Here is a 56,960-nt window from a genome sequence, read left to right as displayed (position 1 = left end):
AGGGAACGGGTGGTCGCCATGAGACGTCAGCTCTTTCGCGCGAAGGGGTTCGTCGAGGACGTACGCGGTTCGCGCCGGCCGAAGGCCGGGAGGTCCGGGCGTTGCCGGGAGGTCCGGGCTTTAGAGGGCCGGCGCGTTCATCGCGCGACAACACACCCGGTCGAAGTCGTGGTGCTGACGGGAGGGCCAGAACGGCTCGAGGTCACGGCGACCCGTGGCGTCGTACTTCCGGAAGCTGGCCATGCTCCCATTGAATCAGACGTCCCGGCCGGCAGGAGCCCCTTCTCACCGCCCGGACCGCCCGGACCGCCCGGACCGCGCGGACAAGCGCGGACAAGCGCGGACGACGCGAAGGGCGCCCACCTCGGCGGTGGACGCCCCTCGCGACGACTGCGTGACGGATCAGACCTGGCCGGCCTTCTCCAGCGCGGTGCAGCACGTGTCGACCAGCAGGCGGGTCACCACGTACGGGTCGACGTTGGCGTTCGGACGGCGGTCCTCGATGTAGCCCTTGCCGTCCTTCTCGACCTGCCACGGGATACGGACCGAGGCGCCGCGGTCGGAGACCCCGTAGGAGTACTCGTTCCACGGGGCGGTCTCGTGCAGACCGGTGAGACGGTCGTCGATGCCGGCGCCGTAGTTCTTGACGTGGTCCAGCGGCTTGGAGCCCTCACCGAGCGACTCGCACGCGGTGATGATCGCGTCGTAGCCCTCGCGCATCGCCTTCGTGGAGAAGTTGGTGTGCGCGCCCGCGCCGTTCCAGTCGCCCTTGACCGGCTTCGGGTCGAGGGTGGCGGCGACGCCGAAGTCCTCGGCGGTGCGGTAGAGCAGCCAGCGGGCCACCCACAGCTGGTCGGCGACCACCAGCGGGGCCAGCGGACCGACCTGGAACTCCCACTGGCCGGGCATGACCTCGGCGTTGATGCCGGACAGGCCCAGGCCCGCCTTCAGGCAGTTGTCCAGGTGCGCCTCGACGACGTCACGCCCGAAGATCTCGTCGGAGCCGACACCGCAGTAGTAGCCGCCCTGCGGGGCCGGGAAACCGCCCTTGGGGAAGCCGAGCGGGTAGCCGTCCTGGAAGAAGGTGTACTCCTGCTCGATACCGAAGATCGGCTCCTGGGCGGCGAACTTCTCGGCGACCTCGGCCAGCGCGGCACGGGTGTTGGTCTCGTGCGGCGTCATGTCCGTGTTCAGGACCTCGCACAGCACCAGGACGTCGTCACCGCCGCGGATCGGGTCCGGGCAGACGAAGACCGGCTTCAGCACACAGTCGGAGGCGTGCCCCTTGGCCTGGTTGGTGGAGGAACCGTCGAAGCCCCAGATCGGCAGGTCCGCGCCCTTGGCGTCGTCGCCCAGGATCTTCGTCTTGGACCGCAGCTTGGCGGTCGGCTCGGTGCCGTCGATCCAGATGTACTCGGCCTTGAAGCTCACGGTCCACATCCTTCGGGGGTGGGTCTGGGCGCTGGTGCGGGTGCTGCGGCGCTGCGGCACTGGGGCGCCGCCGTCGATGCCACGCAGCCTGTCAACAGGCGATTTCCCGGCCATTGCCCGAATGTGAACCCCGTGTTACCTGACACTGCCGTGAGCCGCTTCCCCCGGTGAGCGCGCGGGAGGAGAGGGACGGCTTGTATGCGAGGGGACGCGGAGGCCCGCCGCTCCCGGCCGGGAAGGGCGGGCCCCCTGCCGACGCACCCGGGCGTCACCCCACCTTCTCGATCACCGCCCGGCGGATCAGGAACTTCCCGGCCTCCCGCACCTGCTCGAACGCCGCGTTGTTGAGCAGCACACAACTGCCGGAGACCGAGGTGACCTCCACCGTCGTGGACTTGTCGTTGTCCAGGTTGGTGACCCTCAGCCTGGTACCGGCCGGGAACTGGTTGCTGGACGCGGCCGGTGCGCCGTCCTCACCGGAGAGGGTGACGGTGGACCCGTCGCACACCTGCTCACCGGAGGCCGCCGCGCCCTCACCGCCGCCCTGTTCGGCCTGTTCGCCCTGTTCGCCCTGTTGGCCCTGAGCGGGCTGCGAGGGGGCGGCGGGCTGCTCCGGCTGCGCGCTGTGGGAGTCCTGAGCCGACTCCCCGACCGCGCACCCGGACGCCTTCTGCTGGCGCTGGATCTGGGCGATGACCGCCTCACGGTTGGCGATCCGCGCCTCGGACTGCGCGTCGGGGGCGGCCCGCTGGCCCTCGATGAACCTCTGGTTGTTGCCGAGCGCGGTGGCCAGCCCCTGACAGACGGTGGAGTCCGCCGCCGACTTGGTGGTGGGCGGCGGCGCGGCGTTCGACGTGTTCGCCATGACGAAGGCACCGCCTCCCGCCACCGTCGCGGCACTGACCAGCAGCGCGAGCTTCTTCTTCGGGCCGAGCGTGCTCCTGCGCGACATGCGCGCCTCCTGAAGAGGTAGGGGGGCGTACGCCGCTATGTACGAGATACCGAACGGAGTTGCTCAGCGGTCAGGTCAACTCGCCGAAGTGGCCTGCGTCACGCGGCGGTCAGCGGGAGAGGGCGTCCCGTACGGCGTCCTCCGTCCGGGCCACGACCGCCGTGCCGTCGTCCGCCGTGATGATCGGCCGCTGGATCAGTTCGGGGTGCGCGGCGAGCGCCGCGATCCAGCGGTCCCGCGCACCGGCGTCCCGCGCCCAGTCCTTGACCCCGAGCTCCTTCGCGGCGGCCTCCCCGGTGCGGGTGATGTCCCACGGCTCCAGCCCGAGCCGCTCCAGCACCGCCCGGATCTCGTCCTCGCTCGGTACGTCCTCCAGGTAGCGGCGGACGGTGTACTCGGCACCCTCGGCGTCGAGCAGACTGACGGCGCTCCGGCACTTGGAACAGGCCGGGTTGATCCAGATCTCCATGCCCCACACGGTACGCCCGACGTCCCGACGTACATCCCTGTTCGATTTCCCGCAGTCCCACGCGCCTGCCCCGAACCAGCCGTGACGCACCGCCAACTTCCCTACTGGCCTGCGGCTTTACCCGCTTTCCGGACTCCCCGGATGTCAGTGCCGGACGGTAGACTGTAAGCAGTGTTCGAGGGAATCGCCGGGGTCGTCGTGGACCTCGGCGGGCGCCCCGACCGCGACAGGAGGATGTCCGTGCCCGCTGCCGCACTGAAGCCGAAGCCCCTGCCCACCCAGTCCACCGCGAAGCGTCCCGTGCTGCTCGACATGCCCTGCGCCCCGGTGGAGAAGCGTCCACTGCCTCCGGGCCGCCCGCGTGAGTGGTACGTCACGCACAACCGCCGGCTCAAGGCGATGAGGCTCGCCATCGCCCTGCTCGACTCCGGCGTCTACCTGCCCAACCAGGCGCGCGACGCGACGATACGGAGCACGGCGGAGCTGATCGGTGTGCACCCGCCGTCGGACATCACGTGCCACATGGTGCGCGCGTTCATGCGCTACAACCGCTGAGACCCGGGACCGGTGCCGGGCGCCCCGACCGTGGGACGCCCGGCCACGCGTCACGCGGACAGCCCCGCCTCCCACTTGCGCCGCTTGAGGACGTACTCGCTGAACAGATGCCGGGCCCGGTCCAGCAGCTCACCCACCTCCGGGTCCCCGTGCTCCGCGCCCGGCGCCGGATGCCACCGCTGCACCGACTGCCCGGCCCACGCACGGAGCTTGTCGTCCGGATCGTCCAGCAGGGCGACCGCGGCCCGCAGCCCCACGATCCCGCCCCGCGCGTCGAGCAACCGGAACGCGGCGACCCGCACCTGCCGGGGCCACTCGACACCGAGCCGCGCCATCAGCGGGCCGTCGGGCAGCACCCCGGCGGACGGAAGCAGCGCGGTGGCCGTCTCCCGCACCACACCCGGCGCCGGGTCGTCGAGGAGCGGCAGCAGCCGGGCCACGTCGGTCATGTCGAGCGTGCGCAGCCCGGCCACCGCCCGCGCCCGCACCCTCGGCTCCGGATGGCCGAACAGCGGCCACAACAGGGCGGCGTCCGCGCGCTGCCCGCACTCCGCCAGCCCGATCACCGCGCCGGGCGGCACCGCCGGGTCCGCGCACCGCTCCCGGTACCAGGGCAGCGGATCCGTCCCGTGCTGCCGTACGACGTACCGCGCGCAGGCCCGTACGACCGCGGCCCGGTCGGCGAGGAACCCCACCGCCCGCTCGGGCCGCCCGGCCCGCCGCAGCGCGGTGACACCGGCCGCCCGCGCCCGCGGACTGCGGGCGTCCAGCAGCGGCTCCAGTACGTCGTCCCAGTCGCCCTCGCCCGCCACCGCGGCCACGGCGGCGTCGGAGCACAGGGTCTGGACGACCGCGTCGTCGTCCCAGGAGGCGCGACGGGCCAGCTCACCGGGGGAGAGGAGCCCTTCCTCCACGGCCAGCCGGAAGGCGAACCGGCGTACGGTCCGGTCGGTGTGGGTGTACAGCGGCATCAGCCGCTCACGCGGCGCCCCGCGCAGCACGCCGCCGAGCAACTCCACCCCGAAGGATCCCCGCTCCCGCCTGCCGACCCGAAGGATCACCGGCGCGAGCGCGACCGCCGTCTCCACGTCGAGCACCTCGTCCAGCACTTCCCGGGCCCGCTCACGTACCGGCGCCACCCAGTCGCCGGCCCGCACGACCAGCAGCGGCAGCAGCACCGGATGCCCCACGGCCTGGTCCAGCGCGGCCTCGCGCACCCGTCCGTCCGGATGGCACAGCTCGAGGGCGAGCCGGGCCTGTGCGGCTTCCCCGGTGACGGACGGCGGCAGCGAGGACCGGTACCGGATCATCTCCCGGGCGCCCCTGTCGAACGCGGTCCAGGCGCGGGGATCGGCGGTGTCCAGGGCCTCGGCGAGGGACACGCCCCCGAGCAGGCGGACCGCCGCCGTCCCGCCACGTCCCGCGTCGTCGTCCATGCCCGCTCCGCCCCTGCCGACCTGCCGTTCGGAGTGATCGTAGAGGCGCGGCGGCGGAGCGTCGCGGGAATTGTCAGACAGAACACCTAGTGCGGGCTGAAGTCGATGTACCCGAGCAGCAGGATCACCGCGACGACACACCCGAGCACCACGACCGTCGACACCCAGGACGAGCGGCCGGACGCCCCCCTGTGCTCCGGGTCGGCGCGGAACGGGACCGGTCCGGGCGGGTTGTCCTTCCAGCGCGCGGCGAGCATCCGGGCCCGTGCCGAGGGCTCCTTGTGCTCGGCACCGTCCGCCCACTTGAGGTCGAACTCCCGCTCCTGGTCGTCCCTTTCGGACATCCCCGTGACCTTCCTCGAACAACAGTGTCAGTTCCTATGATCCCGCGCCGCCCCCACCGACGGAAGCATTTCGGACAGCCGGCAGCCGGAACACGACGGCGCCCCCGCCCTGGAGAACCAGGGGCGGGGGCGCCGTACGCGCTCACGTGTCACACACGCATCAGCCGATCACACGTCGAAGTAGAGCTCGAACTCGTGCGGGTGCGGGCGCAGCTGCAGCGGGGCGATCTCGTTGGCGCGCTTGTAGTCGATCCACGTCTCGATCAGGTCCGGCGTGAAGACGTCGCCCTGGAGGAGGAACTCGTGGTCGGACTCGAGGCGGTCGAGGACGGCGCCGAGGGAGGTCGGGACCTGCGCCACGTTCGCGTGCTCCTCCGGAGCCAGCTCGTAGAGGTCCTTGTCGATCGGCTCGGCCGGCTCGATCTTGTTCCTGATGCCGTCCAGGCCCGCGAGCAGCAGTGCCGAGAACGCCAGGTACGGGTTGCCGGAGGAGTCCGGGGCGCGGAACTCGACGCGCTTGGCCTTCGGGTTCGAGCCGGTGATCGGGATGCGCATCGCGGCGGAGCGGTTGCGCTGCGAGTACACCAGGTTGATCGGGGCCTCGAAGCCCGGGACCAGGCGGTGGTAGGAGTTCACCGTCGGGTTGGTGAAGGCCAGCAGCGACGGGGCGTGCTTGAGGATGCCGCCGATGTAGTAGCGGGCCATGTCCGACAGGCCGGCGTAGCCCTGCTCGTCGTAGAACAGCGGCTCGCCGCCCGCCCACAGCGACTGGTGGACGTGCATGCCCGAGCCGTTGTCACCGAAGATCGGCTTCGGCATGAAGGTCGCGGTCTTGCCGTTGCGCCAGGCGACGTTCTTCACGATGTACTTGAAGAGCTGCAGGTCGTCGGCGGCCGCGAGCAGCGTGTTGAACTTGTAGTTGATCTCCGCCTGGCCGGCGGTGCCCACCTCGTGGTGCTGGCGCTCGACCTGCAGGCCGGCCTTGGCCAGCTCCAGGGAGATCTCGGCGCGCAGGTCGGCGAAGTGGTCGACCGGCGGGACCGGGAAGTAGCCGCCCTTGTAGCGGACCTTGTAACCGCGGTTGTCCTCCAGCGCACCGGTGTTCCAGGCGCCCGCCTCGGAGTCGATGTGGTAGAAGGACTCGTTCTCGGACGTCTTGAAGCGCACGCTGTCGAAGACGTAGAACTCGGCCTCGGGGCCGAAGAACGCGGTGTCCGCGATCCCGGTGGAGGCGAGGTAGGCCTCGGCCTTCTTGGCCACGTTGCGCGGGTCGCGGGAGTACTGCTCGCCCGTGATCGGGTCGTGGATGAAGAAGTTGACGTTCAGCGTCTTGTCGCGGCGGAACGGGTCGACACGGGCGGTGGACAGGTCCGCGCGCAGCGCCATGTCGGACTCGTGGATGGCCTGGAAGCCGCGGATCGACGATCCGTCGAACGCCAGCTCCTCGTCCGGGTCGAACGCCTCGGCAGGGATCGTGAAGTGCTGCATCACACCCGGGAGGTCGCAGAACCGGACGTCGATGAACTTGACGTCCTCGTCCGCGAGGTACTTCTTGGCGTCATCGGCGTTCTGGAACATCCAGCTCCTCCTACTCCCGACCGTCCCGCCGGGGTGGTAGATCGTTCGTGTGGCCAGTGCGGGTGGCACACGCTCCCCTCGACCCTAGGGACGGGTCATTTCTCGGGCGTGACCCATTTGTTTCGCACAAGTTAACCGCCCTCTCTCCCACGGTAGCCCCGGCGCACCCCGCCGTCTCCCGGTCATATACGGGCGCAGTACCGTGGACGGGTGGACAACAGGCAAGCAATCGGATCATGGCTCTCCGGGCCGCGTGCGGCCCTGGAGGACGCCGGTGCCGAATTCGGCTACCGGGGCGAGCAGCTGGGGCTGCCGGAGGACGGACCGGGCTCGATCGCCCGCCCCGGCCGCAGGCTCGGCGCCCTCGCCGTGGACTGGGGACTGTGCGTCCTGATCGCATACGGTCTGATCACCGACGGCTACGACGGGCAGACGACCGGCAACTGGGCGCTGCTGGTGTTCCTCGTGATGAGCGTCCTCACCGTCGGCACCGTCGGCTTCACCCCCGGCAAGCGTCTGTTCGGCCTGCGGGTGATGGCCCTCGACACGGGCCGGGTCCAGCCGCTGCGCGGCCTGCTGCGCTCGGTACTGCTGTGCCTGGCCGTCCCCGCCCTGATCTGGGACCGCGACGGCCGCGGCCTGCACGACCGGCTCGCCCGCACGGTCGAGGTGCGCATCTGACGCCCGCAGCGACAAGGCGATGACGACCGGGACGGACGATCCCGATACGACGATCCCGATACGACGACGGGGGCGCCCGGACAGTTTCCGGCGCCCCCGTCGTCGTAGGAGAACGGGTCTCAGCGGCCCCTGGGACCGCTGCCCTTCGGGAGCTTCATGCCCTTGGGCATCGGCCCCTTCGGGAGCGGCATGTTGCTCATCAGGTCGCCCAGGGCGCGCAGCCGGTCGTTGGTCGCGGTGACCTGCGGGCCGGTGAGGACGCGGGGCAGCTTGAGCATGGTCGTGCGCAGCTTCTTCAGCTCGACCTGGCCCTCGCCGGTGCCCACGATCAGATCGTGCACCGGGACGTCCGCGACGATGCGGTTCATCCGCTTCTTCTCGGCGGCGAGCAGGCTCTTCACCCGGTTCGGGTTGCCCTCGGCGATCAGCACGATGCCGGCCTTGCCGACGGCGCGGTGCACCACGTCCTGGTTGCGGTTCATCGCCACCGCGGGGGTCGTCGTCCAGCCCCGGCCGATGTTGTCGAGCACGGCCGCGGCGGCGCCGGGCTGTCCCTCCATCTGCCCGAAGGCCGCTCGCTCGGCCCGGCGCCCGAACACGATCGCCGTCGCGAGCAAGGCGAGCAGGAGGCCCAGGATGCCGAGATAGATGGGGTGACCGATCAAGAAACCGATCGCGAGGAAGACACCGAAGGTGACGATTCCGACAGCCGCGAGTACAAGACCGATCTTCTTGTCGGCCCTGCGGGTCATCTTGTAGGTCAGAGCGATCTGCTTCAGTCGCCCGGGGTTCGCAGCGTCCGCTGCGGTTTCCTTCCTCGCCATGCCATGAAGTCTACGTGTCCCCCGGAGCGCCTTCGACGGCAGTGCCGGGGAGCACGCGCCTCAGGGCCGGGTGCCCGGGGTCTGGTCGAGGACGCGCTCTGCCTCGACCCGGTCCTTTGCGCGACGGCGGTCCTCCAGTACCGACGTCCAGGCGTTGCGGCGGGCGGTGCGCTGACCGCCGCTCATCAGCAGCGACTCGACGGCGCGCAGGGCGGTGGTGAACGACGGGATGGCGGTGGCGCGGACGGGCGCGGCCTGCATGGTGGAGGTCCCCCTCGATGCTCCGGGTACGGGTGTACGTGGCGTGATGCCAGGCTCACTGACTGGTGTTACCAGTGCGTGACCGACCGGTCAAACGGGCATGAAGCCTCGGTGGGAGCGCCCCGGAACGCCGACGCGGCCCCGACCTGTGTCCTCATCTGCGAGGACGGCCGGGGCCGCGTTCTCTCGGCCATTACTGACCGGTAGCGCCTTGTGCGTGAATTCACACGCTGGTCTCGCCCGGTGCGGGGCAAGGCCGGTGATGTCGCGTCAGACGGCCTGGGAGGCCACGAACGCCCCTCGCTTCTCGATCGCCATCTGGTACAGCCGGCCGGCGCGGTAGGAGGAGCGGACCAGCGGGCCGGACATCACGCCGGAGAAGCCGATCTCCTCGGCCTCCTCCTTCAGCTCCACGAACTCGTGCGGCTTCACCCAGCGCTCGACGGGGTGGTGGCGCACGGACGGGCGCAGGTACTGCGTGATGGTGACGAGCTCGCAGCCGGCGTCGTGCAGCTGCTGCAGCGCCTCGCTGACCTCCTCACGGGTCTCGCCCATGCCGAGGATCAGGTTGGACTTGGTGACCAGGCCGTAGTCCCGGGCGGCGGTGATGACCTTCAGGGAGCGCTCGTAGCGGAAGCCGGGGCGGATCCGCTTGAAGATCCGCGGCACGGTCTCGACGTTGTGCGCGAACACCTCGGGGCGGGAGGAGAAGACCTCCGCCAGCTGCTCGGGGACGGCGTTGAAGTCGGGGGCGAGCAGTTCGACCTTGGTGCGCCCGGCCTCGCGGTCGGCGGTCTGCGCGTGGATCTGGCGCACGGTCTCGGCGTACAGCCAGGCGCCGCCGTCCTCCAGGTCGTCGCGGGCGACGCCGGTGATGGTGGCGTAGTTCAGGTCCATGGTGACCACGGACTCGCCCACGCGGCGCGGCTCGTCACGGTCGAGGGCCTCGGGCCTGCCGGTGTCGATCTGGCAGAAGTCGCAGCGCCGGGTGCACTGGTCGCCGCCGATGAGGAAGGTCGCCTCCCGGTCCTCCCAGCACTCGTAGATGTTCGGACAGCCCGCTTCCTGGCAGACCGTGTGCAGGCCCTCGCTCTTGACGAGGTTCTGCATCTTGGAGTACTCGGGGCCCATTTTCGCCCGGGTCTTGATCCACTCGGGCTTGCGCTCGATGGGGGTCTGACTGTTGCGGACCTCCAGGCGCAGCATCTTGCGTCCGTCGGGTGCGACTGCGGACACGACCGGCTCCCTAGCGATTGATTCTTCGGCGTCCTCAAGCGTACGCCCGTTGTTTTGCATGTCCGGCGGGGTGCCCGCCTGCTTGAAAGCCCGGCGGGTGCCCGCCTGCCGACACTGCCGTCCGCGAGGCCCCCGCTCGGCCCGGACCGCCACGACACCGAACGCCGGACGGACCGGTTTTATGCCGCCGGTGTCCGCTCGATCTCCCGCGGCTTCGGCTCCGCGTTCTCCAGGACGTCCCGCAGGTGCCGTTCCACGACCGGCAGCACCTCGTCGATGGTCACGTCGCGGCCCAGCTCCGCGGCCAGCGAGGCGACGCCCGCGTCGCGGATCCCGCACGGGATGATCCGGTCGAACCACTTGTTGTCGGGGTTCACGTTGAGCGCGAAGCCGTGCATCGTGACCCCCTTGGCCACGCGGATGCCGATCGCCGCGATCTTGCGGTCCTCGCGGCGCTGGCCGGCGTTGGAGGGGGCGTACTCAGGACCGTTGAGCCGGGGGTCGAACTCCTCGTCGTGCAGCCGGGGGTCGAAGTCCAGGGAGAGGCCGCCGAGCGCGGGGCGCTGTTCGACGGGGTCGCCCAGCACCCACACACCGCTGCGGCCCTCGATCCGGGTGGTCTCCAGGCCGAACTCGGCGCAGGTGCGGATCAGGGCCTCCTCCAGGCGCCGGACATGGGCGACCACGTCCACCGGGCGGGGCAGCTTCTGGATCGGGTAGCCCACGAGCTGGCCGGGGCCGTGCCAGGTGATCTTGCCGCCGCGGTCCACGTCGACGACCGGGGTGCCGTCGAGGGGGCGCTCGCTGTCCTCGGTGCGCCGGCCGGCCGTGTAGACCGGGGGGTGTTCCAGGAGGATCACGGTGTCGGGCACCTCGTCGGCGAAGCGGGCGGCGTGCACCCGGCGCTGCTCGTCCCAGGCCAGCTGATAGTCGACGGCCTCGGCACCGAAGCCCATCCGGACGAACCGCAGCTCACTCACGGCAAGCGCCTCCCTAGAAGGTCGTAAGGCACGAAACGCGCCCAAGCCACTGTACGACCGTGCGGCCGGGCCTCGATCGGCAGCCGCCCGTTCGCCGCTCGCCCGTCGCGCGTGGCGGTCGGCCGCTCGTCGCGTGTGGCGGTCGGCCGCTCGTCGCGCGTGGCGGTCGGCTGCCCGTCGCGCGTGGCTGTTCGTCGGTCGCTCGTCAGCTTTCCGGTAAATCCTCACACGATCGGATGAATGCCGAATCGAAATGTGCGATCGGGTGTTTACTCTCCGCTACATTCGCGCCGTCCGTAAGGCCATAAGGGCTGCTCACAGGCAATCCGGGCACACTCGTTCAGCCGGAAGGCAGGAGACCGCACCGCAGATGACGGAACGACCCGCGCAGCGCACCCCCAACCGACAGCTCGCCGCGCTCATCGCAGAAGCGGGGTTCTCCAACGCGGGACTCGCCCGTCGCGTGGACCAGCTCGGTCTCGAACACGGGCTCGACCTCAGATACGACAAGACATCCGTCACCCGCTGGCTGCGCGGGCAGCAGCCGAGGGGCACCACCCCGGCGCTGATCGCCGAGGTCTTCACCCGGCGCCTGGGCCGCCGCCTGACCGCCCAGGACCTGGGCCTGGACGCCTGCGCGCCGGTCTACGCCGGTCTGGAGTTCGCCGCCGGCCCCGAGGAGGCCGTCGACATCGTCAGCGGGCTGTGGCGCAAGGACTCCGGCAGCCATGCCGAGCTGCGCAAGATCGCCTTCACCTCGGCGGGGCTGGTCGTGCCGAGCCGGGACTGGCTCATCGGGCGCGCCGACGAGAAGGTGGCCCGCGCGGAGCCGCCGTTGCGGGTCCCCGCCCAGGGCCGCCCGTCGCCCCGCCCGCCGGGCCCGTCGGATCTCGCCGCCCGCCGGCGCGGTACGGCCGAACGCGCCCCCGGCCACCGGGTCACCGGCGGTGACATCGCCGCGCTGCGCTCGGTCGGTGAGCTGTTCCGCACCCTCGACGACGCCTACGGAGGCGGCCACGCCCGCCAGGCGCTCGTGCGCTATCTGGAGCACGAGTGCGAGCCGATGCTGCGCGGCACCTACGGCGAGCAGACCGGCCGCCGTCTGTTCGCGGCCGCCGCCGAGCTGACGCGGCTGGCCGGCTGGACGTCGTACGACATCGCCGCGCACGGACTCGCGCAGCGCTACTTCGTCCAGGCGCTGCGGCTCGCGCAGGTGGCGGGGGACCGGCCCTACGGCGCGTACGTCCTGGTCACCATGAGCCGCCAGGCCGTCTACCTCGGCCACGGGCGGGAGGCCGTACAGCTCGCGCGGGTCGCCCAGCAGGGTGCGGGCGGCTCCGCCCCGCCCGTCGTGCAGGCGCTGCTGCACGCCGCCGAGGCGCGCGGGCACGGGGTGCTCGGCGAGGTGCGGGCCTGCACGGCCGCGCTGGTACGGGCCGAACGTGCCCTGGAGAGCGCCCGGCCCGGCGACGAGGTCCCGCACTGGGCGCGCTTCTTCGACGAGGCGCAGCTCGCCGACGAGTTCGGCCACTGCCACCGGGACCTCCAGCAGTTCCGCGCCGCCGCGCAGCACGCGGAGCGCTCCCTGCAGCTGCGGGCCCCGGGCTACGCCCGCAGCCGGCTGTTCTGCCGGATGGTCCTGGCCACCGCCCGCCTGGGCCTCGGCGAACTCGACCAGGCGTGTCATCTGGCCGCCGAGGCCGCCGCCCAGGCCGCCGAGATGCGTTCCGTACGGGCAGTGGAGTACGTCCGCGACTTCGAACGCAGACTGGAGCCCTATCGCGACGCGGCCCCCGTCCGCACCTACCGCGACAAGGTCGCCGCCTACGGCTGACGGCCGTGGGGGATGCCTGCGGTGCGGGGTTCGGTTCGGTGGGGGTGAGGGTTGTCTGCCTGCGGCGCATGTGCGGCTTCGGTGGGGGTCGCTGTAGCGCCTGTGGGTGGTGGGTGGGTCGGGGCCGGGTCGGGGGTGTCCGTCCTCGGACTGGCGCGGAATCGGTTACTTGAGAAGCGGGGGGTGCGGACGCGCCAGCCACTGCGGGCGAACACCCCCGCCCCGTCCCCTTCGCGCCGTACGCGGCCATCGCCGCCCACTGCGGGCAGCCACAGCCGCCCACCGCGGGCAGCCACTGCCGCCCACTGCGGGCAGTCGTGCCGCTGGGGCGGCACGGGTGGGCGCGGCGGCACCCCGTGAGCGCCGGGCTGCGCAACCTCCCCCGGCCCACCCCCGGCACCGTGCACCCGCCAACGCCGGGATGAGCAGCCCCCCGGCCCGCACCGGCACCGTGCACCCCGCCAACCCGGAATGACCGACTCGCCCCACCCGACGCGCGGTCAGGCCGCGCGAGCCGTCGGCACCGGATCCGCCGTGTGCAGCGGGCGCCCCACGCCCAGGTCCGCCAGGATCGCCGCCGAGGCCCGGTGAGCCGAGTGCAGGGCCCCCTGGACCGTCCCGGTGTCGCGGTGGTCGCCGCAGACGTACAGGCCCGCCAGCAGGCGCACCGTGCGGCGCAGATCATGTGGCGGGCGCATGGCGGGAACCGCCTCGGCGGTGTGGTGCACGCCCAGGGTTTCCCAGCGCGCCGTCGACATGCCGTAGAGCCGGGCCAGGTGCACGCGTACGGCGGTGTCGATGTCCGGTGTGTGCGGGCCGAGGACCGTCGACGTCACCAGGGTGCGGCCGGCCGGGGCGCGGGACGGGTCGACCCGGCTGACGACCGCCGTGTGCGCGACCGGGCCGCCCCGGTCGGCGTCGAGCAGCAGCGAGGCACCGGTCGCCGGGGGCTCGTCGGTCGTGTGGTGCACCACCGTCACCGGGTGGAAGCCGGGCACCCGCAGGCCGGGCAGCAGCTCGGCGGCGGCCCGCGCCCCGGTCGCGATCAGTACCGCGCCGCACCGGAACTCGCCGTGCTCGGCAGTGGTCACCGAGTTCGTGGACACGGAGGTGACCCGCACCCCCGTGTGCACCGTGCCCGGCGGCAGCGTCCGGGCCAGTTGCTGCGGCAGCGCCTCGGCGCCGCCCTCCGGCAGACACAGCCGCCCGCTCGCGAAGGCCCGCAGCGCGAGATCCGCGGACCGGCTCGAAGTGGTGAGATCCGGGTCGCACAGCAGGGCGGAGAGCAGCGGACGCAGGAAGCCGTCGATGGTGCGGGCGGGCAGCCCCCGGGCCACCAGCGCCTCGGCCGCGGGCATCTCGGGCCGGGCCAGCAGCCGTTCCACGGGCGTGCCCGCGAGCTTGGTGAACGCGGCGCCCAGGCGGGCCTGGTCGACCGCCGTGCCCAGCGGAGCGCCGGTGCGGCTGCGGGGCGCCGACACCTGCCGTCCGGGCACGGCCACCGGCCTCCTGGGGCCGGGCCCCGGCCGCGGGGCGCTCGCCAGGGCGCGCACCGCGTGGAGGGCGCCCCTCGCGCCCCGTGTGCCGGGCTGCACGCCCGCGCGATGGTGCCGTCCGTCGCTGTGCAGCAGGACGCCGGGTGCGAAGAGGCTCAGGGCGAGCCCGTCGAGGCCGGGGGTCAGCCGTAGTTCGGGATACGCCGTGGACAGCAACCGGCCGATTCTGTCGAGCCGGAAGCCGTCGACCTTCTCGGTCGCCATACGGCCGCCCACCTCATGGGCGGCCTCCAGGACCATGGTGGTGACTCCTGCGCTGGTCAGTCGTCGCGCCGCGGAGAGTCCGGCGATCCCGGCTCCCACGACGACGACGTCCGCCTGGTACGTGGGCTCAAGCACGTGCCCCTCCTCGAGGTTGCGCGGGCGCTGGAGACGTCATGCCCTCAACAGGCCCCAGGGATACCCGAGTCCTGGTCGAGGTTAGGACCGTGATCGGCCCCGGGGTCAGTCGCGCATGGACAGAGCACGGGCGCACGACGGTCGCATACACACACCGGATGGGCACGATGTGGTCGCAGGGAGCTCAGTTCCTTGCGCATCGCCGTCGCGCGCGGTCATCTGCGGTTACGCGCCGCACGCTCGCGTGCGTTCACAGCGCCGCCCGGATCGCTCCCTCGATCCGGGGGAACGCGAACCGGAAGCCCGACTCCAGCAGCCGCGCCGGCACCACCCGGGCACTGCCCAGCACATCCCCGGCCATCTCCCCGAGCACCGTCCGCAGCACGGGCGCCGGCACCGCGAAGACCGCCGGCCGGTGCAGCACGTGAGCCATCGCCTCGGTGACCTCCCGGTTGGTCACCGGATGCGGGGCCGTCAGATTGAACGGCCCGGACAGCCCCTCGGTGTCCAGGAGATGGCGCAGCGCGGCCACCTCGTCGTGCAGCGCGACGAACGACCAGAACTGGCGCCCGTCGCCCATCCGCCCGCCCAGCCCCGCCCGGAACAGCGGGAAGAGCCGGCCCCACGCCCCGCCGCCGTGGGCCACCACCAGCCCGGTCCGCGCGAACGCGGTCCGCACGCCCGCCTCCCGCGCCGGTGCCGCGGCGGCCTCCCACTCCACGCACAATCGCGGCAGAAAGCCCTCGCCCGGTGGCGCGCTCTCGTCCACCGTCCGGTCACCGGTCTCGCCGTAGTAGCCGATCGCGCTGCCGTTCACGAACACCCGGGGCCGTACGCCCTCGGGCAGCCCGGCGACGGCCTCGGCGAGCGCGGCCGTGCCCCGCACCCGGCCGGCCCGGATCCGCGCCTTGTACGCCGCCGTCCAGCGCCGGTCGCCGACCCCGGCCCCCGCCAGGTTGACGACGGCGTCGCACCCGGCGAGCCCGTCCGCGTCCACGGAACCCCGCTCCGGATCCCACCGGACCTCGTCCGCCGCCCCCGGCGCACCCCGCACCAGCCGGACCACCTCGTGCCCGTCCGCCGTCAGGGACCGCACCAGGGCGCCGCCGATGAGCCCGGACGCACCGGCCACCGCGATTCGGGAACGTTCCATGGCGTCCATCCTGCCCCGCCCCGCCCGGAAATCACGGACATGGCCGGGCGCCCCGGCCGTACAGTGACCCTCATGCCCGAACCGCTCATACGCACCGCCCGCCCCGACGACGAGGGCGAACTGGCCCGCCTCGACCGCGCGACCTGGTCCCCGCTGCACGCCGTGACCCCGCCGCCGCAGCCGCCGTACGACTCCTTCTTCAGCGAGCGCTCCGGGCCCCGGGACCACCGTGTCGCCGAGTACGAGGGCCGGCTCGTCGGCTACGTCCGCCTCGGTTTCCCCACCGAGCTCGCCTCCAACACGCATGTGCGGCAGATCCGGGGCCTCGCCGTCGCGGGGGAGGCGCGCGGGCTGGGCGTGGGACGGGCCCTGGTGCGGGCCGCCGTCGCGGAGGCACGGGAGCGCGGCGCCCGCCGGATCACCCTGCGCGTGCTCGGCCACAACACCGCCGCCCGCAAGCTGTACGAGTCCGAGGGGTTCGTCGTGGAGGGCGTACAGCCGGAGGAGTTCTTCCTCGACGGCGCGTACGTCGACGACATCCTGATGGGCCGGTCCCTGATCTGACCGGCCGGCCCTACGAGATCGCCGGCTGCCCCGTGTCCACCGGCGCCGTCGCCCGCGCCGCGCGCTCCGCGTCGTCCGCGACCTCGTCCGCCGTCAGCACGTAACCGGTCTCGGCGTCCGAGGTCGAGCGCGCGAAGACCACGCCGTACACCCGGCCGCCGGTGGTCAGCAGCGGGCCGCCGGAGTTGCCGGGGCGGACCGTGGAGCGGATCGAGTAGACCTCACGGGTGACCGTCTCGTCGTTGTAGATGTTCTGCCCCCTGGCCTGCACCCGGCCGGCGACCGTCGCCGCCTGCAGGTTCAGGTCGCCGTCCTGCGGATAGCCGGCGACGACCGCCGCGTCGCCGCGCCCGGCGTCGTCGTCGAACCGCAGCACGGGCGCCCGCAGGTCCGGCACGTACAGCACGGCCACGTCCTTGCGCGGGTCGAACAGCACCACCCGCGCCTCATACGTCCGTCCGACCCCGCCCACGCGCACCGTCGGCTCGTCGATCCCGGCCACCACATGGGCGTTGGTCATCACGTGCTCCCGCGCGTACACGAAGCCGCTGCCCTCGCGGCCCTGGGTGCCCGCCACGCCCTCGACCTTCACCGTGCTGCGCTGGGCGGCCAGGGTGGCGGCCTCCGTGACGCTGTCCCCGGACGGCTCGGCGACCTCGGCCGTCGACTCGTTCTCGAACGGGTTGAACACCTGCGGGAAACCCGCCTCCGTCAGCGCCGTGGTGGCCCCGGAGAACCAGCCCGGAGTGGTGTCCGGCATCACGTCCTGCACCGAGCCCAGCAGCCGCGAGTCCCGGATCGCCGACGTCACCAGCGGGGACGAGGACGCGCCCAGCACGCTCGCCGCCACCCACGCCACGATCAGCACCGCCACCGAGTTGGCCACGGCGCCGCCGATCCCGTCCGCCACCCTCAGCGGCCCCCGGTCCAGCTCCCGCCGCAGCCGCAGCGCCGGCCGCCCCGCCAGCTCGTGGCCCGCCACCGCCGGCAGCAGCACCGTGAACACGGCCGCCACCGTCGCCCGGGTCGTCCCCGGTGTCACCAGGTCCATCACCCACGGCAGGAGCCACACACCGACGACCGCACCGCCCACGAATCCGGCCAGCGAGACACAGCCGGCCAGCAGACCGCGCCGGTAACCGGACGCCGCGTAGGCCAGGACGACCGGCAACAGCAGGATGTCGAGCAGGTCCACGCACGCCGCCTTTCTCTCGGGCCCACACATACGTGGGGGAGGGGCCCGTTGATCAGCCACGCGCGCGACGGCCGCGGGAATGCGGCCACGCGCGCGTGTACCGGGGAAAACGTCGCGGACCGGGACGATGGTTCCTCCGAGTGGCACACCACATATCGCGGACCGGGCGGACCGGATCCACAGTGAGACCATGCGTGTCCTCAGGAGACCGCGCGGAGCGCGGAAGCGCCGCTCCCCCCGGATACCCGGCGGGCCCGGCACCCCGCGCCTGCCCAGGGCCGTCACGGCACCGCTCGGCTGTCTGCCGGGCCTCGCCGCCGCCCTCGCCCTGGTGCTGTGCGCCTACGGCGTCGAACACGCCGCCGAGTCCCCCGCCGGTACCGCCGCGCGGACGACGGCCGCCCACCAGGCGCCCCGGCCGCCCATCGTGCCGCGCTCGGCCTGGCTGGGCGGCGACGCCCGCGAACAGCCGCGCCCGCGCTACGACGACGAGGTCGTCGCCGTCTTCATCCACCACACCGACTCGCCCAACGGCTACGACTGCGCGGACGCGCCCGGCATCATCCGCGGCCTGTACGAGGGCCAGATCCTCGGCCGCGACTGGGACGACCTCGGCTACAACTTCGTCGTCGACCGCTGCGGCACCATCTACGAGGGCCGCGCGGGAGGCGCCGACCGCGCCGTCACCGGCGCCCACACCCAGGGCTTCAACCACCGCACCACCGGTATCGCCGCCCTCGGCACCTTCACCGAGGGCGCCGACGTGCCGGGCGTGATGCTGCGGGCGATCGCCGCGGTGTCCGCCTGGAAGCTCGGCACGTCCGGCACCGACCCGCGCGCCGACGTCCGGCTGGTCTCCAGCAACGGCGGCAGCCGCTACGCGGCCGGCTCCACCGCCACGCTGCCCGCGCTCGCGGGCCACAGCGACGGCTACATGACCGACTGCCCGGGCGCCGCCCTGCAGGCACGCCTCCCGGACATCAGGACCCTCGCGGCCCGCCTCCAGGGCCGCGGCACACGGATCGACACCCGGCACGACACACAGAACGCCCTACAGGACAGCGACACACAGAACACCCCACAGAACAGCGACACACAGAACGAAGAGCAGATCCGATGAACGACAACACCCGTGACCGAAGTACCAACTGGGCGGACGCCCTGCGCCGCCCCTGGACGGCCCTGTGCGCCGTCGCGGCCGTCGTCCTGGGCCCGGCAGCCCACACCGCCTCCGCCCTCATGCAGGCGAACGCCGCACCCCTGCGCCACGCACCCGGCCCGCACCGCCGCCTGTGAACCGGCCCCCGGCGCGCCACCCGCGGCTCAGCCCCGGAACCGCTCCCAGAGCCGCGGGTAGCGTTCGGCGAGCAGGGCCTCGTTCTCGAAGTCGAGCGGCGTGCCCTCCGGCTCCGCCGGGGCCGGAGGCAGGCCGAGGTCGGACGCCACCGTGCCGGTGAGCTGCTCGTAGGCCTCGTCCGCCGCATAGCCGAGGTCCTCGCCGTCGCCGTCGATCTCCTCGTCGAAGTCGTCCAGCAGGTCGGCGAGCGCGTCCGGGTCGTGCAGCGCGCCCTCGAACACCTCCCGGCCCTGGCCGATCAGCCAGCACCGGAAGTAGTCGAACGCGTCGTCGCTCGCCCCGTCCAGCAGCACCCACGCGGCGCCCCACAGATCCCAGTGGTAGGCGCGGTGGTAGCGGGACTCGAAGTGACGGGCGAAGTCCAGGACCGCCTCCGGGTCCAGCCGCACGAGCCGCTCCACGAGCAGGTCGGCCTGCTCCTCCGGGTCGCCCTCGGCGTCCTCCCGCGCGGTGTCCACCAGCTCCCAGAACTCCGTCTCGTCCATCACGCGTCCAGCATCGGCCCTGGGAACGGGCGACGCACCCGGAGTGCGCGCACTATCGCGGCCGGTACAGCTCCGCCAGCCGTGCCGCCTGAGCCGCGAACCGCTCCCGCAGGCCCCGCGGTGCCAGCACCTCCACCTCCGCCCCCAGCGCCGTCAGCTGCGTATGGGCGACCTCCTCGGACTCCACCGGCAGGGTCACCGTCACCCGCCCGCCCCCGTCCGGCTCGTCCGCCCGGGCCAGCGCCTCCCGGGCCGACAGCGGATCAACGACGTACGGAAGCCGGCGCGCGCCCTCCGCCGACAGCCGCACCACGACCTCCGTCCGCAGGATCGAGCGCGCGAACTGCTCCGCCCGCTCTTCCCAGAACGCGGGCAGATCGAAGTCCTCCGCCCGCTCGAAGCGTGCCTCGCCCGTGTCCACCGCCGTGAACCGGTCGATCCGGTACACCCGGAAGGCCCCGCCCCCCGCCACCCGCGCGCACAGGTACCAGACGCCCGCCTTGAGCACGAGCCCGTACGGCTCCAACTCCCGCTCCACATCGGTGTCGTCGCGCCGGTAGCGGGTGGTGATCCGCCGGTCGTCCCACACCGCGTCGGCGACGGCGGGCAGCAGCTCCGGCGTCTGCGGCTCACGGAACCAGTTCGGGGCGTCCAGGTGGAAACGCTGCGCGGCCGTCCGGGACGCGTCCCGCAGGGACGGCAGCAGCGCCGCCGACACCTTCAGCCGGGCCGCCGATGCGGCGTCCTCCAGCCCCATCTCGCGCAGCGCGCCCGGCACCCCGGACAGGAACAGCGCCTCCGCCTCGCTGCGGGCCAGCCCCGTCAGCCGCGTCCGGTACCCGCCGACCAGCCGGTATCCGCCGATCCGCCCCCGGTCCGCGTACACCGGTACCCCGGCCTCCGACAGGGCCTGCGCGTCCCGGGTGACGGTCCGCTCCGACACCTCCAGCTCCCGCGCCAGCTCGGCGGCGGTCATGGACGGCCGGGACTGCAGCAACAGCACCATTTTGATCAACCGGGCAGCACGCATGGGGCCCATCATGCAAGAGGCCCCCGCCGCGGCGGGGGCCTCCTGCACGATCAGGCCTTTCAGAGGCCGTACTTCTCGCGCGCTTCCTTCACGGCCGCCGCCCGCACCTCGCCGCGCCGGGCCAGCTGGGCCAGGGCCGCGACGACGATGGACTCGGCGTCGACACCGAAGTGGCGGCGGGCCGCGTCACGGGTGTCCGACAGACCGAAGCCGTCGGCGCCCAGCGACGTGTAGTCCTGCTCGACCCACTGCGCGATCTGGTCCGGGACCTGGCGCATGTAGTCGGAGACCGCCAGCACCGGGCCCTCGGCGCCCTGCAGCGCCTGCCGGACGAACGGCATCCGGTCCTCGCCGCGCAGCAGCGCCTCGTCGGCCTCCATGGCGTCCCGGCGCAGCTCCGTCCACGAGGTGGCGGACCAGACGTCGGCGGCCACGCCCCACTCCTCGGAGAGCATCCGCTGCGCCTTCAGCGCCCAGTGGATCGCCGTACCGGAGCCGAGCAGCTGGATGCGCGGGGAGTTCGCCGCCGGGGACAGGCCGGCCGACTCCGCCGTGTTGAAGCGGTACAGGCCCTTGACGATGCCCTCGTCGACACCGGCGGCCGACGGCTTGGCGGGCTGCGGCAGCGGCTCGTTGTAGACCGTCAGGTAGTAGAAGACGTTCTGGTCCTCGCCGGGCAGGGCCTCGCCGAACATCCGGCGCAGACCCTCCTTGACGATGACCCCGATCTCGTACGCGAACGCCGGGTCGTACGTCAGCGCCGCCGGGTTGGTCGCCGCGATGACCGGCGAGTGGCCGTCGGCGTGCTGCAGGCCCTCGCCCGTCAGCGTCGTACGGCCGGCCGTGGCGCCGACGAGGAAGCCGCGGCCGAGCTGGTCGCCGAGCTGCCACATCTGGTCGCCGGTGCGCTGCCAGCCGAACATCGAGTAGTAGATGTAGAACGGGATCATCGTCTCGCCGTGCGTCGCGTACGACGTCGAGGCGGCGATGAACTCGGCCATGGCACCGGCCTCGGTGATGCCCTCGTTGAAGATCTGCCCGTTCTTGGCTTCCTTGTAGTACATCAGCTGGTCGCGGTCGACCGGCTCGTACGTCTGCCCCATCGGCGAGTAGATGCCGAGGGACGGGAAGAGGCTCTCCATGCCGAAGGTGCGCGCCTCGTCGGGGACGATCGGCACCCAGCGCCTGCCGGTCTCCTTGTCGCGGACCAGGTCCTTGACCAGGCGGACGAAGGCCATGGTGGTGGCCACGTTCTGCGAGCCGGAGCCCTTGTCGAAGGCGGTGAACGCCTTGTCGGCGGGCGCGGGCAGCGGGGCGACCGGGTGGACGCGGCGGGCCGGGGCCGGACCGCCGAGCGCCGCGCGGCGCTCCTGGAGGTAACGGACCTCGGGGGAGTCGGCGCCCGGGTGACCGTAGGGGACCACGCCGTCGACGAAGTCGCTGTCCTTGACCGGCAGGCCCAGGCGGTCGCGCATCGCCTTGAACTCGTCCACCGTCAGCTTCTTCATCTGGTGGTTGGCGTTCTTCGAGGCGAAGCCGTCACCGAGGGTGTGGCCCTTGACCGTCTGCGCCAGGATCACGGTCGGCGCGCCCTTGTGGGCGAGCGCGGCCTTGTAGGCGGCGTAGACCTTGCGGGCCTCGTGGCCGCCGCGCGAGAAGTGGAAGCACTCGAGGATCTTGTCGTCGCTCAGCAGCTTCGCCATCTCGACGAGCGCCGGGTCCTTGCCGAAGAAGTCCTCGCGGATGTAGGCGGCGTCGCGCGTCTGGTACGTCTGCACCTGCGCGTCGGGTACCTCGCGCAGCCGGCGGACCAGCGCGCCCGTGGTGTCGAGCTGGAACAGCTCGTCCCACGCCGTGCCCCACAGGGTCTTGATGACGTTCCAGCCGGCGCCGCGGAACTGGGCCTCCAGCTCCTGCACGATCTTGAAGTTGGCGCGGACCGGGCCGTCCAGGCGCTGCAGGTTGCAGTTGATGACGAAGGTCAGGTTGTCCAGCTGCTCGCGGGAGGCGAGGGTGAGCGCGGTCGTCGACTCGGGCTCGTCCATCTCGCCGTCACCGAGGAACGCCCAGACGTGCGATTCGGAGACGTCCTTGATGCCGCGGCTGGTCAGGTAACGGTTGAACCGCGCCTGGTAGATCGCGGAGATCGGCCCGAGGCCCATGGAGACCGTCGGGAACTCCCACAGCCAGGGCAGGCGCCGCGGGTGCGGATACGAGGGAAGGCCGTTGCCGCCCGCCTCACGGCGGAAGTTGTCCAGGTGGCCCTCGTTGATCCGGCCGTCGAGGAAGGCGCGGGCGTAGATGCCGGGGGAGGCGTGGCCCTGGATGTAGAGCTGGTCGCCCGAGCCGTCGCCCTCCTTGCCGCGGAAGAAGTGGTTGAAGCCGGTCTCGTAGAGCCACGCGGCGGAGGCGAAGGTGGCGATGTGGCCGCCGACGCCGTATTTGCTGCCGCGGGTCACCATGGCCGCCGCGTTCCAGCGGTTCCAGGCGGTGATCCGCTGCTCCATCTCCTCGTCGCCGTCCACGGCGGGCTCGGCGGAGGTGGGGATGGTGTTGACGTAATCGGTCTCGAGGAGCTTCGGCAGCGCGATGCCGGCGCCCTCGGCGCGCTCCAGCGTGCGGCGCATCAGGTACGCGGCACGGTGCGGCCCGGCCGCCTTGGTGACGGCGTCCAGGGAGGCCTGCCACTCGGCGGTCTCCTCGGGGTCGCGGTCCGGGAGCTGGTCGAGCTCGCTCGGCTGGATGGCGTTGGGGTCGGTCATGTCGCCGCCTTCCTCAGTCGAAGGGGGTTCCCTCATCGGTAAGGGTTCGGGGTGCCCTTGGTCTTTGGCAGGACAGGGCGGGGGCTCCGGTGGAAGCCCGCTGGCGACTGTAACTCGCTGATCGATGATCGATCAAAGGGTTGAGGGGCAAAATCTCTTGATCACGAGAAAGTAGGCACGGGGTGCCTCCGGCGGTGGCACCGGGTGACTGTCGCGTCGGGGGTTTGCGCAGGTGAGGCGGGGTGCGCGCAAGAGAGCTCGGGTGGTGACGCCGGGGGGCGAGTGCGGGTACGTCGTGGCTGTTCGCCCGGTTCCCGGCGGCCCCGAGGTTTGTCGGGGCCGCCGGGAACCGGGCGAACGGGGCCCGGGGGGGGCGGGGGCGAAGGGAACCTTCTACGCCCGCGGCGCGCACCCCAGCACGTGCGCCTTGACCAGCTCCGGGATCCGCGGATCCCGCCGCCGAAACGCGGCGACCAGTTCCTCGTGCTCCTCCGCGTACGACTGCTGCACCGTCCCCAGCCACCGTATCGACAGCGCCGTGAACACCTCGATCCCCAGCCCCTCCCACGTGTGCAGCAGCACCGAGTTCCCGGCCGCCCGCACCAGCTCACGGTGGAACGCCACCGTGTGCCGCACCTGCCCGGTCCCGTCGGACAGCCGGTCCGCCTCGTACAGCGCCGCGACGTGCGGCTCCAGCGCCGAGCAGTCCTCCGCCAGCCGCGCCGCCGCCAGCTCCGCCGCGATCGCCTCCAGGCCGGCCCGGACCGGGTAGCTCTCCTCCAGGTCGGCGGCCGTCAGGTTCCGCACCCGCACGCCCTTGTTCGGCGCCGACTCGATCAGCCGCAGCGACTCCAGCTCGCGCAGCGCCTCCCGCACCGGCGTCTGGCTGACCTCCAGCTCGGTCGCGATCCGCCGCTCCACGATCCGCTCGCCCGGCTTCCAGCGTCCGCTGATGATCCCTTCCAGGATGTGCTCGCGGATCTGTTCGCGCAGCGAGTGGACGACGGGCGCGGTCATGAGGGCTCCTTAGACAGGGGCTCACCGGCCCCCCAGAGGGCGTTGACGCTTAGACAATACGGCGGCCGGCCCGCGCGGGAGCGGCGCACGAGGGCGCTTTCGCCCAGGTGAGACGAGACTTACACGGTCCATACAGCCGCCGCGTGGCGGCACCATGGTCACCGAACGCCGGTGCCCCCGCCCGGGAAGCTTCACCAGCTTCCGGACGGGGGCACCGTACGACCGTGTCAGTGACCGCGGGTCACAGGCCGAGCTCGACCTCGAACTCGCCCGCCTCCAGGATCGCCTTGACCGCCGTCAGGTAACGGGCCGCGTCGGCACCGTCCACCAGGCGGTGGTCGTAGGAGAGGGTCAGGTAGGTCATGTCGCGGACGCCGATGACCGTGCCCTCCTCGGTCTCGATGACGGCCGGACGCTTGACCGTGGCACCGATGCCGAGGATCGCGACCTGGCCCGGGGGCACGATGATCGTGTCGAACAGCGCGCCGCGCGAACCGGTGTTGCTGATGGTGAAGGTGCCACCCGCCAGCTCGTCCGGCGTGATCTTGTTGCCGCGGACCTTGGACGCGAGGTCGGCCGTGGCCTTGGCGATACCGGCGATGTTGAGGTCACCGGCGTTCTTGATGACCGGGGTCATCAGGCCCTTCTCGGAGTCCACCGCGATACCGATGTGCTCGGTGTCGAAGTAGGTGATGGTCCCCTCGGCCTCGTTGATCTTGGCGTTGACGGCCGGGTGGGCCTTCAGCGCCTGGGCCGCGGCCTTGACGAAGAACGGCATCGGGGAGAGCTTGACGCCCTCGCGCGCCGCGAACGCGTCCTTGGCCCGGGCGCGCAGCTTCATCAGACGGGTGACGTCGACCTCGACGACCGAGGACAGCTGGGCCTGCTCGTGCAGGGCCTTGACCATGTTGTCGCCGATGACCTTGCGGATCCGCGGCATCTTCACGGTCTGACCGCGCAGCGGGGAGGTCTCGAGGACCGGGGCCTTCTTCGGCGCGGCGGCCGGAGCCGCCGCGGCCGGAGCCGGGGCAGCCGCGGCGGCCTTCGCGGCCTCGGCGGCGGTGATGACGTCCTGCTTGCGGATACGGCCGCCGACGCCGGTGCCCTGGACGGTGGACAGGTCGACGCCGTTCTCGGCGGCGAGCTTGCGCACCAGCGGGGTGACGTAGGCGCCCTCGTCCGTCGGCTGGGCGGCGGCGGGCGCGGCCGGAGCGGCGGCCGGGGCCGGGGCGGCCGGGGCAGGCGCGGGAGCCGGCGTGACCTGCTGCGGAGCCGGAGCCGGAGCCGGAGCCGGGGCCGCGGGGGCCTGCGGAGCCGGGGCCGGAGCCGGGGCGGCCGGAGCGGGAGCCGGGGCGGCCTGCTGCGGCGCCGGGGCGGGCGCGGGCTGCGCCGGGGCCTCGGGAGCGGCCGGGGCCGGGGCGGCCGCCGGAGCGGCGCCGGCCTCGCCGATGACGGCGAGCTTGGCACCCACCTCGGCCGTCTCGTCCTCGCCGACCACGATCTCCAGCAGGGTGCCGGAGGCGGGGGCGGGGATCTCGGTGTCGACCTTGTCCGTCGACACCTCCAGCAGCGGCTCGTCGGCCTCGACGGTGTCACCGACCGACTTCAGCCAGCGGGTGACGGTGCCCTCGGTGACGGACTCGCCGAGCGCGGGCAGGACCACGTCCGTGCCCTCGGCGCCGCCGCCGCCGGCCGCGGCCTCGGCGGTGGGCGCCGGGGCGGGAGCGGCCTGCTCGGTGGACGGCTGCGCGGCCGGGGCCGGCTCGGGGGCCGGCGGGGCGGCCTGCTCGGCGACGGGCGCCTGCTCGGCGGCCGGGGCCGGGGCAGCGGCGGGAGCACCGCTGCCGTCGTCGATCAGCGCCAGCTCGGCGCCGACCTCGACCGTCTCGTCCTCGGCGACCTTGATGGAGGACAGCACACCGGAAGCGGGTGCGGGGATCTCGGTGTCGACCTTGTCGGTGGAGACCTCGAGCAGCGGCTCGTCGGCCTCGACGCGCTCGCCCTCGGCCTTCAGCCAGCGGGTGACAGTGCCCTCGGTGACGCTCTCGCCGAGCGCCGGAAGGGTTACGGAAACCGGCATGGTTTCGGTTGCTCCTTATGAAAGTGCGGAAGTCTGTGTCGTCGCGCCCGATGGACTGGGGGCGTCAGTCGTGGGCGTGGAGGGGCTTTCCGGCCAGGGCCAGGTGGGCCTCGCCGAGCGCCTCGTTCTGCGTCGGGTGGGCGTGCACGAGCTGGGCCACCTCGGCCGGCAGCGCCTCCCAGTTGTAGATCAGCTGGGCTTCGCCGACCTGCTCGCCCATGCGGTCGCCGACCATGTGGACGCCGACCACCGCACCGTCCTTGACCTGGACGAGCTTGATCTCGCCCGCGGTCTTGAGGATCTTGCTCTTGCCGTTGCCCGCCAGGTTGTACTTCAGGGCGACGACCTTGTCCGCGCCGTAGATCTCCTTGGCCTTGGCCTCGGTGATGCCGACGGAGGCGACCTCCGGGTGGCAGTACGTCACCCGCGGGACGCCGTCGTAGTCGATCGGGACGGTCTTCAGACCGGCCAGGCGCTCCGCCACCAGGATGCCCTCGGCGAAGCCGACGTGCGCGAGCTGGAGGGTCGGGACGAGGTCACCGACGGCCGAGATGGTCGGGACGTTGGTGCGCATGTACTCGTCGACCAGGACGTAGCCGCGGTCCATGGCGACCCCGGCCTCCTCGTAACCCAGACCCTGGGAGACCGGGCCGCGGCCGACGGCGACGAGCAGGACCTCGGCCTCGAACTCCTTGCCGTCCGCCAGGGTGACCTTGACGCCGTCCTGGGTGTACTCGGCCTTCTGGAAGAACGTGCCCAGGTTGAACTTGATGCCGCGCTTGCGGAAGGCGCGCTCCAGCAGCTTGGAGGAGTTCTCGTCCTCGACCGGCACGAGGTGCTTCAGGCCCTCGATGACCGTGACGTCGGAGCCGAACGACTTCCACGCGGAGGCGAACTCGACACCGATCACGCCGCCGCCCAGGACGATCGCGGACTTCGGCACGCGGTCCAGGACCAGGGCGTGGTCGGAGGAGATGATGCGGTCGCCGTCGATCTGCAGGCCCGGCAGCGACTTCGGCACGGAGCCGGTCGCCAGCAGGATGTGACGGCCCTGGACACGCTGACCGTTCACGTCGACGGAGGTGGGGGAGGACAGCCGGCCCTCACCCTCGATGTAGGTCACCTTGCGGGAGGCGATGAGCCCCTGCAGGCCCTTGTAGAGACCGGAGACGACCTCGTCCTTGTACTTGTGGACGGCCGGTACGTCGATGCCCTCGAAGCTGGCCTTCACACCGAACTGCTCGCTCTCGCGGGCCTGGTCGGCGATCTCGCCCGCGTGCAGCAGGGCCTTGGTGGGGATGCATCCCCGGTGCAGGCAGGTACCGCCGACCTTGTCCTTCTCGATCAGGGCGACGTCCAGGCCCAGCTGAGCCCCGCGCAGGGCCGCGGCGTAACCACCGCTGCCACCGCCGAGGATCACTAGGTCGAAAACGGTGCTGGCGTCGTTCGCCACGTCACGTCCTCCATGCATGTGCGCCACGCCGGTCTCCAGTGACCGGTCGGCGGCTGGTGTGCGGCCGCTTGTTGCCTCGGCCCTTCGGTGGGGGCCCTGTCCTGCCGAGCCCCATCTTCGCACCTGTCGGCACGGAACGAGACGCCGGGCAGACATGTGAGACGCCCCACGTCTTCGGCCGGGTGAGCGGTGGGGGCCTCGCCCTCCCCGCGGTGGGGGCCTCGCCCTGCCCGCGGGCGAGGCCCCGTCACCCGGAGAAGGGTCAGCTCAGGTCGCCGGACGCGGCCCGCTCCGCGAGCCGGACCAGCGTGCGCACCGCCGAACCCGTGCCGCCCTTGGGCGTGTAGCCGAAGGGGCCGCCCTCGTTGAAGGCCGGGCCGGCGATGTCGAGGTGGGCCCAGGTGATGCCCTCGCCGACGAACTCGCGCAGGAACAGGCCGGCGACCAGGCCGCCGCCCATCCGCTCGCCCATGTTGGCGATGTCGGCCGTGGCCGAGTCCATCCCCTTGCGCAGGTGCTCCGGCAGCGGCATCGGCCACGCCGGCTCGCCGACCTCCTCGGCGGCCTCGTGCACGGCGGAGCGGAACGCGTCGTCGTTCGCCATGATGCCGAACGTGCGGCTGCCCAGCGCCAGCATCATCGCGCCGGTCAGGGTCGCGACGTCCACGATCGCGTCCGGCTTCTCCTGGGAGGCGGCCCACAGCGCGTCCGCGAGCACGAGACGGCCCTCGGCGTCGGTGTTGAGCACCTCCACGGTCTTGCCGCTGTACATGCGCAGCACGTCACCCGGACGGGTCGCCGAGCCCGAGGGCATGTTCTCGGCCAGCGCCAGCCAGCCGGTGACGTTGACCTCCAGGCCGAGGCGGGCGGCGGCGACGACGGCGGCGAACACGGCGGCGGCACCGCTCATGTCGCACTTCATCGTCTCGTTGTGACCGGCCGGCTTCAGCGAGATGCCGCCCGAGTCGTAGGTGATGCCCTTGCCGACCAGGGCGAGGTGCTTCTTCGCCTTGGACGAGGTGTACGACAGCTTCACCAGGCGCGGACCCGACGCCGAGCCGGCGCCGACGCCGAGGATGCCGCCGTAGCCGCCCTTGGTCAGGGCCTTCTCGTCGAGCACCTGCACCTTGATGCCGTGCTCCTTGGCCGCCGCCTGGGCGACGGCGGCGAACGCCTCGGGGTTGAGGTCGTTCGGCGGGGTGTTGATCAGGTCGCGGGCGCGGTTGAGCTCCTCGGCGACGGCGGTGGCCCGCTCGACGGCGGCCTTGTACGCCTTGTCGCGGGGCTTCCCGCCGACCAGCGCGGCCTCGGCGAGCGGCGCCTTGCCGTTCTTGCCGCCGTTGCCGTTGTCCTTGTAGGCGTCGAAGGAGTACGCGCCGAGCAGCACGCCCTCGGCGACCGCGCCGGCGTCGGCGGCGTCCGTCAGGGGCAGGGCGAACGCGGCCTTCTTGGAGCCGGCGAGGGTGCGGGCGGCCACGCCGGCCGCCTTGCGCAGGGCCTCGGTGCCGTAGCCGGCGTCCTTCTCGGGCTGGGCGCCGAGGCCCACCGCCACCACGAGCGGCGCCTTGAAGCCGGCCGGCGCGGGGAGCTTCGTCACCTCGCCCTCGGCACCCGACGCGCCGAGCGTCTCCAGGACGCCGGCGAGCCTGCCGTCGTACGCCTGGTCCACGGCCTCGGCGCCCGGTGCGACGACCGGGGCGCCGGACTTCGACGCCGAACCCTTGGCGACACCGATCACGATCGCGTCGGCCCGCAGGCCGGGGACCGCGGCGGTGCTGAGAGTGAGAGCAGTCACGGTGGTGAAATCTCGCTTCCGATGTGAAGTTGCAATGGCCGAAAGGTGTGGGTCGACCGGGCCCGGCAGCCGACCCTAGTTGCCATGTGCGGGTGCGGTCCCGTCGGGGCCTTCCCCGGTGCGGCGAACACTCCGAACGAGACTACGCGCGGATGTGCGTCCGCTCATTCACGCCTGGTCACCATCCGGTGACGCCGTGGCCGTGGTGGGGGCCCCGCCGTCGGGCCGTCGGGCGGCGACGATCATCCTTGGGGTTCCTGTGTGCCCCCCGCGGTGCCGACCACGCCGCCACCCGTCCTGGAGACCCCCGGTGAGACGACCGTCCCTGCTTGTCGCACTGCTCGCCCTGTTGCTGGCCGCCTGCACCACCGCACCCGAGCCCGATGCGAAGGCGCCCGGCGACCGGTGGACGCCACGGCCCGGCACCCACTGGCAGTGGCAGCTCAGCGGGCGCCTCGACACCTCCGTCGACGTCCCGGTCTACGACATCGACGGCTTCGACCACTCCGGGGACACGGTCGCGAAGCTGCACCGCGACGGCCGCAAGGTCATCTGCTATCTGTCCACCGGCGCCTGGGAGGACTTCCGCCCGGACGCGGACGACTTCCCGAAGTCGGTGATCGGCCGGGGCAACGGCTGGGAGGGCGAGCGCTGGCTCGACATCCGCCGCACCGACGTACTGGAGCCGATCATGGCGGAACGCATCGACATGTGCCGCGACAAGGGCTTCGACGCGGTGGAGCCGGACAACATGGACGGCTACCGCAACCGCACCGGATTCCCGCTCACCGCCGACGACCAGCTCCGCTACAACCGCCTCGTCGCCCGGCTCGCCCACGAGCGCGGTCTGGCCGTCGGCCTGAAGAACGACCTCGACCAGATCCCGGAGCTGGTCGACGACTTCGACTTCGCGGTCAACGAACAGTGCGCCCAGTACGGCGAATGCGCGAAGTTGACGCCGTTCGTCGAGGCGGACAAGGCCGTCTTCCACGTCGAGTACGAGCTGCCCACCGACCGCTTCTGCGCCGACTCCCGGCGCCTGAAGCTGAGTTCCCTGCTCAAGAAGTACGAACTCGACGCATGGCGTCGGGCCTGCTGAGGCTCACGCCGGTCACGGACGTGCCCGCCATCCGGTCGGCGAGGGAGCGCCGGGCCCGGCCGAGCACGGGCAGCGCGTTGAACAGGAACAGCACCACCGCGGCCGCCCAGACCAGCACCGACAGCGCGATCTCTCCCTCGACCAGCAGCACACAGGCCACTGCGTACAGGGCGACGTCCGCCACCGTGGTCACCGCCGCCCGCAGCGCCGCCCTGCCGGGCATCCGCGGGGTGACCTTCAGCCCGGTCAGCCCCTTGCCGACGGTGCGTCCGGCGAGGGCGAGGCACACCCACTGGTAGAGGAACGTCGCCACGATCAGCAGCCCGAAGGCCTGCTCGACGTACAGCACCGACTTGTTCCACAGCAACATGCCGAGGTCCTCGGAGGCGTCGACCACGTCACCGCGCGAGACCAGCAGGTCGAAGCCGCCGCGGGTGGCGAGTTCCGGCACGTCGGTGACGAGGGTGGAGATCCGCTGGAAGGTGAGTACCGCGAGTCCCGACGCCAGCGCCATTACCAGCGCGAAGTCGATGAACCAGGCCGTGGCACGACGGAATGCCGACATCAACGTCCCCCGTTGTTCGGTGAGTTCGGCAGACCAGGCTAACCGCGGGGTGCGCGGGGCCACAGGGGGACGAGGAGACCGTTTCAGCCCAGTGACATGACGACGAGCGCGGCCGTCGCCGCGGTCTCCGCGAGCCCGCCGAACACATCACCGGTGACCCCGCCGAAACGGCGGACACAGTGCCGCAGCAGGAGTTCGGCGACCGCGACGGCCAGCGCCACCGCGAGCACGGCACGGACGACGCCGTACGCCCCGAGGAACGCGGCCCCGGCCGCCGCCGCTCCGGTGACCGCGAGCGCCACGCCCACCGCGCCCGCCACCGGAACGACCCCCGCGACCGCCGCGCCCAGCCCCTCCGGGCGGGCGGGCGGCACTCCGGTGCGGGCGGCCAGGGTGAGGGCCAGCCGCGCCACGACCGCCGACACCACGGCGGCGAGCGCGCCGCGCGCCCAGGAACCGGCGTACGCCTCGGCCAGCGCGGCCACCTGGGCCAGCAGGACGAGGACGAGGGCGAGCACCCCGAACGGCCCGATGTCGGACTGCTTCATGATCCGCAGCGCGTCCTCGGCGGGCTTGGCGCTGCCGAGCCCGTCCGCGGTGTCGGCGAGCCCGTCGAGATGCAGCCCCCGGGTCAGGGCGGCCGGTACGGCGACCGTGGCGACGGCGGCGAGCAGCGCGCCCGCGCCGAGGAGCAGCAGCAGGAGTCCCACGGCGGCGGCCACGGCGCCGACCACCAGTCCGGCCAGCGGGGCGCACTGCATGCCGGCGCGTGCGGCCGGGCGGTCCCAGCGGGTGACCCGCACCGGGAGCACGGTGAGGGTGCCGAAGGCGAAGCGGAGGCCGTCGGCCGGGGGAGTGGTGAAGGGCGCGGGCATCGGCGCAGATTACCCGGCGGTCACCAGGGCGCCCGTGGCAGCCATGGATAAAGTGCGCATATGGGACATTGGCTGGATCGGAACGTCATCGAGCCGGGCAAGCTGCCGCTGCTCCTCGCCCTCGCCGCCTTCGTCCTCACCTTCGTGATCACCCGGGTCGTCACCCGTCTGATCCGGGCCGGCAAGGGCCCCTTCGGCAACGTCACGGCCGGCGAGGTGCACATCCACCATGTGGTGCCCGGCGTCATCCTCACCGTGAGCGGCGGCTTCGGCGCGGTGGCGGGCGGCCGGCACGGCTTCGGGTCGGCGCTCAGCGCGGTCCTCTTCGGGATCGGCGCGGGGCTCGTCCTGGACGAGTTCGCCCTGATCCTGCACCTCGACGACGTCTACTGGACCGAGGCCGGCCGCAAGAGCGTGGAGATGGTCGTCCTCACCGCCGCCCTGGTCGGCCTGCTGCTGGTCGGGTTCGCGCCGTTCGGCGTCAACGACCTGACCGAGGGCGAACTCCAGGACCGCGCGAGTGTCGCCGCGAACGTCGCCGTGAACTTCCTCTTCTCGCTCATCGCCCTGAGCAAGGGCAAGACACGCATCGCCGTCTTCGGCGTGATCGTTCCCGTCGTGGCACTGATCGGCTCCCTGCGGCTGGCCCGCCCCGACTCCCCGTGGGCCAGACGCTTCTACCGACGCCGCCCCCGCGCGCGGGCCAGGGCCACCCTGCGCGCCTACCACCACGACCGCCGCTGGTCCGGCCCCCGCCGAGCCGTCCAGGACTGGCTCGGCGGCAAACCGGACCCGGACCCGCCGCGCCCCTGAAGTCCGCCAGGGGCGCGGGGAACTGCGCGAACGGGGGTCCGGGGGCGGAGCCCCCGGGGACGGGACGGGAAGGGGCGGCGGGGGCGAGGAAAAGAGCAGGCACCCGCCTCCCTCCCTCACTCCGGCTTCGCCAGGCCCCCCGGCTCCTCCGCGGCCTGCTCCTCAGGCTCCCCCGGCTTCCCCGGCTCCTCCGCGGCCTGCTCCTCAGGCTCCCCCGGCTTCCCCGGCTCCTCCGCGGCCTGCTTCTCAGGCTCCCCCGGCTTCTCCGGCTCTTCCGAAGCCTCCGGCTTCGCCGGCAGCTCCGCCGCCAGGGCGGCGGCCGCCTGGACCAGGGGGAGGGCCATCAGCCCACCCGTGGCCTCGCCGACGGTGACGCCGTGGGAGAGGAGGGGCTCCAGGGCCATCCGGTCCAGCGCCTTCGCCTGCCCCGGCTCACCGCTGTCGTGCGCGGCCAGCCACCAGTCCGGCGCCCGGAACGCCACCCGCTGGGCCACCAGCGCGCACGCCGCCGTCACGACCCCGTCGAGCACGACCGGCAGCTTGCGCACCGCGGCCTGCAGCAGGAAGCCCGTCATCGCGGTCAGATCGGCCCCGCCGACCGTCGCGAGGAGCTGCAGCTGATCGCCCAGCACCGGCCTGGCCCGGCGCAGCGCGTCACGGATCGCCGCACACTTGCGCATCCACGCCAGATCGTCGATCGCCAGTCCACCGCGCCCGGTCACCACCGACGCGTCCGTCCCGCACAGCGCGGCCACCAGCACGCCCGCCGCGGTGGTCCCGCCCACGCTCACATCGCCGAGCACCACCAGATCCGTACCGGAGTCGGCCTCCTCGTCGGCCACGGCCATCCCCGCCCGGAAGGCCGCCTCCGCCTCCTGCGCACTCAGCGCGTCCTCGATGTCGATCCGCCCGCTGCCCCGCCGCACCCGGTGCCGTACGACGTCCTCGGGCAGCGACTCCGGATCGCAGTCCAGCGCCATGTCGACCACCCGCACCGGTACCCCCAGGCGCCGGGCCAGCACCGACACCGGACGGCCACCCTCCAGCACCTCGCGCACCAGCCCGGTGGCGCTGCCCGCGGCCCGCGCGGAGACACCCAGCTCGGCGATCCCGTGATCACCGGCGAACAGCACGACCCGTGGCCGCTCGATCGGCCGCACCGGCACCGCCGACTGCGCCGCCGCCAGCCACTCACCCAGGTCGTCGAGGCGGCCCAGCGATCCGGGCGGCACGATCCGGCCCTCCCGGTGCGCCTCCGCGTCGCGGCGCACCCCGCCGTCCGGACGCTCGATCAGATCGGTGAAGTCGTCGAGATTAAGCGAGCTCATTCGCCGAACAGTACCGGCCCCGCTCGAACACGACGGCGTGCCGGTCGGCGCCGCGTGCACGGCCCCACCCGCACCACGCCACCCCGGCGCCGATGCACCCCGTAACGCCTGCCCATACGTAACGTTTTGCAAGGTATTGCCGGACATCCATCCGTCCGCCCCGCCCGTCCCTTCCGTCCGCCCGTCCCTTCCGTCCGCCCCGCCCTTCCGTCCGCCCCGCTCTTCCGTTCGCCCCGCCCTCCGCCCTCCGCCCGTCCCTCTTCCGTCCGCCACGCCCGCCACCCCGTACGTCCGTCCCGCCCGTCGCGTCACCTCCGTGCCGCACGCCCTCACGCCGGGAGCCGCCCATGTCCGAGCCCACCCCAGACACCGCGACCCCCGTCCCCCACGGTTCCGTCCGGGTGCACGAGCCACGCCGTGAGGACTGCCCCTGGTGCGGCTCCGCGCGGCTGCGCAACCGGCTGCGCACCGGCGATCTGCGCCGGCACCGGCCGGGCCTGTTCACCGTCGACATCTGCCGGGACTGCGGCCACACCTTCCAGAACCCCCGCCTCACCGCCGAGGGACTCGCCTTCTACCGGCGGGCCGTGCGCGGCGCCCCCCGGGACCCCGCCACCGAACGCGTCCTCGCCCTGCACGCCGTCCGGCACCGCCGCCGCGCCGCCGCCCGCGCGATGCTCCCCTTCGGCGAACCGGAGAGCTGGCTGGACGTCGGCACCGGACTCGCCCGCTTCCCGCACACCGCGCGGGAGTTCTTCCCCTACACCTCCTTCGACGGCACCGACCTCACCGCGCGCGTCGAGAGGGCCCGCACGCTCGGCCGCGTCGAGGAGGCCCACATCGGGCCGCTGACCGACCCGCGGGTCATGGCCCGGCTGGCCGGCCGCTACGACGTGGTCAGCCTGCTGCACCACCTGGAACACACCACCGACCCCCGCGCGGAGCTCCACGCCGCCCTCGACGCCCTGCGCCCCGGCGGCCATCTGCTCATCGAGACCCTCGACCCGCGCAGCGCGTACGCCGCCCTGTTCGGCCGCTGGTGGCTGCCCTACGACCAGCCCCGCCGGCTGCATCTGCTGCCCCCGCGCAACGTCCGCGCGGAACTCGAGCGGCGCGGCTGTACGGTCGTCACCGCCGGGCACCGCGCCGCGCACGTACCGCACGACCTGGCCGGCCTGACCGCGCTCGCCCTCTCCCACGCGCTGCCCGCCCCGGACACCCCCTGGCGGGCCGTCCCGCCGACCCCGTTCCAGCGGCACCTGCGCACGGTGCTCTTGCGTGCCGGCACCCCGCTGGTGGTCGCGGCGGCGGTGACGGACCTCGCCCTCGCACCCCTGGTGCGCCACACCCCGTTCGCCAACGCCTACCGGATCATCGCGCGCAAGCCGAAGGGCTGACTCCCGGGGACCTCACCCCCGCAGGACGACCGCCTGACCCGCCACCACCAGCAGCACCTGCTCGCACTCCCGCGCGAACGCCGCGTTCAACCGCCCGAGTTCGTCCCGGTACCGGCGACCGGACGCGGTGGCGGGGACGATGCCCGAGCCCACCTCGTTGGAGACGGCGACCACCGTCCGCCCGGTCTCGCGCACCGCGTCCGTCAGCTCCCGCACCCGCTCCCGCAGCGCCCGCTCCCCGCCGTCCGCCCACTCCGCGTCGTCCCACGCCCCCACGGCGTCCATCGCGTCCGTCAGCCACAGCGACAGACAGTCCACGAGCAGCGGCGGACCGTCGTCCTTCAGCAGCGGGACCAGATCGCAGGTCTCGACCGTCCGCCACGACCCCGGCCGCCGCTCCTGATGCGCCGACACCCGCGCCGTCCACTCGGTGTCCCCGTTGCGCGACCCGCCCGTCGCCACGTACAGCACCTCGGGGAACGACTCCAGCCGGCGCTCGGCCTCCACCGACTTGCCCGAGCGCGCCCCGCCCAGCACCAGCGTCCGCCGCGGCACGTCGGGTACGTCCTCGTAGGCGCCCACCTCCAGCGTGGCGCCGTCCGGCACGGCGCGCGCCCCGGCCGCCGCGAGCCGGCGCCGCAGCTCCGCGCCCGGCGGCACGTCATGGTCCAGATGGACGGCGACGACATCCGTGGTCGGGCCCACCGCTCCCACCTCCCGCAGCCGCGCCAGCGCGTCCGGACGCCCCACGACGTCCAGCAGCACCATCGCGTACGATTCGGCCGGCTCCTCCAGCCCGGCCGGCGCCCCGCCCGGCGGCAGGTACAGCAACCGCTGCGCGTCCGGAGCCGTCACCGCGTACCCGGTGCCGGGCGCGTCCAGTGCCACCGCCCGCACCCGATGGCCCGTCAGCAGCGCCAACTCCCGCCCGTCCGGCACCCTTCCGGGCTGCGGCAGCCCGGCGGGCAGCTCGACCGCGGGCCCGTCGTGCGGATGCGACAGCAGCACCTGGCGTACGCCGCCCAGCGAACGACCCGCGCGGGCGGCCGCGAACGCCGCACCCGGCGTGAGGTCGAGCAGCAGCGCCCCGTCCACGAGCAGCGAGGTGGCCGCCCGCGCGTCAGCGCCGAGCGCGGACGCGCACGCGGCGCAGGGACAGTGGGGGCGGGGCAGTCCCGCGGGGGCACCGGTGCCGAGCAGAGTCAGTTCCACGCCCTGATTTTCGCCTGTCCCCACGGCCGCTGCCCGTCCGACTAGGCTCATGGGCAGGGGCCGGACGTGATCCGGCTCCTGCTGTGCAGTGTGCTCACACCTATGGGAGGCGTACATGGCGGCATGGACGTGGCGGTTCGAGAAGGCCGACGGGACGCAGGTCGAGCCCGCGGTGCCGCCGGAGGAGTTCCCCACACAGGGGGACGCCGAGTCCTGGATCGGGGAGAACTGGAAGGCACTCCAGGAGGGCGGCGCCGACCAGGTGCGCCTGTTGGAGGACACCACGGAGATCTACGGCCCGATGAGCCTCCACGCGGAAACGGAAGCGGAAGCGCAGGCGGAAGAGGCGTGAGCAGCGGGGCGGGGGCCGTCTCGGCCCCCGCCCACCGCGCGGCGACCGCGAGGTCTCAGCCCCGGACCCCGCACAGGTGCAGCAGGGCCGCCACCCCGCGGTAGGGGTCCGTGCGGCCGGCCCGCTCCTCGACCGCGAGCAGCGTGTCCATGTCGTCCGGGAGGGCGGCGTCGTCCAGGACCGTGTCCGTGAAGACCCGTACGCCGTACCAGGTGTGCAGCGGCGCCCCGATCCCGGCGAGGGTCGACGTCAGTCTCGTCAGCCCGTAGGACACCGTGCCGAAGCCCGCCAGCGCCCCGGCCCAGTCGCCCGACAGGCCCGGCCGCATCGCCGCCGCGTCGCCGTTGCGCACCAGCAGGGACAGCATTCCGCCGGGAGCGAGCATCCGGGCCAGCCCGGCCAGCAGCGCGTCCGGCTCCTCGACGCGCATGAGCACGCCGTGACACAGCACGACGTCGAAACTGCCCGGCAGGAAGTGCACGCCGGTGTCCCGGCCGTCGCCCTGCACGATCCGCATCCGCTCCCGGATGCCCTCCGGTTCCCCGGCGAGGGCCTCCCGCGCGGCGGCGATCGGCCCCGGGTCCTGTTCGACGCCGGTCACCTGGTGACCGGCCCGGGCCAGCCGCAGCGCCTGCGTACCCCGGCCCATGCCCACGTCGAGCACCCGCAGCCGCCGCCCGACCGGGAAGCGCCCCACTATCTGCTCCTCCAGCTGGCGGGCCACCAGCTCCTGCCGAACGACGTCCCGCAGACCGGCGAGCCCGCTGAGCCGGTCCCGCGCCGCGCCGTCGGCATACGGCGTGGCGCTCAGGGCCGCTCCCCGCGCTTGACCTGGGGCTTGGGCAGCCGCAGCCGGCGCATCTGGAGCGAGCGCATCAGCGCGTAGGCCACCGCGCCGCGCCGGTTGTCGTCGGGGAAGCGCTCCGCCAGCCGCTTCTTCAGCCGGACCCCGGTCACGATCGAGTCGAGCACGATCATCACGATCACCACCAGCCACAGCAGCAACGCGGCGTTCTGCAGCTGGGGCACCTGGATCATGCTCAGCACCAGGATGATCACGGCCATCGGCAGGAAGTACTCCGCGATGTTGAACCGCGAGTCCACGAAGTCGCGCGCGAACCGGCGCACCGGACCCTTGTCACGGGCGGGCAGGTAGCGTTCGTCGCCGCTGGCCAGCGCCTGGCGCTGACGCTCCAGCGCGGCACGGCGCTCCTCACGCTGCCGCTTGGATGCCTCCTTGCGCGACATCGTCGTATTGGCCACGCTGCGACGCTGGCTCTGGGCCTGGCTGCGCTTGGGCGTGGGACGGCCCTTGGGGGCCTCCGGGTGGCGGGTCTGCTGGGAGTCGGTCACGGTCGCCCTGCCGGCGGCCGATGCCTTCTCTTCCTTGGCGCGGCTACGGAACACAAAACCCAAGGGTAAGGGGTGCCCGGGGTTGGACCGCAGTCCCGGGGGGAACGATCCGGCAACACCGGACGTCTCCACAAGGACAGATGGGGACGTCGTGCGGGTCTCCGGGTGGCCGTCCTGCCGTCCGGCCCCCGGGGACCACCTACTCCCTACGCCGGATCCGGAGGGTACTCAGTCGTCCTTGGGGATGAGCGCATCCGTCCCCGGACAGTGCGGTAATGGATGCAGGGCCCGTACTGTGGGTTCTGTTGCAGTCGCTGGAGCTGGAGTCCGTCAGAAGGGGGCGCGCGAAGCCCATGAGCGGTGTCATGAAGCGTATGGGGATGATCTTCCGCGCGAAGGCGAACAAGGCCCTTGACCGGGCCGAGGACCCGCGCGAGACCCTCGATTACTCGTACCAGAAGCAGCTGGAGCTGCTCCAGAAGGTCCGCCGCGGCGTCGCCGACGTGGCCACCTCGCGCAAGCGTCTGGAGCTCCAGCTCAACCAGCTCCAGTCCCAGTCGGGCAAGCTGGAGGACCAGGGCCGCAAGGCGCTCGCGCTCGGCCGGGAGGACCTGGCCCGCGAGGCGCTCTCCCGCCGCGCCGCGCTCCAGCAGCAGGTGACGGACCTGGAGACACAGCACGCCACGCTCCAGGGCGAGGAGGAGAAGCTCACCCTCGCGGCCCAGCGCCTCCAGGCCAAGGTGGACGCCTTCCGCACGAAGAAGGAGACCATCAAGGCCACCTACACCGCGGCCCAGGCGCAGACCCGGATCGGCGAGGCCTTCTCCGGGATCTCCGAGGAGATGGGCGACGTCGGGATGGCCATCCAGCGGGCCGAGGACAAGACCGCCCAGCTCCAGGCCCGGGCCGGCGCGATCGACGAACTGCTCGCCTCGGGCGCCCTGGACGACCAGTCCGGTATGCACAAGGACGACATCCAGGCCGAGCTGGACCGGCTCTCCGGTGGTACGGATGTAGAGCTGGAACTGCAGCGCATGAAGGCCGAGCTGGCCGGTGGTTCGTCCGGCGGACAGCAGGCCATCGAGGGCGGCGACGCCCAGCAGCAGTCCCAGCAGCAGCCGCAGGACACCCCCCGCTTCGACAAGCAGTAGTCATCGGCGACGGCGGCAGGGGTCCACGCCTAGGAGGGCGACATGATCGTACGGATCATGGGGGAGGGGCAGGTGACGCTGGCCGAGAGCCGGCTCGCCGACCTGAACGAGCTGGACGAGGAACTGCTCGCCGAGATGGAGAACGGCGACGGACCGGGCTTCCGCGCCACCCTCCAGGCGCTGCTGGCCAAGGTCCGCGAACTCGGCGAGCCCCTGCCCGACGACTCCCTGGAGCCCTCCGACCTCATCCTGCCGTCCCCGGACGCCACCCTGGACGAGGTCAAGGGACTGCTGAGCGACGACGGTCTGATCCCGGACACCTGACGGACGCCGTGCACCGTCGGCCCGTCCGGCCACGGAGGACGAGGCCCGTGCAGGGCCGGAGCGGGGTCCGGGGGAGCGCGCCAGGACGGTCATACGATCACACCAGCACGGGTGCCGTGGGAACGGACGCCCACCCCGGCTACGGTGAACACCCGTGACCCCCTTCGACCGCACCCGGTGCCGGCTGCGCGCACACCCCTTCGCCCTGGACGCGGCACTGGCGGCCGGCGTCCTGGCGTGCATGGTGGCCGGGTCCTTCGTCGAACCGCACGGCCCCGAGGGCATCGACTGGGGACTGCGGACCCCGGACCCGCTCAGCCTGATCCTGATGGTCCTCGGCGCGGCCGCGCTCGTCTTCCGGCGCCGCGCACCCCGCACGGTGCTCGCCCTGGCCGGCGGGGTCTCCGTCGCGGAGTCCGTCACCGGGGACCCCCGCGCCCCCGTCGCCATGTGCGCGGTCGTCGCGCTCTACACCGTCGCCTCCACCACCGACCGCCCCACCACCTGGCGGATCGGCCTGCTCACCATGACGGTCCTCACCGGCTGCGCCATGGTCGCCGGACCCCTGCCCTGGTACGCCCAGGAGAACCTGGCGATCGTCGCCTGGACGGGTATCGGCGCCACCGCCGGGGACGCCGTCCGCAGCCGCCGCGCCTTCGTCCAGGCCATCCGCGAACGCGCCGAACGGGCCGAACGCACCCGCGAGGAGGAGGCCCGCCGCCGGGTCGCCGAGGAACGCCTGCGCATCGCCCGCGACCTGCACGACGTCGTGGCCCACCACATCGCCCTGGTCAACGTCCAGGCCGGGGTCGCCGCCCACGTCATGGACAAGCGGCCCGACCAGGCCAAGGAGGCCCTCGCCCATGTGCGCGAGGCCAGCCGCTCCGCACTGGGCGAGCTGCGGGCCACCGTCGGCCTGCTGCGCCAGTCCGGCGACCCCGAGGCCCCCACCGAGCCCGCACCCGGCCTCGACCGCCTCGACGACCTCGCGGGAACGTTCCGCAACGCCGGACTGCGCGTCGAGGTCGCCCGCACCGACCAGGGCACCGGCCTGCCCGCCGCCGTCGACCTGGCCGCCTACCGGGTCATCCAGGAGGCCCTGACCAACGTCCAGAAGCACGCCGGCACCGATGCGCACGCCGAGGTCAGCGTCGTCCGCGTGGGACCCCACATCGAGATCACCGTGCTCGACGACGGCAGCGGCGAGGACCTGGACGACACCCCCGGCGGCGGGCACGGACTGCTCGGCATGCGCGAGCGCGTCACCGCCCTGCGCGGCACCCTCACCACCGGCCCCCGCTACGGCGGCGGTTTCCGCGTCCATGCGATCCTGCCCGTCGAGCCCCGCACCTCCGCCGCTCAGGACAGCCGCCCGTGACCACCGTCCCGCTGGAGTCCGTATGACGATCCGTGTCCTGCTCGCCGACGACCAGGCACTGCTGCGCAGCGCCTTCCGCGTGCTCGTCGACTCGGAGCCGGACATGGAGGTGGTGGGCGAGGCGTCCGACGGGGCGGAGGCGGTCCGGCTGGCCCGGGAGCAGCGCGCCGACGTCGTCCTCATGGACATCCGGATGCCCGGCACCGACGGGCTCGCCGCCACCCGCATGATCAGCGCGGACCCCGGACTCGCCGGGGTCCGGGTGGTGATCCTGACGACCTTCGAGGTCGACGACTACGTGGTGCGGTCGCTGCGGGCCGGCGCCTCCGGATTCCTCGGCAAGGGCTCCGAACCGGAGGAGATGCTGAACGCCATCCGGATCGCCGCCGGGGGAGAGGCGCTGCTGTCCCCGGTGGCCACCAAGGGCCTGATCGCCCGTTTCCTCGCCCAGGAGGGCACGGCCGGCGACGGCGACCGCGACCCCGCCCGCGCCGAACGGCTCGACTCGCTGACCGTGCGCGAGCGCGAGGTGCTGGTCCAGGTGGCCGGCGGACATTCCAACGACGAGATCGCCGAACGCCTCCAGGTCAGTCCGCTGACCGTGAAAACCCATGTCAACCGGGCCATGGCCAAGCTGGGCGCCCGCGACCGGGCCCAGCTGGTGGTCACCGCCTACGAGTCGGGGCTGGTCCGTCCAAGGGTGGAGTGAGCTCCGCCGGGCGTACTGCGGCGGGAGTATGCCTCGTACAAGAGATTGGACCTCGGGTCTACGGATCGGCCCTCGTCGATGGCTCAGGGTGTAGAGCGGGCGCTTACTCGTGCGCTTCCTCCTACCGGACTTCTGCCGTTCCTCCACGGAAAAGAGACCCTGACCATGTCCTGGCTGTCCAGATTCAGCCTCGCGCAACGGGCGCTGATCGGACTGATGTCGATCATCGCGCTCGTGTTCGGGGCGATCGCGATACCCCAGCTCAAGCAGCAGCTGCTGCCGACCATCGAACTGCCCATGGTGTCCGTGATCGCCCCCTACCAGGGTGCCTCCCCGGACGTGGTGGAGAAGCAGGTCGTCGAACCCATCGAGGACAACCTGGAGGCCGTCGACGGCATCTCCGGCGTCACCTCGACGGCGAGCGAGGGCAACGCCGTGATCATGGCGTCCTTCGATTTCGGCAACGACACCCAACAGCTCGTCGCCGATGTCCAGCAGGCCGTCAACCGGGCCGGCGCCCGGCTCCCGGACGACGTGGACCCGCAGGTCGTCGCCGGTTCCACGGACGACATCCCGACCGTGGTCCTCGCCGTCACCTCCGGCAAGGACCAGCAGGCGCTCGCCGATCAGCTCGACCGGACCGTGGTGCCCGCGCTGGAGGACATCGACGGCGTCGGCCAGGTCACCGTGGACGGCGTACGCGACCTCCAGATCACCGTCACCCCCGACACCGCGAAGCTGGCGAAGGCGGGTCTCACCGCGCAGTCGCTCTCCCAGGCCCTCCAGGCGGGCGGGGCGACCGTGCCGGCCGGCTCCTTCGACGAGGACGGCGCCAACCGCACCGTCCAGGTCGGCGGCGGCTTCACCTCGCTGCGGCAGATCGAGGACCTGAGGGTCACCGGCGAGCCCGGCAAGGGCGAGCCGGTCCGTCTCGGTGACGTCGCCACGGTGAAGCAGGAGGAGGCCAGGGCCGACGCCCTCACCCGCACCAACGGCAAGCCCAGCCTCGCCGTCATGGCCACCATGGACCACGACGGCAGCGCGGTCGCCATCTCGGAGGCCGTCGACGAGAAGCTGCCGGAGCTGCGGAAGGACCTGGGCGAGGGTGCCACCCTCACCGTCGTCAGCGACCAGGGCCCGGCGGTCTCCAAGGCCATCGACGGCCTGACCACCGAGGGCGCGCTCGGCCTGCTCTTCGCGGTCCTGGTGATCCTGGTCTTCCTGGCGTCGGTCCGCTCGACCCTCGTCACGGCCGTCTCCATCCCGCTGTCCGTGGTCCTCGCCCTGATCGTGCTGTGGACCCGCGACCTGTCGCTGAACATGCTGACGCTGGGCGCGCTGACCATCGCCATCGGCCGGGTCGTGGACGACTCCATCGTGGTCCTGGAGAACATCAAGCGGCACCTCGGCTACGGCGAGGAGCGCCAGTCCGCGATCATGAACGCGGTGCGCGAGGTGGCGGGCGCGGTGACGTCCTCGACCCTCACCACGGTCGCCGTCTTCCTGCCGATCGGCCTGGTCGGCGGCATGGTGGGCGAACTGTTCGGCTCCTTCAGCCTCACCGTCACGGCGGCGCTGCTGGCGTCCCTGCTGGTGTCGCTGACGGTCGTGCCGGTGCTGTCGTACTGGTTCCTGCGCGCCCCGAAGGGCACCCCCGAGGACGCCGAGGAGGCGCGCCGCCTCGCGGAGGAGAAGGAGGCGAAGAGCCGCCTCCAGCGCCTGTACGTCCCCGTACTGCGCTTCGCCACCCGGCGCAGGCTGGCCAGCGTGGCCATCGCGGTCGTCGTGCTGATCGCCACCTTCGCCATGGCGCCGCTGCTGAAGACCAACTTCTTCGACCAGGGCGAGCAGCAGGTCCTCACCGTCCGGCAGGAGCTGAAGCCCGGCACCAGCCTGACCGCGACCGACGCCCAGGCGCGGAAGGTCGAGAAGCTCCTCGGCGACACCGAGGGCGTCAAGGACTACCAGGTGACGATCGGCTCGTCCGGCTTCCTGGCGGCCTTCGGCGGCGGTACGGACACCAACCAGGCGACGTACCAGGTGATGCTGGAGGACGACGCGTCCTCCGAGGACGTGCAGGACGGCATCGAGAAGGGCCTGGAGAAGCTCGACGGCATCGGCACCACCACCATCGCGGCCGGTGACGGCTTCGGCAGCCAGGACCTGAGCGTGGTCGTCAAGGCGGCCGACGCGCAGGCGCTGCGCGAGGCGGCCGGCCAGGTCCGCGACGCGGTGGCCTCCCTGGACGACGTCACGGACGTCACCAGCGACCTGTCGCAGAGCGTGCCCCGCATCTCGGTGAAGGCCAACGACAAGGCCGCCGCGGCCGGTTTCAACGACCAGACCCTCGGTGTGGCCGTCGCCCAGGCGGTCAGGGGTACCCCGGCGGCCAAGGCGGTCCTGGACGACACCGAGCGCGACGTCGTCATCCGCTCGGCCAAGCCGGCCACCACCGTGGACCAGCTGAAGAAGCTGCCCCTGGGCCCGGTGAAGCTGGGTGACATCGCCACCGTCGAGCTGGTGGACGGCCCGGTGTCCATGACCCGGATCGACGGCCAGCGCGCGGCCACCGTCACCGCCAAGCCGACCGGCGACAACACCGGCGCGGTGAGCACGGACCTCCAGCGGAAGATCGACGCGCTGACGCTCCCGGCGGGCGCGACGGCGGAGATCGGCGGCGTCTCCGAGGACCAGGACGAAGCGTTCGCCAACCTGGGCCTGGCGATGCTCGCGGCGATCGCGATCGTCTTCATGCTGCTGGTCGGCACCTTCCGGTCGCTGGCCCAGCCGCTGATCCTGCTGGTGTCCATCCCGTTCGCGGCGACCGGCGCGATCGGCCTGCTGCTGGTCACGGGCACCCCGATGGGCGTCCCGGCGATGATCGGCATGCTGATGCTGATCGGCATCGTGGTCACCAACGCGATCGTGCTGATCGACCTGATCAACCAGTACCGCAAGCAGGGTTACGGCGTCGTCGAGGCCGTGCTGGAGGGAGGCCGCCACCGTCTGCGGCCGATCCTGATGACGGCCCTGGCGACCATCTTCGCCCTGCTGCCGATGGCGCTGGGCGTCACCGGCGAGGGTGGCTTCATCGCCCAGCCGCTGGCCGTGGTGGTGATCGGCGGTCTGATCACGTCGACCCTCCTCACCCTCCTCCTGGTTCCGACGCTCTACGCGATGCTGGAACTGCGCAAGGAGCGCCGCGCGAAGAAGCGGGCGGCGAAGAAGGGCGGGGTCCCGTCCCGGGCGGAGGCCTCCGAGGATCCGGAGACCGCGAAGGTCTGAGCATCCGGCAACGGATCAGGCCCTGCCCGGCACCGAAGGTGGCCGGGCAGGGCCTGATCCGTTGACACCCCGCACGGGCGGGCGGGAACCCGCCGCTACGGCAGGGCCAGCATCCGCTCCAGCGCCAGCTTCGCGAACGCCTCCGTCTCCTTGTCGACCTGGATGCGGTTGACCAGGTTGCCCTCGGCGAGGGACTCCAGGGCCCACACCAGGTGGGGGAGGTCGATGCGGTTCATGGTGGAGCAGAAGCAGACCGTCTTGTCGAGGAAGACGATCTCCTTGCCCTCGGGCGCGAAACGGTTCGCCAGCCGGCGCACCAGGTTCAGCTCCGTGCCGATGGCCCACTTGGAGCCGGCCGGGGCCGCCTCCAGCGCCTTGATGATGTACTCGGTCGACCCGACGTAGTCCGCCGCGGCCACGACCTCGTGCTTGCACTCGGGGTGCACCAGGACGTTCACGCCCGGGATCCGCTCGCGCACGTCGTTCACCGAGTCCAGGCTGAAGCGGCCGTGCACCGAGCAGTGGCCGCGCCACAGGATCATCTTCGCGGCGCGCAGCTCGTCCGCCGTCAGCCCGCCGTTCGGCTTGTGCGGGTTGTAGACGACGCAGTCCTCCAGGGACATCCCCATGTCCCGCACCGCCGTGTTGCGGCCCAGGTGCTGGTCGGGGAGGAAGAGGACCTTCTCGCCCTGCTCGAAGGCCCAGTCCAGGGCCCGCTTGGCGTTGGAGGAGGTGCAGATGGTGCCGCCGTGCCTGCCCGTGAAGGCCTTGATGTCGGCGGAGGAGTTCATGTACGAGACGGGCACGACCTGCTCGGCTGTCCCGGCTTCCGTCAGCACGTCCCAGCACTCGGCGACCTGCTCGGCGGTGGCCATGTCGGCCATGGAGCAGCCGGCCGCGAGGTCGGGCAGGACCACCTTCTGGTCGTCGCCGGTGAGGATGTCCGCGGACTCGGCCATGAAGTGCACACCGCAGAACACGATGTACTCGGCCTGCGGGCGCGCGGCGGCGTCCCGGGCCAGCTTGAAGGAGTCGCCCGTGACGTCGGCGAACTGGATGACCTCGTCGCGCTGGTAGTGGTGGCCGAGCACGAAGACCTTGTCCCCGAGCTTCTCCTTGGCCGCGCGGGCGCGCTCCACCAGGTCCGGGTCGGACGGCGAGGGAAGGTCGCCGGGACACTCCACACCGCGCTCGCTCCTCGGGTCGGCCTCACGGCCGAGGAGCAGCAGGGCGAGGGGCGTCGGCTGTACGTCGAGCTCCTGGGTCTGGGCGGTGGTCACGACACGCACCTTTTCTGTTCTGGCGACTTCTCGTCGAAATGACGCTATCTATCATAACTGGTTCACGTCACTTTGACGATGGCCATAGCGTCCGTGTGACGTGAATCCCGGCGGGCGGCGATCCATTCCCGGAACGTCCCGCAAGGACCGGTTTCCGTGCCGTACGTCGTGTGCGAGCATGAAGAGGGAGCCGAAGAAAACAAGCGCCCGGCCCGGAATGAATCCGCGGTCCCGCCGGTTGCAACCGTCGGCAAGCAGTCTCCGTACAACCCGGGAGAGATGTAGATGTCCGTATCGGACGAGACCAGCACCGTCACCGACGGCATCATCGTGACCGAAGCCGCCGCGGCCAAGGTCAAGGCGCTGCTCGACCAGGAAGGCCGTGACGACCTCGCGCTGCGCGTCGCCGTCCAGCCCGGCGGCTGCTCCGGCCTGCGCTACCAGCTCTTCTTCGACGAGCGTTCCCTCGACGGCGACGTGGAGAAGGACTTCGGCGGTGTGAAGGTCGTCACCGACCGGATGAGCGCCCCGTACCTGGGTGGTGCCACCATCGACTTCGTCGACACCATCGAGAAGCAGGGCTTCACGATCGACAACCCGAACGCCACCGGCTCCTGTGCCTGCGGCGACTCCTTCAGCTGAGCCGGGATTCCTCCCCAGGCAGCACATGACGAAGGCGGCGGCCCCCTCCGACAGGGCCGCCGCCTTCGGGCTTTCTCCGCCCGGTTACCGGGTGGGGGGAGCAGGCAGCCGCGCGCCGTCCTTGTGCAGCGGGACCGGCTCGCCGTCCGTGTCCACGACCCTGCGGTCGCCGAGCGGCGCGTCCAGCGGCACCGTCTGCTGGAACTGCTTGGCGATCAGGATGCACACCTTGTCCGGCCAGGGCCTCTCGGTCACCCGCACCGTCACCCGGTCGCCGCTCTCGCTCGCCGTCGTCTTGTAGTCGGCGCACACGCCGCCCGTGAAGGTCACGGTCAGCTCGTCGCCCTCGGCGGTGTAGCCCTCGACCTCGACCTCCCGTGCGGAGGGTGCCGCGGTCGGTTCGTCACCGGGCGTGGACGGCGCGGGACTGGCCTCCCCGGACTGTGTCCCGGGGGCGATGTACCGCGGGTCCACCGCCGGATGCGTCACGGTGAGCGTGCCCCGCGCGTTCGCCGGCACCACCTCGAACAGCCAGGACGGCACCAGGGCCGGCCGGCCGTCCACCAAGTGCGCGGCCAGCCCGAACACCGCCTTCTCGACCGTGATCGTGTCCTGGTCCGGCAGGGTCTTCGGGGTGTCCTCGCAGGGGGCCTCCTCCCGCTCCCCGTCCAGCGGTACGGGAGTGGCGCAGCCGCCGATGCCGCCGCGTGTGTCGGAGCCCGGCGCCGCGTTCATCAGGTCCAGCGCCTCGCGCGCGCCGACCACGGGGTACGTGTCGCCCTTCACCGGCTCCGCGAGCCGGCCGCTGCCGCCGACCACCTCGCCCCTGGCGCCGACGACCACTCCGGTCGTCCAGCCGTACGTCGGCAGCCCGCCGACCTCCGGGTCGGCGTTCACCACCCGCTTGCCGCTCATGACCTGACCCGCGTCGCGCTTCGCGTCGTCCTGACCCACCGCCTTCAGGACGGGCGCGGCGGCCTTCTTCGCGACGGCCTCGCTCACCACGGGACCGCCGGTGGGCGGAACCGAACACTTCCCGCCCTCGCAGTCGTCGGTGCCGGGCGCGTACCGGCTGAACGTCCACGCGCCGGGGGCGTCCCGGTCCACCCGCAGCGTGGGCCCGGACCCGTCCTGGCCGCCGATCCGCCAGGACCCGCCCTCCAGCACCGGCTTCCCGTCGATCCCCAGTGCCTTCGCCAGCGTGACCACCCGGTCCTGGGTGATCTGCCCCCGCACGCGGTACACCGGCGCCGAGCCGGGACCGTCCGGCAGCGTGCCGTCGGCGCGGTAGGAGGCGCCGTACGGGTTGGGTTCGCCGGGGGCGATGCCGTTCGTGGCGTCCTCGGAGTGACCGTCGAGGGCGAGCGGCGGGGGAGTGGCGTCGCCGTTCGCGCCCGGAGTCGTACCACCGTCCCCGGAACCGCCGGAAGCACTGGCGGCGAGGTAGGCCCCGCCACCCCCGACGAGCAGCACGGCGGCGGCGACGGAGGCGATCAGCGCGGGCGAACGCCGGCGCCCCGCCGCCGACCCGTCGGGGTGCTCCTCCCCGGGGTGCCGGCCGTCGCCACGGTGTTCCCCGACGACGGTCTCATCTGAACCGGACCCCGGCTCGCCCTTCACGGCGCCTGCCCCGGGCGTCGCGGTCGCGGCATCGGTGGCCCCGGTGTCCGGCCGTGCCGTACCCGGCTCGGGGGTCGCGGCTTCTTCCCGGTCCCGACGCGCGTCCGTCCGCCCGTCGTCACCCGAAGCGCCCCCGGTCTCGCGCGTGCCGTCAGGGGCGGTGCGCGCCTCGGCGTCGTCGTTGTCGGGTCGCTCGGTGTTCACCGCATCGCTCCTTCGGCTGCACAGCTGTCCCGGAAAACCCTTCCCGGTGACACCGGGCCTGCTGGTGGGTCGTATCCGGCATCCCCTTTACGGGGGACAGCGATGGGACGCAGCGGGGGAGCGCACGGTTCCCGGGTCTCCTCAGTCGCCGTACTCCGACATGGCGTCCAGCAGCCGCGCGGACGACGGCGGCACGTTCACGCCGTGGATCAGGGACGGGGAGACCGGCCGGGCGGCGACCCGGTCCGGAACCGTCCAGTGCGGAACCATCCGGGCGCAGTCGCCGCGCAGCGACGCCCATTCCCCCTCCGGGTCAGCCGGAACATGCAAGTGCGGCTCGCGGTTCGTCATGTCTGCACCGTATGCACGCCGAAGGTCACGAAGAAAGATCTACTATCGGGTAGTTTCAGTCGCTTCTGCGCCTGGTTCGCACCCGGTAGCGTGAAGTGTCAAACCGCCTCCCTCAGGAGAATCCACGCCGTGCGCATCGCAGTCACCGGCTCCATCGCCACCGACCACCTCATGACCTTCCCCGGGCGCTTCGCCGACCAGCTCGTCGCGGACCAGCTGCACACGGTCTCGCTGTCCTTCCTGGTCGACAACCTCGACGTCCGCCGGGGCGGCGTGGGAGCGAACATCGCCTTCGGGATGGGCCAGCTCGGCACCCGCCCGATCCTCGTCGGAGCCGCCGGCTTCGACTTCGACGAGTACCGGGCCTGGCTGGACCGGCACGGCGTCGACACCGACTCCGTCCGTATCTCCGACACCCTGCACACCGCCCGCTTCGTGTGCACCACGGACGCCGACCACAACCAGATCGGCTCCTTCTACACGGGCGCGATGAGCGAGGCCCGGCTGATCGAGCTGAAGACCGTCGCCGACCGCGTGGGCGGCCTCGACCTGGTCCTCATCGGCGCCGACGACCCGGAGGGCATGCTCCGGCACACCGAGGAGTGCCGCTCCCGGAACATCCCGTTCGCCGCCGACTTCTCCCAGCAGATCGCCCGGATGGACGGCGAGGAGATCCGGATACTGCTGGAGGGGGCGACCTACCTCTTCTCCAACGAGTACGAGAAGGGGCTCATCGAGACCAAGACCGGCTGGACCGACGCCGAGATCCTTTCCCGCGTCGGCCACCGCGTCACCACCCTCGGCGCGCGTGGTGTCCGCATCGAGCGGGCCGGCGGGGAGACGATCGAGGTCGGCTGCCCCGACGAGGAGCGCAAGGCCGACCCGACCGGCGTCGGCGACGCGTTCCGCGCCGGCTTCCTGTCGGGCCTCGCCTGGGGCGTCTGCCTGGAGCGCGCGGCGCAGGTCGGCTGCATGCTGGCCACCCTCGTCATCGAGACGGTCGGTACACAGGAGTACCAGCTGCGGCGGGGCCACTTCATGGAGCGGTTCACCAAGGCGTACGGGGACGAGGCGGCCGAGGAGGTCCGCGAGCATCTGAGCTGATCTCAGGGGCGCGGGTGCGTGGGGCCGGTCGCGCCCCCGCGGCGGAGCCGCACCGGGGCACAGCCCCGCGCCCCCGCGGACGCGCGGTTCCCCGCGCCCCCGGAAAGGGCGTTCAGCTCACCCGGCGGACCACGTAGGCCGCACCCCGGTCCGCCGGCTCCTCACCCACGTACTCCTGACCGCGCATCTCGCACCACGCCGGGATGTCCAGCCGGGCCGCCTCGTCGTCCGAGAGGACCCGTACCGTGCCGCCCACCGGCACGTCCCCGATCACCTTGGCCAGCTCGATCACCGGGATCGGGCACCGCCGCCCCAGCGCGTCCACGACCAGGGCCTCGTCCCTCTCCTGCGCCAGGACGTCCCCGGCGGACACCGGAGCGCCCAGCTTCTCCCGCACCCCCGCCACCACCTCCGGCAGGACGGCCAGGAACCGCTCGACGTCCTCCTGACGCGTCCCCGGCGGCAGCGAGACGCGGATGTTGCCCTCGCTGAGCACGCCCATCGCCCTCAGCACATGGCTGGGCGTCAGCGTGCTGCTGGTGCAGGACGACCCGGACGAGACGGAGAAGTCCGCGCGGTCCAGCTCGTGCAGCAGGGTCTCCCCGTCGACATAGAGACAGGAGAAGGTGACGACCCCCGGCAGCCGCCGCTCCGGATCGCCGACCACCTCCACGTCCGGCACCAGTCGCGGCACCCGCGCCCGGATCCGCTCCGTCAGTTCCCGCAGTCGTGCCGCCTCCTCGGCCGCCTCCGCCCGCACCGCCCGCAGCGACGCCGCCGCGGCCACGATCGCCGGCAGGTTCTCGAACCCGGCCGCCCGGCCCATCTCCCGCTCGTCCCGCGGCCCCTGGGGCGCGAACCGCACCCCCTTGCGTACGACGAGCAGCCCGACCCCCGCGGGGCCGCCCCACTTGTGGGCGCTCGCCGCGAGCAGCGACCAGTCGCCCCCGACCGGGCCCCAGCCCAGCGACTGGGCCGCGTCCACCAGCAGCGGCACCCCCGCCGCCCGGCACGCCTCGGCCACCTCGGCCACCGGCTGCACGGTCCCCACCTCGTGGTTGGCCGACTGCAGACAGGCCAGCGCGGTGTCCGGCCGCAGCGCCTCGGCGTAGACGGACGGGTTCACGGCTCCCGTGCGCTCCACCGCCACCTCGGTGACCGACCCCCCGTCGGCCTGGTGGACTTCCGCCGCGTGGAGCGCCGATGAGTGTTCGACAGCTGACACGATCAGGTGACGTCCGACGCGCCGCCGCCCGGCCAGCGCCCCCGCGATCCCGGAGTGGACCGCCCGGGTACCGGACGGGGTGAACACCAACTCGTCCGCCCGGCACCCCACGGCCTCCGCGGCGGCCTCACGCGCGGCGTCCAGCAGCAGCCGGGCGCGCCGCCCCTCCCTGTAGAGCCGGGCAGGATCCGCCCACCCCTCGTCAAGAGAGGCCATCAGGGCCTGCCTGGCAACGGGATGAAGGGGAGCGGCCGAAGCGGCGTCAAAGTAGGACACACCCCAACGCTAAGCGCCACGAAGGGGCGCGGGGAACCGCGCGACCGACCACGGCGCAGCGGCAGCCGCGAGACGACCCGTACCTCCGGGTGATGAGGCGCCCGGTGTAACGCGCGGCGCGTACGGCACCCCTCCCCGCGACCCCCCGGAGGGCGTCGGCTAGGGTTTGGTCCGCATAAACATCCAAACCCCTGCCCGACGCAGGGCGGCGACCGACCAGCGAGAAGGCCAGGCCGCAGCCGTACAGCGCGGGCGAGACTCTCGGGAAGGCGCTACGTGAGTCCCAACGGCTCCGACCGCTCGCCGCGGCGCCCCAAGCGGCGGAAGCTGCTGCAGGCACTGACCGCGGGCCTGGTCCTGGCGACCGCCACCGGTTGCACATGGGAGGACTTCCCCCGCCTCGGTATGCCCACCCCCACCACGGAAGAGGCTCCGCGGATCCTCTCCCTCTGGCAGGGGTCCTGGGCCGCCGCGCTCGCCGTCGGCGTGCTGGTGTGGGGGCTGATCCTGTGGAGTGCTTTCTTCCACCGGCGCAGCCGCACCAAGGTCGAAGTTCCTCCGCAGACCCGGTACAACATGCCCATCGAGGCGCTGTACACGGTGGTCCCGCTCATCATCGTCTCGGTGTTCTTCTACTTCACCGCCCGTGACGAGTCCGAGCTGCTCAAGCTCGAGAAGAAGCCCGACGTCACGGTCAACGTGGTGGGCTTCCAGTGGAGCTGGTGCTTCAACTACGTCGAGAACGTCGACGGTTCCACCGGTGACGCCAAGAAGTCCAAGGACCTCGCGGCGATTCCGGACCGGTACAAGGAGGCGTTCCCGGCCGACGCCGGCGGCGTCTACGACTGCGGTACCCCCGGTACCCGGAACCCCCAGACGAACAACCCGGGCCCCACCCTGTGGCTGCCCGAGGGCAAGCGGGTCCGCTTCGTGCTGACCTCGCGCGACGTCATCCACTCCTTCTGGGTGGTGCCGTTCCTGATGAAGCAGGACGTCATCCCGGGCCACACCAACGCCTTCGAGGTGACCCCCAACCGTGAGGGCACCTTCCTGGGCAAGTGCGCCGAGCTCTGCGGCGTCGACCACTCCCGGATGCTGTTCAACGTGAAGGTCGTCTCCCCCGAGCGCTACGAGCAGCACCTCAAGGACCTCGTGAAGAAGGGGCAGACCGGTTACGTTCCCGCCGGCATCGCGCAGACGAGCCACGAGAAGAACCGGGAGACGAACAACCTGTGAGCATCCTCAACGAACCCCAGGGTGCCGCGGCAGCTGAGGACTCTTACGAGAACGAGCTGCCGGTACGGCGCAAGCACCCAGGCAACGTCGTGGTCAAGTGGCTGACGACCACGGACCACAAGACGATCGGCACGCTGTATCTGGTGACGTCGTTCGCGTTCTTCTGCATCGGTGGCGTCATGGCTCTGGTCATGCGTGCCGAGCTGGCCCGGCCGGGTCTGCAGATCATGTCGAACGAGCAGTTCAACCAGGCGTTCACGATGCACGGCACGATCATGCTGCTGATGTTCGCGACGCCGCTGTTCGCCGGTTTCGCGAACTGGATCATGCCGCTGCAGATCGGCGCGCCGGACGTGGCGTTCCCGCGGCTGAACATGTTCGCCTACTGGCTGTACCTGTTCGGCTCGCTGATCGCGGTCGGTGGTTTCCTCACCCCGGACGGGGCGGCCGACTTCGGCTGGTTCGCCTACTCCCCGCTGTCGGACGCGGTCCGCTCGCCGGGCATCGGCGCCGACATGTGGATCATGGGTCTGGCGTTCTCCGGCTTCGGCACCATCCTCGGCTCGGTCAACTTCATCACCACGATCATCTGCATGCGCGCCCCGGGCATGACGATGTTCCGCATGCCGATCTTCACCTGGAACGTGCTGCTGACCGGTGTGCTGGTCCTGCTCGCCTTCCCGGTGCTTGCCGCCGCGCTGTTCGCCCTTGAGGCGGACCGCAAGTTCGGTGCGCACATCTTCGACTCGGCCAACGGAGGGGCGCTGCTGTGGCAGCACCTGTTCTGGTTCTTCGGCCATCCCGAGGTGTACATCATCGCGCTGCCGTTCTTCGGCATCATCAGTGAGGTCATCCCGGTCTTCTCCCGCAAGCCGATCTTCGGCTACATGGGCCTGATCGGCGCGACCATCGCGATCGCGGGTCTGTCGGTGACGGTGTGGGCGCACCACATGTATGTGACCGGCGGTGTGCTGCTGCCGTTCTTCTCCTTCATGACCTTCCTGATCGCGGTTCCCACGGGTGTGAAGTTCTTCAACTGGCTCGGCACCATGTGGAAGGGGTCCTTGTCCTTCGAGACGCCGATGCTGTGGTCGATGGGCTTCCTGGTCACCTTCCTCTTCGGTGGTCTGACCGGTGTCATCCTGGCCTCGCCGCCGCTGGACTTCCACGTCTCGGACAGCTACTTCGTGGTGGCGCACTTCCACTACGTGGTGTTCGGCACGGTGGTGTTCGCGATGTTCGCCGGCTTCCACTTCTGGTGGCCGAAGTTCACCGGCAAGATGCTCGACGAGCGCCTCGGCAAGATCACCTTCTGGACGCTGTTCATCGGCTTCCACGGCACCTTCCTCGTCCAGCACTGGCTGGGTGCCGAGGGCATGCCGCGCCGGTACGCGGACTACCTCGCGGCCGACGGCTTCACCGCGCTGAACACCGTCTCCACGATCGCCTCGTTCCTGCTCGGCCTGTCGGTCCTGCCGTTCTTCTACAACGTCTGGAAGACGGCCAAGTACGGCAAGCCGGTCGGCGTCGACGACCCGTGGGGCTACGGCCGCTCCCTGGAGTGGGCGACCTCCTGCCCGCCGCCGCGCCACAACTTCCTCACCCTGCCGCGGATCCGCAGTGAATCCCCGGCGTTCGACCTGCACCACCCGGAGATCGCCGCACTCGACGAGCTCGAGAACGCCGGTCACGGCGAGAAGGCCCTCGCTGGGGGCAAGGAGGCCGGCAAGTGAAGATCCAGGGCAAGATGTTCATGTGGCTGAGCGTCTTCCTCCTCGCCATGGCGGTCGTCTATGGCGTGTGGTCGAAGGAGCCGGCCGGTACCACCGCCCTCTTCCTGGCCTTCGGTCTGAGCATCATGATCGGCTTCTACCTCGGCTTCACGGCCAAGCGGGTCGACGTGGGCGCGCAGGACAACAAGGAGGCGGACGTCGCCGACGACGCCGGCGAGGTCGGGTTCTTCAGCCCGCACAGCTGGCAGCCGCTCTCCCTGGCCGTGGGTGGTGCCCTGGCCTTCATGGCCGTCGCGATCGGCTGGTGGCTGATGTACTTCTCGGCGCCGCTGCTCCTGGTCGGCCTCTGGGGCTGGGTCTTCGAGTACTACCGCGGTGAGAACCGCACCCAGTAACACACGGCACGGCACTCCGGGGCCCGGACACTCCGCCAGGAGGGTCCGGGCCCTGCCGTTGCCCGCCCGCCTCACCCGTTCGGGCCGCCCAGTGAGCCGTAGCCGACGAGGCTTCCTAGCGTGAGGCCATGAGACACACAGAGTCCCCTCGTGGGGCGGGCGCCGGCCGCGGGAGCCGCGTCGTCGGCTGCACGCTGCTGGTGATCGCCCTCGGCGCGGGCGCCACCGGCTGCGTGTCGGACGGCAGCCCGCTGTCCGCCGAGCCGTACGACGCGGCGGACCAGATCTCCTTCGGCGGATCCGTCGACGCGGGCAAGCGGGCCGACCCCGACAAGCCCCTGGAAGTCGTCGCCGAGGACTCCGACGGGCGCATCACGGACGTCACCGCCCTGGACGCCTCCGGCCGCCACGTGGCGGGCGAACTGGCCGCCGACGGCAGCCGCTGGCACAGCACCTCACCGCTCGCCGCCAACGCCCGGTACACGGTCCGGGTGAGCACCGAGGACGAGGACGGGGCACCCGGCCGCAAGGTCCTCACCTTCACCACCGGCAAGCCCGCCACGACCAAGCCCCTGGGCGTCACCTTCGGGCCCAAGGCGGGCACCTACGGCGTCGGCCAGCCCCTCACCGCCGAGCTGGACGCACCCGTCGAGGACCGCGCCCAGCGGGCCGTGGTGGAACGCGCCCTGAAGGTCGAATCCACGCCCGCCGTGACCGGCACCTGGCACTGGGTGGACGACAAGAAGCTGCACTACCGTCCCCAGGACTACTGGCCCGCCCACGCCACCGTCAGCGTGCGCAGCACCCTGGAGGGAATCAAGATCAACGACCGGCTCCGGGGCGGCACGGCCGAGCCCCTGACGATCCGCACCGGCGACCGGGTGATAGCCGTCACCGACGCCGCCACGCACCAGCTGACGGTCTACAAGAACGACGAGGTGATCAAGCAGATCGCCGTCACCACCGGCAAGCCCGGCTTCGAGACCCGCAACGGCGTCAAGGTCGTCCTCGCCAAGGAACGCCTCGTACGTATGCGCAGCAGCACCGTCGGCATCGCCGAGGGCTCCGCCGAGTCGTACGACATGGACGTCCACTTCGCCACCCGGGTGACCTGGAGCGGCGAGTACGTCCACGCCGCCCCGTGGTCCGTCGGCTCCCAGGGCTTCGCCAACGTCAGCCATGGCTGCGTGGGCATGAACACCGACAACGCGCAGTGGTTCTTCGACACCGTCCGTGAGGGCGACGTCGTCGAGGTGGTGAACTCGGCCGGCCGCACCATGGAGCCCTTCGGCAACGGTTACGGCGACTGGAACCTGGACTGGACCCATTGGCAGGCGGGCAGCGCCCTGACTGCCGACACGTCCCCGAACCCCCAGGAGGCGGCACGTCTGAGGCCGACGGCGGTGTGACCCCCCAGAGGGCGCGGGGGCCGTGGCGATGTGCGGCTTTGCCGCGGGGGCGCGGGAAGCCGCGACGGCCCCGCGCCCGCCGCGGCACGCACCGAGCTCCTAGGCGCTCTGCAAGAACTTCTGCCGCAGCAGGGCCGCCAGCGCGGAGGCGAACTCCACCGGCTCCACCGGCAAGGTGACCGCGGCCTCCGCGCGGCTCCACGTCGCCAGCCACGCATCCTGCGGCCGCCCGATCAGCAACAGCACCGGCGGGCAGTTGAAGACCTCGTCCTTGATC

General features: G+C 72.0%; 54 protein-coding genes (2 of these 54 running past the window's edge). 21 read left to right on the top strand and 33 right to left on the bottom strand.

What is annotated here, in order from left to right; genetic code table 11:
- The 5 genes from IE178_RS12045 to IE178_RS12030 all read right to left on the bottom strand — a co-directional run.
- On the bottom strand, positions 1-20 hold the 5' end (the start) of the coding sequence (locus IE178_RS12045; RefSeq protein ID WP_184765494.1) for a winged helix-turn-helix domain-containing protein. 568 nt of this gene lie to the left of the window's left edge; the window shows 20 of its 588 coding nt (coding positions 1-20); it begins with the start codon at positions 18-20; its stop codon lies beyond the left edge, outside the window.
- Between the two features lie 100 nt (positions 21-120).
- On the bottom strand, positions 121-243 hold the full coding sequence (locus IE178_RS35845; protein ID WP_268250074.1) for a hypothetical protein: 123 nt from the start codon (positions 241-243) through the stop codon (positions 121-123).
- 159 nt (positions 244-402) lie between these two features.
- Positions 403-1,431, bottom strand: coding sequence for a glutamine synthetase (glnII, locus tag IE178_RS12040; protein ID WP_193512210.1), 1,029 nt, complete (start codon positions 1,429-1,431; stop codon positions 403-405).
- Between the two features lie 268 nt (positions 1,432-1,699).
- Positions 1,700-2,383 (bottom strand): SCO2207 family protein, encoded by a 684-nt coding sequence (locus tag IE178_RS12035; RefSeq protein WP_193512209.1) that lies wholly within the window; start codon positions 2,381-2,383, stop codon positions 1,700-1,702.
- Positions 2,384-2,492: 109 nt separating this feature from the next.
- Positions 2,493-2,852 (bottom strand): arsenate reductase family protein, encoded by a 360-nt coding sequence (locus IE178_RS12030; RefSeq protein ID WP_184765497.1) that lies wholly within the window; start codon positions 2,850-2,852, stop codon positions 2,493-2,495.
- 240 nt (positions 2,853-3,092) lie between these two features.
- On the opposite strand from IE178_RS12030, the gene IE178_RS12025 reads away from it, so the two are divergent.
- Positions 3,093-3,407: a hypothetical protein gene (locus tag IE178_RS12025; protein ID WP_184765525.1), complete on the top strand. Its 315-nt coding sequence runs from the start codon at positions 3,093-3,095 to the stop codon at positions 3,405-3,407.
- Positions 3,408-3,457: 50 nt separating this feature from the next.
- Here the strand turns inward: IE178_RS12025 and IE178_RS12020 are convergent, their stop codons facing one another.
- The 3 genes from IE178_RS12020 to glnA form a co-directional block, all read right to left on the bottom strand.
- Positions 3,458-4,843 carry a HEAT repeat domain-containing protein gene (locus IE178_RS12020; RefSeq protein WP_193512208.1) on the bottom strand — a complete coding sequence of 462 codons (1,386 nt, stop codon included), beginning with the start codon at positions 4,841-4,843 and terminating at the stop codon, positions 3,458-3,460.
- 86 nt (positions 4,844-4,929) lie between these two features.
- On the bottom strand, positions 4,930-5,187 hold the full coding sequence (locus tag IE178_RS12015; protein ID WP_184765500.1) for an SCO2583/SCO2584 N-terminal domain-containing protein: 258 nt from the start codon (positions 5,185-5,187) through the stop codon (positions 4,930-4,932).
- A gap of 168 nt (positions 5,188-5,355) precedes the next feature.
- Positions 5,356-6,765 (bottom strand): type I glutamate--ammonia ligase, encoded by a 1,410-nt coding sequence (glnA, locus tag IE178_RS12010; RefSeq protein WP_184765501.1) that lies wholly within the window; start codon positions 6,763-6,765, stop codon positions 5,356-5,358.
- A 210-nt stretch (positions 6,766-6,975) separates the two neighbouring features.
- On the opposite strand from glnA, the gene IE178_RS12005 reads away from it, so the two are divergent.
- A complete protein-coding gene (locus IE178_RS12005) occupies positions 6,976-7,446 on the top strand; it encodes an RDD family protein (protein ID WP_184765502.1) in 471 nt (156 codons plus the stop codon).
- Between the two features lie 119 nt (positions 7,447-7,565).
- Here the strand turns inward: IE178_RS12005 and IE178_RS12000 are convergent, their stop codons facing one another.
- The 4 genes from IE178_RS12000 to lipB all read right to left on the bottom strand — a co-directional run bounded on the left by IE178_RS12000 (position 7,566) and on the right by lipB (position 10,747).
- Entirely contained in the window at positions 7,566-8,270 is a 705-nt protein-coding gene (locus tag IE178_RS12000) for a DUF4191 domain-containing protein (protein WP_184765503.1), read from the bottom strand.
- Positions 8,271-8,330: 60 nt separating this feature from the next.
- A complete protein-coding gene (locus tag IE178_RS11995; RefSeq protein WP_184765504.1) occupies positions 8,331-8,531 on the bottom strand; it encodes an SCO2195 family GlnR-regulated protein in 201 nt (66 codons plus the stop codon).
- A 270-nt stretch (positions 8,532-8,801) separates the two neighbouring features.
- The gene (gene lipA / locus IE178_RS11990; protein ID WP_193512207.1) at positions 8,802-9,767 is read right to left on the bottom strand and encodes a lipoyl synthase; all 966 of its coding nucleotides are present in this window, start codon (positions 9,765-9,767) and stop codon (positions 8,802-8,804) included.
- 179 nt (positions 9,768-9,946) lie between these two features.
- Positions 9,947-10,747 (bottom strand): lipoyl(octanoyl) transferase LipB, encoded by an 801-nt coding sequence (gene lipB / locus IE178_RS11985; protein WP_184765506.1) that lies wholly within the window; start codon positions 10,745-10,747, stop codon positions 9,947-9,949.
- 370 nt (positions 10,748-11,117) lie between these two features.
- Here lipB and IE178_RS11980 point away from each other — a divergent pair, with 370 nt between their 5' ends.
- On the top strand, positions 11,118-12,581 hold the full coding sequence (locus tag IE178_RS11980) for an NsdA family TPR-like regulatory protein (protein ID WP_184765507.1): 1,464 nt from the start codon (positions 11,118-11,120) through the stop codon (positions 12,579-12,581).
- Positions 12,582-13,081: 500 nt separating this feature from the next.
- Here the strand turns inward: IE178_RS11980 and IE178_RS11975 are convergent, their stop codons facing one another.
- Positions 13,082-14,476, bottom strand: coding sequence for an NAD(P)/FAD-dependent oxidoreductase (locus IE178_RS11975; RefSeq protein ID WP_193512206.1), 1,395 nt, complete (start codon positions 14,474-14,476; stop codon positions 13,082-13,084).
- A gap of 250 nt (positions 14,477-14,726) precedes the next feature.
- On the bottom strand, positions 14,727-15,629 hold the full coding sequence (locus tag IE178_RS11970; protein ID WP_193512205.1) for a TIGR01777 family oxidoreductase: 903 nt from the start codon (positions 15,627-15,629) through the stop codon (positions 14,727-14,729).
- A 72-nt stretch (positions 15,630-15,701) separates the two neighbouring features.
- Here IE178_RS11970 and IE178_RS11965 point away from each other — a divergent pair, with 72 nt between their 5' ends.
- Positions 15,702-16,193 (top strand): GNAT family N-acetyltransferase, encoded by a 492-nt coding sequence (locus tag IE178_RS11965; RefSeq protein WP_184763288.1) that lies wholly within the window; start codon positions 15,702-15,704, stop codon positions 16,191-16,193.
- A 10-nt stretch (positions 16,194-16,203) separates the two neighbouring features.
- On the opposite strand, the gene IE178_RS11960 is transcribed toward IE178_RS11965, so the two are convergent.
- On the bottom strand, positions 16,204-17,388 hold the full coding sequence (locus IE178_RS11960) for a MarP family serine protease (RefSeq protein ID WP_193512204.1): 1,185 nt from the start codon (positions 17,386-17,388) through the stop codon (positions 16,204-16,206).
- A 190-nt stretch (positions 17,389-17,578) separates the two neighbouring features.
- Here IE178_RS11960 and IE178_RS11955 point away from each other — a divergent pair, with 190 nt between their 5' ends.
- Together IE178_RS11955 and IE178_RS11950 are read left to right on the top strand one after the other, a co-directional pair.
- Complete coding sequence (locus IE178_RS11955; RefSeq protein ID WP_318279994.1) at positions 17,579-18,508, top strand: peptidoglycan recognition protein family protein; 930 nt, start codon at positions 17,579-17,581, stop codon at positions 18,506-18,508.
- Positions 18,505-18,684 carry a hypothetical protein gene (locus tag IE178_RS11950; RefSeq protein ID WP_184763291.1) on the top strand — a complete coding sequence of 60 codons (180 nt, stop codon included), beginning with the start codon at positions 18,505-18,507 and terminating at the stop codon, positions 18,682-18,684. The genes IE178_RS11955 and IE178_RS11950 overlap by 4 nt, the downstream gene beginning before the upstream one ends.
- Before the next feature lie 27 nt (positions 18,685-18,711).
- Here IE178_RS11950 and IE178_RS11945 read toward each other — a convergent pair whose 3' ends face one another.
- From IE178_RS11945 to IE178_RS11915, 7 genes are all read right to left on the bottom strand, one after another.
- Positions 18,712-19,230, bottom strand: coding sequence for a DUF4240 domain-containing protein (locus tag IE178_RS11945; protein ID WP_184763673.1), 519 nt, complete (start codon positions 19,228-19,230; stop codon positions 18,712-18,714).
- Between the two features lie 52 nt (positions 19,231-19,282).
- Positions 19,283-20,260 carry a helix-turn-helix transcriptional regulator gene (locus IE178_RS11940; RefSeq protein WP_184763292.1) on the bottom strand — a complete coding sequence of 326 codons (978 nt, stop codon included), beginning with the start codon at positions 20,258-20,260 and terminating at the stop codon, positions 19,283-19,285.
- A gap of 59 nt (positions 20,261-20,319) precedes the next feature.
- Positions 20,320-23,022: a pyruvate dehydrogenase (acetyl-transferring), homodimeric type gene (gene aceE / locus IE178_RS11935; RefSeq protein ID WP_184763293.1), complete on the bottom strand. Its 2,703-nt coding sequence runs from the start codon at positions 23,020-23,022 to the stop codon at positions 20,320-20,322.
- Between the two features lie 393 nt (positions 23,023-23,415).
- Positions 23,416-24,039: a GntR family transcriptional regulator gene (locus IE178_RS11930; RefSeq protein WP_184763294.1), complete on the bottom strand. Its 624-nt coding sequence runs from the start codon at positions 24,037-24,039 to the stop codon at positions 23,416-23,418.
- A 241-nt stretch (positions 24,040-24,280) separates the two neighbouring features.
- Positions 24,281-26,119, bottom strand: a complete 1,839-nt coding sequence (gene sucB / locus IE178_RS11925; protein WP_193512202.1) for a 2-oxoglutarate dehydrogenase, E2 component, dihydrolipoamide succinyltransferase — start codon at positions 26,117-26,119, stop codon at positions 24,281-24,283.
- Positions 26,120-26,183: 64 nt separating this feature from the next.
- Complete coding sequence (lpdA, locus tag IE178_RS11920; protein ID WP_184763296.1) at positions 26,184-27,572, bottom strand: dihydrolipoyl dehydrogenase; 1,389 nt, start codon at positions 27,570-27,572, stop codon at positions 26,184-26,186.
- A 262-nt stretch (positions 27,573-27,834) separates the two neighbouring features.
- Positions 27,835-29,367 carry a leucyl aminopeptidase gene (locus IE178_RS11915; RefSeq protein WP_193512201.1) on the bottom strand — a complete coding sequence of 511 codons (1,533 nt, stop codon included), beginning with the start codon at positions 29,365-29,367 and terminating at the stop codon, positions 27,835-27,837.
- A 310-nt stretch (positions 29,368-29,677) separates the two neighbouring features.
- Between IE178_RS11915 and IE178_RS11910 the strand changes: the two genes are divergently transcribed.
- The gene (locus tag IE178_RS11910; RefSeq protein ID WP_193512200.1) at positions 29,678-30,466 is read left to right on the top strand and encodes an endo alpha-1,4 polygalactosaminidase; all 789 of its coding nucleotides are present in this window, start codon (positions 29,678-29,680) and stop codon (positions 30,464-30,466) included.
- Here IE178_RS11910 and IE178_RS11905 read toward each other — a convergent pair.
- A complete protein-coding gene (locus IE178_RS11905) occupies positions 30,426-31,031 on the bottom strand; it encodes an RDD family protein (protein ID WP_193512199.1) in 606 nt (201 codons plus the stop codon). The genes IE178_RS11910 and IE178_RS11905 overlap by 41 nt on opposite strands.
- Before the next feature lie 83 nt (positions 31,032-31,114).
- Complete coding sequence (locus IE178_RS11900; RefSeq protein WP_193512198.1) at positions 31,115-31,906, bottom strand: adenosylcobinamide-GDP ribazoletransferase; 792 nt, start codon at positions 31,904-31,906, stop codon at positions 31,115-31,117.
- Positions 31,907-31,966: 60 nt separating this feature from the next.
- On the opposite strand from IE178_RS11900, the gene IE178_RS11895 reads away from it, so the two are divergent.
- The gene (locus IE178_RS11895; protein ID WP_193512197.1) at positions 31,967-32,719 is read left to right on the top strand and encodes a hypothetical protein; all 753 of its coding nucleotides are present in this window, start codon (positions 31,967-31,969) and stop codon (positions 32,717-32,719) included.
- Positions 32,720-32,835: 116 nt separating this feature from the next.
- Here IE178_RS11895 and cobT read toward each other — a convergent pair whose 3' ends face one another.
- Positions 32,836-34,047 carry a nicotinate-nucleotide--dimethylbenzimidazole phosphoribosyltransferase gene (cobT, locus tag IE178_RS11890; RefSeq protein ID WP_318279993.1) on the bottom strand — a complete coding sequence of 404 codons (1,212 nt, stop codon included), beginning with the start codon at positions 34,045-34,047 and terminating at the stop codon, positions 32,836-32,838.
- Positions 34,048-34,394: 347 nt separating this feature from the next.
- Here cobT and IE178_RS11885 point away from each other — a divergent pair, with 347 nt between their 5' ends.
- A complete protein-coding gene (locus IE178_RS11885; protein WP_193512196.1) occupies positions 34,395-35,444 on the top strand; it encodes a class I SAM-dependent methyltransferase in 1,050 nt (349 codons plus the stop codon).
- A 12-nt stretch (positions 35,445-35,456) separates the two neighbouring features.
- Here IE178_RS11885 and IE178_RS11880 read toward each other — a convergent pair whose 3' ends face one another.
- Positions 35,457-36,656 carry a bifunctional adenosylcobinamide kinase/adenosylcobinamide-phosphate guanylyltransferase gene (locus IE178_RS11880; RefSeq protein WP_193512195.1) on the bottom strand — a complete coding sequence of 400 codons (1,200 nt, stop codon included), beginning with the start codon at positions 36,654-36,656 and terminating at the stop codon, positions 35,457-35,459.
- A 115-nt stretch (positions 36,657-36,771) separates the two neighbouring features.
- On the opposite strand from IE178_RS11880, the gene IE178_RS11875 reads away from it, so the two are divergent.
- Positions 36,772-37,008, top strand: a complete 237-nt coding sequence (locus IE178_RS11875) for a hypothetical protein (protein ID WP_193512194.1) — start codon at positions 36,772-36,774, stop codon at positions 37,006-37,008.
- 55 nt (positions 37,009-37,063) lie between these two features.
- On the opposite strand, the gene IE178_RS11870 is transcribed toward IE178_RS11875, so the two are convergent.
- Positions 37,064-37,732, bottom strand: coding sequence for a class I SAM-dependent methyltransferase (locus IE178_RS11870; RefSeq protein WP_193512193.1), 669 nt, complete (start codon positions 37,730-37,732; stop codon positions 37,064-37,066).
- Positions 37,733-37,815: 83 nt separating this feature from the next.
- Positions 37,816-38,493, bottom strand: coding sequence for a DUF3043 domain-containing protein (locus IE178_RS11865; RefSeq protein WP_193512192.1), 678 nt, complete (start codon positions 38,491-38,493; stop codon positions 37,816-37,818).
- A 233-nt stretch (positions 38,494-38,726) separates the two neighbouring features.
- On the opposite strand from IE178_RS11865, the gene IE178_RS11860 reads away from it, so the two are divergent.
- The 5 genes from IE178_RS11860 (at position 38,727) to IE178_RS11840 (ending at position 45,208) form a co-directional block, all read left to right on the top strand.
- Positions 38,727-39,512 (top strand): PspA/IM30 family protein, encoded by a 786-nt coding sequence (locus IE178_RS11860; protein WP_268250073.1) that lies wholly within the window; start codon positions 38,727-38,729, stop codon positions 39,510-39,512.
- Positions 39,513-39,554: 42 nt separating this feature from the next.
- Complete coding sequence (gene pspAA / locus IE178_RS11855; protein ID WP_184763308.1) at positions 39,555-39,836, top strand: PspA-associated protein PspAA; 282 nt, start codon at positions 39,555-39,557, stop codon at positions 39,834-39,836.
- A gap of 154 nt (positions 39,837-39,990) precedes the next feature.
- Complete coding sequence (locus IE178_RS11850; protein WP_193512191.1) at positions 39,991-41,214, top strand: sensor histidine kinase; 1,224 nt, start codon at positions 39,991-39,993, stop codon at positions 41,212-41,214.
- A gap of 22 nt (positions 41,215-41,236) precedes the next feature.
- On the top strand, positions 41,237-41,923 hold the full coding sequence (locus IE178_RS11845; protein WP_193512190.1) for a response regulator: 687 nt from the start codon (positions 41,237-41,239) through the stop codon (positions 41,921-41,923).
- A 165-nt stretch (positions 41,924-42,088) separates the two neighbouring features.
- Positions 42,089-45,208 (top strand): efflux RND transporter permease subunit, encoded by a 3,120-nt coding sequence (locus tag IE178_RS11840; protein WP_193512189.1) that lies wholly within the window; start codon positions 42,089-42,091, stop codon positions 45,206-45,208.
- A 95-nt stretch (positions 45,209-45,303) separates the two neighbouring features.
- Here IE178_RS11840 and nadA read toward each other — a convergent pair whose 3' ends face one another.
- Entirely contained in the window at positions 45,304-46,488 is a 1,185-nt protein-coding gene (nadA, locus tag IE178_RS11835; RefSeq protein ID WP_193512188.1) for a quinolinate synthase NadA, read from the bottom strand.
- A 285-nt stretch (positions 46,489-46,773) separates the two neighbouring features.
- On the opposite strand from nadA, the gene IE178_RS11830 reads away from it, so the two are divergent.
- Positions 46,774-47,130: an iron-sulfur cluster assembly accessory protein gene (locus IE178_RS11830; protein WP_184763313.1), complete on the top strand. Its 357-nt coding sequence runs from the start codon at positions 46,774-46,776 to the stop codon at positions 47,128-47,130.
- Between the two features lie 84 nt (positions 47,131-47,214).
- On the opposite strand, the gene IE178_RS11825 is transcribed toward IE178_RS11830, so the two are convergent.
- Entirely contained in the window at positions 47,215-48,954 is a 1,740-nt protein-coding gene (locus IE178_RS11825; RefSeq protein ID WP_318279992.1) for a hypothetical protein, read from the bottom strand.
- Positions 48,955-49,095: 141 nt separating this feature from the next.
- Positions 49,096-49,305, bottom strand: coding sequence for a hypothetical protein (locus IE178_RS11820; protein ID WP_184763314.1), 210 nt, complete (start codon positions 49,303-49,305; stop codon positions 49,096-49,098).
- Between the two features lie 129 nt (positions 49,306-49,434).
- Here IE178_RS11820 and IE178_RS11815 point away from each other — a divergent pair, with 129 nt between their 5' ends.
- On the top strand, positions 49,435-50,409 hold the full coding sequence (locus IE178_RS11815; RefSeq protein ID WP_184763315.1) for a carbohydrate kinase family protein: 975 nt from the start codon (positions 49,435-49,437) through the stop codon (positions 50,407-50,409).
- A gap of 112 nt (positions 50,410-50,521) precedes the next feature.
- On the opposite strand, the gene IE178_RS11810 is transcribed toward IE178_RS11815, so the two are convergent.
- Positions 50,522-51,910, bottom strand: a complete 1,389-nt coding sequence (locus IE178_RS11810) for a cysteine desulfurase/sulfurtransferase TusA family protein (RefSeq protein WP_193512187.1) — start codon at positions 51,908-51,910, stop codon at positions 50,522-50,524.
- A 276-nt stretch (positions 51,911-52,186) separates the two neighbouring features.
- Between IE178_RS11810 and ctaC the strand changes: the two genes are divergently transcribed.
- The 4 genes from ctaC to IE178_RS11790 all read left to right on the top strand — a co-directional run bounded on the left by ctaC (position 52,187) and on the right by IE178_RS11790 (position 56,683).
- Positions 52,187-53,146 carry an aa3-type cytochrome oxidase subunit II gene (ctaC, locus tag IE178_RS11805; RefSeq protein ID WP_193512186.1) on the top strand — a complete coding sequence of 320 codons (960 nt, stop codon included), beginning with the start codon at positions 52,187-52,189 and terminating at the stop codon, positions 53,144-53,146.
- Positions 53,143-54,879, top strand: a complete 1,737-nt coding sequence (gene ctaD / locus IE178_RS11800) for an aa3-type cytochrome oxidase subunit I (RefSeq protein WP_193512185.1) — start codon at positions 53,143-53,145, stop codon at positions 54,877-54,879. The genes ctaC and ctaD overlap by 4 nt, the downstream gene beginning before the upstream one ends.
- The gene (locus IE178_RS11795) at positions 54,876-55,274 is read left to right on the top strand and encodes a cytochrome c oxidase subunit 4 (protein ID WP_184763319.1); all 399 of its coding nucleotides are present in this window, start codon (positions 54,876-54,878) and stop codon (positions 55,272-55,274) included. The genes ctaD and IE178_RS11795 overlap by 4 nt, the downstream gene beginning before the upstream one ends.
- A 128-nt stretch (positions 55,275-55,402) precedes the next feature.
- The gene (locus tag IE178_RS11790; RefSeq protein ID WP_193512184.1) at positions 55,403-56,683 is read left to right on the top strand and encodes a L,D-transpeptidase; all 1,281 of its coding nucleotides are present in this window, start codon (positions 55,403-55,405) and stop codon (positions 56,681-56,683) included.
- Between the two features lie 99 nt (positions 56,684-56,782).
- Here the strand turns inward: IE178_RS11790 and IE178_RS11785 are convergent, their stop codons facing one another.
- Positions 56,783-56,960: the end of a response regulator gene (locus IE178_RS11785; protein ID WP_193512183.1), read on the bottom strand. Its footprint extends 224 nt past the window's final position; the window shows 178 of its 402 coding nt (coding positions 225-402); the start codon falls outside the window, past its right edge; it ends in the stop codon at positions 56,783-56,785.

Source organism: Streptomyces griseoloalbus (assembly GCA_014650015.1).
Taxonomy (GTDB): Bacteria; Actinomycetota; Actinomycetes; order Streptomycetales; family Streptomycetaceae; genus Streptomyces; species Streptomyces griseoloalbus.
This window is presented reverse-complemented; position numbering and strand designations above follow the sequence as displayed.

Coding starts and splice junctions, on each gene's coding strand:
- IE178_RS35845 (WP_268250074.1), bottom strand. CDS start 243: ATGGCCAGCTTCCGGAAGTACGACGCCACGGGTCGCCGTGACCTCGAG.
- IE178_RS12035 (WP_193512209.1), bottom strand. CDS start 2,383: ATGTCGCGCAGGAGCACGCTCGGCCCGAAGAAGAAGCTCGCGCTGCTG.
- IE178_RS12030 (WP_184765497.1), bottom strand. CDS start 2,852: ATGGAGATCTGGATCAACCCGGCCTGTTCCAAGTGCCGGAGCGCCGTC.
- IE178_RS12020 (WP_193512208.1), bottom strand. CDS start 4,843: ATGGACGACGACGCGGGACGTGGCGGGACGGCGGCGGTCCGCCTGCTC.
- IE178_RS12015 (WP_184765500.1), bottom strand. CDS start 5,187: ATGTCCGAAAGGGACGACCAGGAGCGGGAGTTCGACCTCAAGTGGGCG.
- glnA (WP_184765501.1), bottom strand. CDS start 6,765: ATGTTCCAGAACGCCGATGACGCCAAGAAGTACCTCGCGGACGAGGAC.
- IE178_RS12000 (WP_184765503.1), bottom strand. CDS start 8,270: ATGGCGAGGAAGGAAACCGCAGCGGACGCTGCGAACCCCGGGCGACTG.
- IE178_RS11995 (WP_184765504.1), bottom strand. CDS start 8,531: ATGCAGGCCGCGCCCGTCCGCGCCACCGCCATCCCGTCGTTCACCACC.
- IE178_RS11980 (WP_184765507.1), top strand. CDS start 11,118: ATGACGGAACGACCCGCGCAGCGCACCCCCAACCGACAGCTCGCCGCG.
- IE178_RS11970 (WP_193512205.1), bottom strand. CDS start 15,629: ATGGAACGTTCCCGAATCGCGGTGGCCGGTGCGTCCGGGCTCATCGGC.
- IE178_RS11965 (WP_184763288.1), top strand. CDS start 15,702: ATGCCCGAACCGCTCATACGCACCGCCCGCCCCGACGACGAGGGCGAA.
- IE178_RS11955 (WP_318279994.1), top strand. CDS start 17,579: ATGCGTGTCCTCAGGAGACCGCGCGGAGCGCGGAAGCGCCGCTCCCCC.
- IE178_RS11950 (WP_184763291.1), top strand. CDS start 18,505: ATGAACGACAACACCCGTGACCGAAGTACCAACTGGGCGGACGCCCTG.
- IE178_RS11945 (WP_184763673.1), bottom strand. CDS start 19,230: ATGGACGAGACGGAGTTCTGGGAGCTGGTGGACACCGCGCGGGAGGAC.
- IE178_RS11940 (WP_184763292.1), bottom strand. CDS start 20,260: ATGCGTGCTGCCCGGTTGATCAAAATGGTGCTGTTGCTGCAGTCCCGG.
- aceE (WP_184763293.1), bottom strand. CDS start 23,022: ATGACCGACCCCAACGCCATCCAGCCGAGCGAGCTCGACCAGCTCCCG.
- IE178_RS11930 (WP_184763294.1), bottom strand. CDS start 24,039: ATGACCGCGCCCGTCGTCCACTCGCTGCGCGAACAGATCCGCGAGCAC.
- sucB (WP_193512202.1), bottom strand. CDS start 26,119: ATGCCGGTTTCCGTAACCCTTCCGGCGCTCGGCGAGAGCGTCACCGAG.
- IE178_RS11905 (WP_193512199.1), bottom strand. CDS start 31,031: ATGTCGGCATTCCGTCGTGCCACGGCCTGGTTCATCGACTTCGCGCTG.
- IE178_RS11900 (WP_193512198.1), bottom strand. CDS start 31,906: ATGCCCGCGCCCTTCACCACTCCCCCGGCCGACGGCCTCCGCTTCGCC.
- IE178_RS11895 (WP_193512197.1), top strand. CDS start 31,967: ATGGGACATTGGCTGGATCGGAACGTCATCGAGCCGGGCAAGCTGCCG.
- cobT (WP_318279993.1), bottom strand. CDS start 34,047: ATGAGCTCGCTTAATCTCGACGACTTCACCGATCTGATCGAGCGTCCG.
- IE178_RS11885 (WP_193512196.1), top strand. CDS start 34,395: ATGTCCGAGCCCACCCCAGACACCGCGACCCCCGTCCCCCACGGTTCC.
- IE178_RS11875 (WP_193512194.1), top strand. CDS start 36,772: ATGGCGGCATGGACGTGGCGGTTCGAGAAGGCCGACGGGACGCAGGTC.
- IE178_RS11860 (WP_268250073.1), top strand. CDS start 38,727: ATGAAGCGTATGGGGATGATCTTCCGCGCGAAGGCGAACAAGGCCCTT.
- pspAA (WP_184763308.1), top strand. CDS start 39,555: ATGATCGTACGGATCATGGGGGAGGGGCAGGTGACGCTGGCCGAGAGC.
- IE178_RS11845 (WP_193512190.1), top strand. CDS start 41,237: ATGACGATCCGTGTCCTGCTCGCCGACGACCAGGCACTGCTGCGCAGC.
- IE178_RS11840 (WP_193512189.1), top strand. CDS start 42,089: ATGTCCTGGCTGTCCAGATTCAGCCTCGCGCAACGGGCGCTGATCGGA.
- IE178_RS11830 (WP_184763313.1), top strand. CDS start 46,774: ATGTCCGTATCGGACGAGACCAGCACCGTCACCGACGGCATCATCGTG.
- IE178_RS11820 (WP_184763314.1), bottom strand. CDS start 49,305: ATGACGAACCGCGAGCCGCACTTGCATGTTCCGGCTGACCCGGAGGGG.
- IE178_RS11790 (WP_193512184.1), top strand. CDS start 55,403: ATGAGACACACAGAGTCCCCTCGTGGGGCGGGCGCCGGCCGCGGGAGC.